Genomic DNA, 55933 nt, shown 5'->3' with positions numbered 1-55933 from the left:
GTTCCTGCACGCCTACATGCTGACCGTGCCGCTGCCCGATGGCGGTGAACTCAAGTTGCAGGCGCCGGTCGATGAAATGTGGGCCAAGACTGTGGAGCGATTGAGTGCGCCCATCTGATTACAAGCTGCTGATTTTCGATTGGGACGGCACACTGGCCGATTCCATTCATCGGATTGTCGAGGCAATGCACTCGGCATCCGGGCGTTCCGGTTTCGAGTTGCGTGATGATTTTGCCGTGAAGGGCATCATCGGTCTGGGCTTGCCCGAGGCGATCCGCACGCTGTATCCGGAAATCAGCGATGCCGAAATGACCTTGTTTCGCGAGTATTACGCCGATCACTACATCGCCGCGGAAGCCGTCCCTTCGCCGTTGTTCGAAGGCGTAGTCGAGTCGATGGCGTCCTTTCGCGAGCAGGGCTATCACCTGGCGGTCGCGACCGGCAAGAATCGTCGCGGGCTGGATCGGGTGCTCAAGGCCAATGGCTGGGAAGATTATTTCGATATCACCCGCGCTGCCGATGAAACTGCCAGCAAGCCGCACCCTCTGATGCTGCAGCAGATCCTTGCGCATTGTGGTGTGCGTGCCGAGCAGGCTCTGATGGTCGGCGACTCGTCCTTCGATCTGTTGATGGCACGTAACGCGGGGATGGATTCGGTGGCGGTCAGCTACGGTGCGCAATCGATCGAGTCGCTGCAGCAGTTTGAGCCACGACTGTCGATTGACCGGTTTTCTGAATTGCATGCCTGGCTGGCGCAGCGGGCTTAATACGTTTTTGCTGGGGTGGATGGCATGACCGACGAATGGAAAGCACCGGCCAAGGCAACTGCCGACGACGGTGATGCGAAAAGCTGGAAGCTGCTGGAAAAGACCTTGCTGGCCAGTGTGCAGGAGCAGCGTCGTTCCAGGCGTTGGGGGATCTTCTTCAAGCTGCTGACGTTTGTTTATCTGTTTGTCGCGCTGCTCCTGTTCACGCCGTTGATGGACATGGAAAAGAGCGCCACTCGCAGCTCGAATTACACGGCGCTGATCGATATCACCGGCATGATTGCCGATAAAGAGCCGGCCAGCGCCGACAATATCGTGGGTAGTCTGCGCGCCGCGTTCGAAGACAAAAAGGTCAAGGGCGTGATCCTGCGCATCAACAGCCCGGGTGGCAGTCCGGTGCAGTCGGGTTATGTGTATGACGAGATCAAGCGCCTGCGCGGCCTGCATCCGGATACCAAGGTGTATGCGGTGATTTCCGACCTCGGTGCGTCCGGGGCCTATTACATCGCCAGTGCGGCGGATCAGATCTATGCCGACAAGGCGAGCCTTGTGGGTTCCATTGGTGTGACAGCGGCCGGTTACGGCTTTGTCGGCACCATGGAGAAGCTGGGCGTCGAGCGCCGCACTTACACCTCCGGTGAGCACAAGTCGTTCCTTGACCCGTTCCAGCCGCAGAAGCCGGAAGAGACCGCGTTCTGGCAGGGTGTGCTGGATACCACGCACAAGCAGTTCATCAACAGCGTGAAGCAGGGACGTGGCGATCGCTTGAAGGACAAGGAGCATCCGGAGTTGTTCTCCGGGCTGGTCTGGTCCGGCGAGCAGGCGCTGCCGTTGGGGCTGATCGATGGTTTGGGTAATGCCAGCTCGGTGGCGCGTGATGTGATTGGCGAAAAGGAACTGGTGGACTTTACCGTTCAGGAATCGCCGTTCGATCGCTTCTCGAAAAAACTGGGCGCCAGTGTGGCCGAGCAGTTGGCAATGTGGATGGGTTTCCACGGTCCGTCGCTGCGCTGATCGCTTGATGCATAAAAAAACCGGCCTTCGTGGCCGGTTTTTTGTGGGTCAGGGAATCTGTACGCCTTCCGTCAGCAGCATGTCGATCAGGCGAATCAGCGGCAGGCCGATCAGGCTGGTGGCGTCGTGGCCTTCGGTGGATTGGAACAGGCTTACGCCCAGTCCTTCCGCCTTGAAGCTGCCGGCGCAGTCGTAGGGCTGTTCGGCGTGCAGGTAGCGCTCGATGCGGGCCTGATCCAGTACGCGCATGTGTACGGTGAAAGGCACGCAGTCGACCTGGCAGTGGCCGGTCTGGCTGTTGAGCAGGGCCAGGCCCGTGAGGAAGGTCACGCTGGCGCCGCTGGCGGCCATCAGTTGGTCGCGAGCGTTTTCGAAGGTGTGCGGCTTGCCGATGATGCGCTCGCCGAGTACCGCAACCTGATCGGAGCCGATGATCAGATGGGCAGGGTGGCTGTCGGCCAGTGCCCGGGCTTTCTGTTCGGCGAGGCGTTTGACCAGTTCGATTGCCGATTCTCCCGGGCGATGACTTTCGTCGATGTCCGGTGAGCTGCAGACGAACGGCAAGCGCAGGCGATTGAGCAATTCCCGACGATAGGTCGAGCTTGAAGCGAGTAATAAAGGCAGCATTCGCGTCTCCAGAGGCAGGCTGCAGATTCTAGCGGAGGCTTGCAAGTGACGGACAGGGCACAATTTCCTTTGACATGGGTGGGTGCATCCCTATAATGCTGCGCCTATGTTGAATGACCCGATTCCACCTCACGTTGACCCGCGCAAATTGGCTGACCGTGGCACCACCCTTCAAGGTGAACTGCTGCTGGCCGATTTGAAGAGACTCTGCGACCCGCTTTCCGACGATGTCGGTACGGTGCAGGCCAAATTAGTTTTTGAACGAGATGAACGTAAATCTGTGGTGATCCACAGCTTTATCGACACCGAAGTCAAAATGGTTTGCCAGCGTTGTCTTGAGCTGGTCACCCTGCCGATCCACAGCGAATGCAGTTACGCCGTGGTGAAGGAGGGTGCGAATACCCAGTCGTTACCGAAAGGTTATGACGTGCTGGAACTGGGCGAAGATCCTTTGGATCTGCAGTCACTGATCGAGGAGGAGCTTCTGCTCGCCTTGCCCATTGTGCCTGCTCATCATCCGGAAGAATGCCAGCAGCCGGCGGGAGCAGATGAGCCCGAACCGAGCGAGGACGAGGTAACGCGGTCCAACCCGTTCAGTGTATTGGCGCAGTTAAAGCGTGACCCAAACGTTTAGGAGTTAATCAATTATGGCTGTTCAGCAGAACAAAAAATCCCGCTCTGCCCGTGACATGCGCCGTTCGCACGACGCTCTCGAGGCTAGCACCCTGTCTGTAGAAAAAACCACCGGTGAAGTTCACCTGCGTCACCACGTATCGCCAGAAGGCGTATACCGTGGCCGTAAAGTGATCGACAAGGGCGCTGACGAGTAATCACTTGTCCGCTCAAGTCATCGCGATTGACGCAATGGGCGGGGACTTCGGTCCCCGCAGCATTGTTCAGGCCAGCCTTGCTTGCCTTTCTGCTACGCCCTCGCTGCACCTGACCCTTGTCGGTCAACCCTCCCTTCTTGAAGAACTGATCACCGGCCAGTTGGCTGCCGAACGCGCACGCCTGACGATTGTTCCGGCGTCCGAAGTCATCACCATGGACGAAAAACCAGCCCAGGCCTTGCGTGGCAAGCCGGACTCGTCGATGCGTGTCGCTCTCGAATTGCTGCGTGATGGCAAGGTTCAGGCCTGTGTCAGTGCCGGCAATACCGGTGCGTTGATGGCGCTGTCGCGCTTTGTGCTCAAGACCCTGCCGGGGATTGATCGTCCGGCCATGGTTGCCGCGATTCCTACGCAGAAGGGCTACTGTCAGTTGCTCGATCTGGGCGCCAACGTTGATTGCAGTGCCGAGCACTTGTTGCAATTCGCGGTGATGGGTTCCGTGGCCGCGCAAACTCTGGGCATTGTCCGTCCGCGCGTCGCGTTGCTGAACATCGGCACCGAGGACATCAAGGGCAATCAGCAGGTCAAGCTCGCTGCGACTTTGCTGCAGGCCGCCAGAGGCATCAATTACATCGGTTTCATTGAGGGCGACGGTTTGTATCGCGGTGAGGCGGATGTAGTGGTTTGCGACGGTTTCGTCGGCAATATCCTGCTCAAATCAAGCGAGGGCCTGGCGACGATGATTGCCGCGCGTATCGAGGCCTTGTTCAAGAAAAATCTGGCTTCCCGTGCTGTCGGTGCTCTGGCGTTGCCATTGATGAAGCGTCTGCAGGCCGATCTGGCGCCGGCGCGACATAACGGCGCAAGCTTTCTCGGCTTGCAGGGAATTGTCGTGAAAAGTCACGGTTCGGCTGGAGTTCAGGGGTTTCAGAGCGCCATTCAGCGAGCGCTGATCGAGATTCAAGAGAATCTTCCCGAGCGGCTGCACGGCCGTCTGGAGGATTTGTTGTCTTAGGCGTTTTCGTCGGACAATGCTTAAATGTGACCGCCCGGTTCAAAGGGCCATCCAACTGTCAGTTTCTTGCGTCCCTCTAGCGGGATGCCATTTTTCCGACGACAAGATCATTAGGGGCTTGTTACATGTCTGCTTCCCTCGCATTCGTCTTTCCAGGACAGGGTTCGCAGTCCCTCGGCATGCTGGCCGAGCTGGGCGCGCAACATCCGCTGATCCTCGAAACTTTCAAAGAAGCATCCGATGCTCTGGGCTACGACCTGTGGGCGCTGACCCAGCAGGGTCCGGAAGAGCTGCTCAATCAAACCGACAAAACCCAACCGGCCATTCTGACCGCTTCGATCGCCCTGTGGCGTCTGTGGCTGGCTGAAGGTGGTGCGCGCCCGGCATTCGTTGCCGGTCACAGCCTGGGTGAATACAGCGCACTGGTTGCTGCCGGCAGCCTGAGCCTGGCGGACGCGGTAAAACTCGTCGAGCGCCGTGGCCAGTTGATGCAGGAAGCCGTTCCGGCCGGGCAGGGCGGCATGGCTGCCATCCTCGGTCTGGAAGATGCCGACGTGCTGGCAGCCTGTGCTGAAGCGGCGCAAGGCGAAGTGGTCAGCGCGGTGAACTTCAACTCCCCGGGCCAGGTGGTGATCGCCGGTGCCAAGGCTGCCGTTGAACGCGCCATCGAAGGCTGCAAGGCTCGTGGCGCCAAGCGTGCCATGCCGCTGCCGGTCAGCGTGCCGTCGCACTGCGAGCTGATGCGCCCGGCTGCCGAGCGTTTCGCCGAATCCATCGCGGCCATCGACTGGCAGGCGCCGCAGATCCCTGTGGTCCAGAACGTCAGCGCTCAGGTGCCGGCGGATCTGGAAACCCTCAAGCGCGATCTGCTGGAGCAGCTCTACAAGCCGGTTCGCTGGGTCGAGTCAGTACAGACTCTGGCAGCGAAAGGTGCGACCAATCTGGTCGAGTGCGGCCCTGGCAAAGTGCTGGCCGGTCTGAACAAGCGTTGCGCCGAAGGCGTTTCGACTTCCAATCTCAATACCCCAGACGCTTTCGCTGCTGCTCGCGCAGCGGCTGTCTGAATCAGGAGAAACTTGCATGAGTCTGCAAGGTAAAGTTGCACTGGTCACCGGCGCAAGTCGTGGTATCGGCCAGGCTATCGCACTGGAACTGGGTCGTCAGGGCGCCATCGTTGTCGGCACCGCGACTTCCGCTTCGGGCGCCGAGCGCATTGCTGCGACCCTGAAAGAAAATGGCATTCAGGGTGCAGGTTTCGAGCTGAACGTCACCAGTGACGAATCGGTCACCGCAGTGCTGGCAAGCATTCAGGAGCAATTCGGTGCTCCGGTAGCGATCCTGGTCAACAATGCCGGCATCACCCGCGATAACCTGATGATGCGCATGAAAGACGACGAGTGGTACGACGTGATCGATACCAACCTGAACAGTCTGTATCGCCTGTCCAAGGGCGTTCTGCGTGGCATGACCAAGGCGCGCTGGGGTCGAATTATCAGTATTGGCTCGGTGGTGGGTGCCATGGGCAACGCTGGCCAAGTAAACTACGCAGCCGCCAAGGCCGGTCTGGAAGGTTTCAGCCGTGCCATGGCGCGTGAAGTCGGTTCGCGTTCGATTACGGTCAACTCGGTAACCCCAGGGTTCATCGACACCGATATGACTCGCGAACTGCCTGAAGCACAGCGTGAAGCCTTGCAGACGCAGATTCCGCTGGGCCGTCTGGGACAAGCTCAAGAGATCGCGTCCGTGGTCGCTTTTCTTGCATCCGACGGTGCGGCATACGTGACCGGGGCTACAATCCCGGTTAACGGCGGGATGTACATGTAATTCAAATGTGACGGATTGCTTCAAAAAAATGTCATACGAGCTGTCTAAAATCCGTTATAAAGCTGCAATCTATTTATAGGCAGAGGGCCGCAGGGTTTGAGGAGTGAAGCTTTCAGTTGAAAAGCTGAAAAGTCTTTCTATACACTTACCCACTGGCCAGCTGCCTGAATTTGTCCATTAGGAGTGAAAACAAGGTATGAGCACCATCGAAGAGCGCGTCAAGAAAATCGTTGCCGAGCAACTGGGTGTTAAAGAAGAAGAAGTGGTAAACACCGCTTCCTTCGTAGAAGACCTGGGTGCCGACTCCTTGACACCGTTGAGCTGGTGATGGCTCTGGAAGAGGAATTCGAGACCGAAATCCCTGACGAAGAAGCCGAGAAGATCACTACTGTACAAGCTGCAATCGATTACATTAACAAACATCAGGCGTAATAGTTTGTAATCGTTGCTTGCTGTCATGGAAAAACCGCACTGCCATCATGGCGTGCGGTTTTTTCTTTAGGCCTGATGCAAAATCGTCATTTGAAAAAGGAGAGTGCTGTGTCGCGTAGACGCGTCGTAGTCACCGGTATGGGTATGTTGTCGCCACTGGGCACGGATGTGCCGAGCAGTTGGCAGGGCATTCTGGCTGGCCGCAGTGGCATTGGTCTGATCGAACACACCGACCTTTCTGCCTATTCCACCCGCTTTGGCGGCTCGGTAAAGGGCTTCAATGTCGAGGAATACCTGTCGGTCAAGGAAGCGCGCAAGCTCGACCTGTTCATTCAGTACGGTCTGGCGGCCGGCTTTCAAGCCGTACGCAATGCCGGCCTGGAAGTCACCGATGCCAACCGTGAACGCATTGGCGTGGCCATGGGTTCGGGTATCGGCGGTCTGACCAACATCGAAGAAACCAGCCGCACCCTGCACGAGACCGGTCCGCGCCGGATTTCTCCGTTCTTTGTGCCTGGCTCGATCATCAATATGATTTCCGGTTTCCTGTCCATCCACCTGGGTGCACAGGGGCCTAACTACGCCATAGCCACAGCGTGTACCACTGGTACGCACTGCATCGGTATGGCGGCCCGCAACATCATGTACGACGAAGCCGACGTGATGATTGCCGGCGGTGCCGAAATGGCTGCGTGCGGTCTGGGCATGGGCGGCTTCGGTGCCTCCCGCGCACTGTCGACCCGCAACGACGAGCCGACCCGTGCCAGCCGCCCGTGGGACAAGGGCCGTGACGGTTTCGTACTGTCCGACGGTGCCGGTGCTCTGGTGCTCGAAGAACTCGAACACGCCAAGGCCCGTGGCGCGACCATCTACGCAGAACTGATCGGTTTCGGCACCAGTGGCGACGCGTTCCACATGACCTCGCCACCCGCCGATGGCGCCGGTGCTGCACGTTGCATCACCAATGCGCTGCGCGACGCGAAGATCAACGTTGATCAAGTGCAATATATCAACGCCCACGGCACCTCGACCCCGGCCGGCGACCTTGCCGAAGCCAACGCGATCAAGTCAGTGTTCGGTGATCACGCCTACAAACTGGCGGTCAGCTCCACCAAGTCCATGACCGGTCACCTGTTGGGTGCAGCGGGCGCGGTCGAGGCGATCTTCAGCGTGCTGGCGATCAACAGCCAGGTGGCGCCGCCGACCATCAACCTTGATGAGCCGGATGAAGGCTGCGATCTCGACTTCGTGCCGCACACCGCGCGTAACTTGGACATTGATGTCGTACTGTCCAACTCGTTCGGGTTTGGCGGCACCAATGGCACGTTGGCGTTCCGTCGGTTCGCCGGCTGATGGACTGCTGGGTCGACGGTCAACCGGCTGACGCTCTGTCGCTGAAAGATCGCGGCCTGGCTTACGGCGACGGTCTGTTCGAGACCATCGCCGTGCGTGGCGGCCAGCCTTTGCTGCTGGAGCGTCACCTGACGCGGCTGGCCGAGGGCTGTTCACGCCTGGCCATCGCGGCCGATATCGAGCTGATCCGTAGCGAGCTGCAAACCTATGCAGCGGCCATGGGCGAGGGTGTGCTCAAACTCATCCTCACCCGCGGCGACGGTTTGCGCGGTTATGCGCCGGATCCTTCGGCGCCGGGCCGACGCATTCTGCAAGGCAATCCTCCTGCGGCTTATCCTGCCGTCCACGGCGAACAAGGCGTCCGCCTGTTTCCGTGTGCGACGCGTTTGTCCATCCAGCCCTTGCTGGCAGGCCTCAAGCACCTCAATCGTCTGGAACAGGTTCTCGCCCGCGCCGAATGGCAGGACAGCGAGCACGCCGAAGGCTTGATGCTCGACCAGGTGGGCCGAGTGATCGAAGGGGTGTTCAGCAACCTGTTTCTGGTGCGTGATGGCGTGCTGGTCACGGCGGATCTGAAACGCTGCGGCGTGGCCGGTGTCATGCGTGCCGAACTATTGTTTCAGGCAGCGTCATTGGGTATCCCCACGCAAATCACCGATATCAGCCTTGATCAGCTGCAATGGGCCGATGAAGTCTTTGTCTGCAACAGCGTATATGGCGTCTGGCCCGTACGCGCCTACGCTGCACTGAGCTGGCCGGTTGGGCCGCTCACCCGTAAACTGCAAACCATTGCCCGCACGCTACTGGATGCCTGATTCGTGAGACGTAAACTTTTGCTGCTGCTGGAAACCGGACTGGTTCTGGCAGGGCTGCTGCTGGGCGCCAGCGCCTGGAAGATTAATTCGGCACTGGAACAACCCCTGAACATCACGCAGGAAGAACTGCTGGATGTGCCCAAGGGAACCACACCGACCCGCACTCTTCTCGGACTTGAAGCCGATGGCGTAATCAAGGACGCGTTCTGGCTACGCATCTACTGGCGCTTTAACCTGACCGGCACCCCGATCCACACGGGCGAGTACCGCATGCAGCCGGGCATGACCGTCAAGGGGCTGATCGATCTGTGGAAGCGTGGCGAAGTGGTCCAGTACAGCCTGACCCTGGTCGAGGGCTGGAATTTCCGTCAGGTCCGCGCCGCACTGGCGAAAGATGAAAAGATCGAGCAGACCCTGACCGGTCTGAGCGACAGCGATGTGATGAGCAAAATCGGCCACAAGGGCGTGTTTCCTGAAGGTCGATTCTTCCCCGATACCTACCGTTTCGTGCGCGGAGCGTCCGATACCGAACTGCTGAAAAAGGCGTTCGACCGCCTCGACGAAGTATTGGCCAAGGAATGGGAAAACCGTTCCACCGATGCGCCGTACACCGAGCCTTACCAGGCGCTGATCATGGCGTCGCTGGTGGAAAAGGAAACCGGTGTTCCCCAGGAGCGTGGCCAGATTGCCGGCGTGTTCGTGCGCCGCATGGCGCTGGGTATGCAACTGCAGACTGACCCGACGGTGATCTACGGTCTGGGTGATCGCTATAACGGCAAGCTGACTCGTGCGCACCTCAAGGAAGCCACGCCGTACAACACTTATGTGATTCCGGGGTTGCCGCCGACGCCGATTGCGATGGTCGGCCGCGAGGCGATTCACGCCGCGTTGAACCCGGTGGAAGGCACCAGCCTCTACTTTGTTGCCCGGGGCGATGGCAGCCACGTGTTCTCCGATGATCTTGATGCGCACAACAGTGCGGTGCGTGAGTTCCAGCTCAAGCGGCGCGCGGATTACCGCTCGAGCCCGGCGCCGGCATCGACGCCGGAAGCCACTCCGGCAAGCGGCGAAGCCGTTCCTGCCGCGTCACCCGACACTGCGCCCGAGTCGTTGCCGCCGGTTCCTGCCCAGGAGCCCGCACCGACGCCGGAAACCGAAGCGGCCGCACCGCAAAAGACGCAATGACTTTGATTAAGGACTGCCTGTGACTGGCTTGTTTATTACCCTGGAAGGCCCGGAAGGCGCCGGCAAGAGCACCAATCGCGAATACCTCGCCGAGCGCCTGCGCGCCGCCGGTATCGAAGTGGTGCTGACCCGCGAACCCGGCGGTACGCCGCTGGCCGAGCGCATTCGCGAAGTGTTGCTGGCTCCGGTCGACGAAGTGATGAACCCGGACACCGAGTTGCTGCTGGTATTCGCCGCCCGCGCCCAGCATCTGGCTGAAGTCATTCGCCCGGCGCTGGCCCGTGGTGCGGTGGTGCTGTGTGATCGATTTACTGATTCGACTTATGCCTATCAGGGCGGCGGTCGTGGCTTGTCGCTGGAGCGCATCGCGGCGCTGGAGACTTTCGTTCAGGGCGACCTGCGCCCCGATCTGACACTGATTTTCGATCTGCCGGTGGAAATCGGCCTGGCCCGTGCCAGCGCTCGCGGTCGACTGGATCGCTTCGAGCTGGAAGGCCGGGCGTTTTTCGAGGCCGTGCGCAGTGCGTTCCTCAAGCGTGCCGAGGCGGATCCGGCGCGTTACGTGCGGATCGACGCCGGCCAGCCGTTGGCGCAAGTCCAGCAATCGCTGGACGGCTTGCTTCCCCGCTTGCTGGAGCTGAGCCGTGGCTGAGGCCTATCCGTGGCAGGACAGTCTCTGGCAGCAACTGGCCGGACGCACTCAGCACGCTCATGCGTATCTGCTGCACGGTCCGGCCGGGATCGGCAAGCGTGCGCTGGCCGAGCGGCTGATGGCCAGCCTGCTGTGCCAGCGTCCGACGCCTGAAGCCTGCGGCGAGTGCAAATCCTGCCTGCTGCTCAAGGCCGGCAGCCACCCGGACAATTACATCCTCGAACCGGAAGAAGCGGACAAGGCGATCAAGGTCGACCAGGTGCGCGATCTGGTCAGTTTCGTCGTGCAGACCGCGCAACTGGGCGGTCGCAAGGTGGTGCTGATCGAGCCGGTGGAGTCGATGAACATCAACGCCGCCAACGCCTTGCTCAAGAGCCTCGAAGAGCCGTCCGGCGATACTGTGCTGTTGCTGGTCAGTCACCAGCCGAGCCGGTTGCTGCCGACGATCAAGAGCCGTTGTGTGCAGCAGGCCTGTCCGCTGCCGAGCGAGGCCATGAGCCTGCAATGGCTGGCTCAGGCATTGCCGGAATGTTCCGAAGATGAACGTGTCGAACTGTTGACCCTGGCCGCTGGCTCGCCTTTGGCCGCCGTCACCTTGCAGGGGCAGGGCGTGCGCGAACAGCGGGCGCAAGTGGTCGAAGGCGTGAAGAAGCTGCTCAAGCAGCAGCAATCGCCGACGCAACTGGCCGAGGAGTGGAAAAACATTCCGATGCTGCGTCTGTTCGATTGGTTCTGCGACTGGTCGAGCCTGATCCTGCGCTACCAACTGACCCAGGATGAAGCGGGCCTCGGCCTGACCGACATGCGCAAGGTCGTGCAGTACCTGGCGCAGAAAAGCGCCCAGGGCAAAGTCCTCGATATCCAGGACTGGATTCTCGCTCAGCGCCAGAAAGTCCTGAGCAAGGCCAACCTCAATGCGGCGTTGCTGCTGGAAGCGTTGTTGGTGCAATGGGCGGGCTTGCCTGGCCAAAGATAAGAATGTGTACCTAGACTCTGAACATCAGCAGTGGAGGTCAACATGAATGAACCCGTCAGCCCGGGGCCGCGCAACGGCATCTTGTCCCTGACCATCAAGGACAAGTCCGTCCTGTACGCCGCGTACATGCCGTTCATCAGGAACGGTGGCCTGTTCATCCCGACCAACAAGAGCTACAAGTTGGGCGACGAGGTGTTCATGCTGCTGCACCTGATGGACGAAGCGGAAAAGATTCCAGTGGCCGGCAAGGTCGCCTGGATCACCCCCAAAGGCGCCCAGGGCAATCGCGCTGCCGGCGTCGGCGTGCAATTCAACGATGGCGACAACACCGCGCGCAGTCGCATCGAAACCCATCTGGCCGGAGCCCTGAAGTCCGACCGTCCTACTCATACGATGTAAGTTGCAGTCCTTTTTATGCTCGTAGATTCCCATTGTCACCTTGATCGCCTCGACCTCGCCGCTCACGACGGTTCCCTGGATGCCGCACTCGATGCGGCTCGCCAACGCGGCGTCGGGCACTTCCTGTGCATCGGCGTCAGCGCCGACAACGCGGCCGATGTCAAAGCGCTGGCCGAGCGTTATGACGACGTCGATTGTTCGGTCGGCGTGCATCCGCTGGATGTGCAGCCGGGTGCGGCACCGGCGCTGGACTGGTTGCTGCACGAGCTCAATCACACGAAAGTGGTGGCGATCGGCGAAACCGGCCTGGACTACCACTACGAGCCGGAAGCCGCCGAGCTGCAGCAGGAATCGTTCCGTCTGCACCTGCAAGCCGCACAGCAGACCGGCAAACCGGTGATCATCCACACCCGTGGCGCCCGTGCCGACACCCTTGAACTGTTGCGCGAAGCCGCGCTGCCCCAGGCCGGTGTGCTGCATTGCTTCACCGAAGACTGGGACATGGCCAAGGCAGCGCTGGACATGGGTTATTACATTTCCCTTTCGGGTATTGTCACCTTCCGCAATGCCGACGCGCTGCGCGACGTGGCGAGCAAGGTGCCGGCGGATCGCCTGCTGGTGGAAACCGATTCTCCGTACCTGGCACCGATCCCCTATCGCGGCAAACCGAATCTGCCGCAATACGTGCGGGAAGTGGCAGAGTTTCTGGCGATGCTGCGGGGCGAGAATTACGAGCGCTTTGCCGAGCAGACCACCGAGAACTTCAAGCGACTGTTTCCGCTGGCGCACGTAAAAGCCTGAATCGCAGGCAAAAAAAACCCGGGTTCTGGGGGGTGAATCCGGGTTAAGACCATTAGGAGTAAAACAAAGGCACGCGGTCCTTGGTACCTTTACCGGCGCGACACTTGGGGGAGATGTCGCCCGACAGTTCAAGTATTGATCAGTCTGGCGTTCAGTCCAGTTGGCCGGTCGGGGTTTTTAAACAAATTTGGAATACGTTCGCTTCGGTTATGTTCTCATTCCCCCCGAAACGTTCGTGAAATGAACAAGAAACACAGATATGGTCGGATGATCCGTGCATTTTTGCGCAAGTTAGGCATAATACGCGGCTTCGAATTTTGACCCCTACAGACCTTTTCTTATGCACAAAGAACCTCGTAAGGTCCGTGAGTTTCGTCGCCGCGAGCAAGAAATTCTCGATACCGCGCTCAAGCTGTTCCTCGAACAAGGTGAAGACAGTGTCACCGTCGAGATGATTGCTGATGCCGTGGGTATCGGCAAAGGCACGATCTACAAGCACTTCAAGTCCAAGGCCGAAATCTATCTGCGCCTGATGCTCGATTACGAGCGCGACTTGAACGAGCTGTTGCATTCGGCCGATGTCGACAAGGACAAGGAAGCCCTGTCCCGTGCCTACTTTGAATTCCGCATGCGCGACCCGCAGCGCTATCGCCTGTTCGATCGCCTGGAAGAGAAGGTGGTCAAGGGCAATCAGGTGCCTGAGATGGTCGAGGAGCTGCACAAGATCCGTGCCTCGAACTTCGAACGCCTGACCCTGCTCATCAAGGGCCGCATCAGCGAAGGCAAGCTCGAAGACGTGCCGCCGTACTTCCACTACTGCGCGTCCTGGGCGCTGGTGCACGGCGCGGTGGCGCTGTATCACTCGCCGTTCTGGAGCAATGTGCTGGAAGATCAGGAAGGTTTCTTCCAGTTCCTGATGGATATCGGCGTGCGCATGGGCAACAAGCGCAAGCGCGACCCTGAAACCCCAAGCAGCTGAATCATTCAGTCGCCTTATGCGCCGTGTTTTTCGCTACATGGCGCAGTACCGCAGGAATATACTCAGGCATAGGGCTTGCTAAAACTTGAATTGTGAGTCAAGTTTTAGCCGCTCGATTTTCCATCGCCGGAGTGCTTCATGATCGTTGACCGTCAAGGCAGGCGTTTTCGCAATTTGCGGATCAGTCTGACTTCAGCCTGCAATTACGCCTGTACCTACTGCGTGCCCAACGGCAAGCGGCTGGTGGCTGCGCAGGATGAACTGTCGGCCGAGGCCATGGCACGCGGCGTTGCCTATCTGATCGAAGCCGCCGGCATCGAACGCTTGCGCATCACCGGCGGCGAGCCGCTGGTCAGCCCCAAACTCGAATCCTTCATGAGCGCCGTCGGCAAGATGGGCCTGGAAGACATCAGCCTGACCACCAACGGCCAGTTGCTCGCAAAAAAACTGCCGTTACTGGTGGATGCCGGTATACGCCGGATCAACGTTTCTCTCGATACCCTGGACGCCGGCGCGTTCCGCAGCATTGCCCGTGGCGGCGATCTGGCAACGGTGCTCGACGGCATGGATCGGGCCAAAGCGGCAGGCATGAAGATCAAGGTCAATATGGTGCCGTTGCGCGGGCAGAACCTCGATCAGGTCATGCCGTTGCTCGATTACTGCCTTGAGCATGGCTACGAGCTGCGTTTCATCGAGCTGATGCGCATGGGCCACCTGGCCAAAGACTCCAACGCTTTCCTGCAGCAGTTCGTCAGCCTGCAACAATTGCTGGAACTGATCGGCGAGCGTTACGAGTACGCGCAAACCGATGCACCGGTGGATGCCACGGCTGTTCGCTATGCAATTCCCGGTCTGGGTACCTTCGGTGTGATCGCCAACGAAAGCGTGCCGTTCTGCCGTACCTGTTCGCGCCTGCGCCTGTCGTCCACCGGATGGCTGCATGGCTGCCTGTCGTCGAGCAACCGCCACTACGTCGGTGACCTGCTCGACAAGCCGCGCCACGAGGCGCTCCCGGCGTTGCAACGGCTGCTGGTCAAGGCATTGGGCGACAAGCAGGAAGTCGCATTCTCGGGTGGCGCAACCGTCATGAAGATCATCGGCGGCTAAATCTCTCGCCACTAAAACTCTATTTCAAAGCGGATACCTGCACATTTCCAAGGACTGGCGCAAAAGCTGCATCCTACGGCCATTCGCCGGTTTTCCGTCACCGGCTTCTGGAGGATTAGGATGCGTAGCCTGGTTTTGCTGCTGGCCGTTTTGGCGCTGGGCGGCTGTATGACTGTCAGTGACATGGCCGAAGGGACTCGCTACCAGATGAGCGACGCGGGTCTGCTGGATCACAGCGACAGCCGCCGCGTAAACAATTTCCGCATTCAGCCGGATTCGTTCATCTACATCGCGCAAGGCTCGTTCGCACCGCCGGGTGGTTCCTACCCGCGTCCCAATGTGGTGGCCGAAGAGGCCTTCAAAGGCTTCGTCGAATACTTCCCGATGGTCCGCCGTGCCCGTGCGCCGGAAGGCCTTGACCAGGCGATGGGCGAAGCCCGTGACGCCGGTGCTCATTACTTGCTTTACACCCGTTTCGCCAAGGCTGACGACCGCATCGGCAACTCCGATGAGTGGCTGGATCAGGAAGCCGTGGATCGCCTCGGTATCGACGGCGGCGTGATTCAGATCATGTTGATCGAGACCAGCACCCAGTATTTGATTGATACTGCACGGATCAAGAGTCGTGGCGGTTTACTGACGTTCCACGACAACAAGCCCGAAGACCTGATCGGCCCACCGCTGGCGCAATATGCACGCAGCCTGCTGGGCGTCGGGGACCAGTAATTCAAGGAGTACACCATGAGTGGCCCGCAAAAAGCCAATGACCTGCTGGGGCAAATCCCCAAAACCAAAGGCTTGCCGCCGGTGCACTTGTGGAACCCGGATTTCTGCGGCGACATTGACATGCGCATCGCCCGTGACGGCACCTGGTACTACCTGGGTACGCCGATCGGGCGCAAGCCGATGGTCAAGCTGTTCTCCACCATCATCCGCCGCGATGGCGATGACTACTTCCTGATCACTCCGGTGGAGAAGGTCGGGATCAAGGTCGATGACGCGCCCTTCGTGGCGATTGCCGTCGAGGTAGAAGGCGAGGGTGAGGCGCAAGTGCTGCGCTTTACCACCAACGTCGATGAAACCACCGAGGCCGGCGCGGAACATCCGATCCGGGTCGAGATCGATCCGACGACGCAAGAACCTGCCCCTTACGTGCATGTACGCACCAACCTCGAAGCGCTGATCCACCGCAACGTGTTCTACCAATTGGTCGAACTGGCGGTCAGCCGTGAAATCGACGGCCAGCGCTGGCTCGGCGTCTGGAGTGGCGGCGAGTTCTTCCCCATCGGCCTCGAACCTTAAAAAAACCGCAGTCTGCGAAAGCAGGCTGCGGTTTTTTGTCGTTGACTCTCAATCGTATGATGATTAGCTTGAGCAACCACAGCGAACGGCGTCGGGGTGTTCATGTCGAGCAGTTTTCACGCATCAACGGTTGACTGGCTGGGTGCCTGGATTGCCGCCGGTCAGGTGAAACCGGGACAGGCGATCAAGGTCGAGGCCGAGTTGGGCGAACAGCTGGGTGTCAGTCGCACCGTGATCCGCGAAGCCATCAAGACCCTCGTCGCCAAAGGCCTGCTCGAAGTCGGGCCGAAAGTCGGCACCCGGGTGTTGCCGATCAAGCGCTGGAATCTGTTCGATCCGCAAGTCGTCGGCTGGCTGTCACGCAGCGGTCTGCCGGAAAACTTCGTCGACGACCTGCTCGACCTGCGCCGTACCATTGAACCGATGGCGGTGCGCTGGGCCTGCGAGCGGGCAACCGTCGAACAGGTGCAAGCCATTCAGCAGGCCTACAACGCCCTTGAGAGGGCCGCGCACAGCGGCATCGATTACAACCGCGCCGACCAGTTCTTCCACGAGTGCATTCTTGCCGCCAGCCACAATCAATTCATCGAGCAGATGGTGCCTGCCCTTGGCGCGCTGCTCGCCGTGTCCTTCGAAGTTTCCGCAGCCGACCCTGACGAATTGCGCCGCACCTTGCCCATCCACAAAGACATGGCCGACGCCATCGCTGCCCGGGATGCCGCGCGCGGGGTGTGGGCCTGCATGACCCTGATCGACAATGCCGACCTGGCCATCAAGCGGTTTTACCCGCAGGTGATGGCCGACAAAAAAGCCAGCTGAGAAAAACAACAAGACAGGAGGTTGCATGACGTGGATTGCGGTGACAGAGCATCGGGCGCAACTGGGCGAAGGCCCGTTCTGGGACGCGCCGACCCAGGCGTTGTACTGGGTCGACATCGCCGGCAAGCAGGCACTACGGCTGATCGGGCAGAATGTGCAGATCTGGCAGATGCCGGAGCACGTCTCGGCGTTTATTCCCTGCGCCAGTGGCGACGCACTCGTGACCCTGAGCAGCGGCGTCTACCGACTCGACCTCGATTCCCCCGGACTCGAACCACGACTGACGCTGTTCTGCGTCGCCGACCCGCAACCGGGCAACCGGGCCAACGAAGCGCGTTGCGATGGCCAGGGCCGGTTGTGGCTCGGCACCATGCAAAACAACATCGGCGAGCAGGGCGAGGATCTGCCGATCACCCGTCGTTCTGGCGGGCTGTTCCGGGTTGATCCGGATAAACGCGTCACGCCATTGCTGAGGGGCCTGGGCATTCCCAACACGCTGCTCTGGAGCGACGACGGCACCACGCTGCTGTTCGGCGACAGCCTCGACAGCACCTTGTATCGCTATTTCATCCACACCGACGGCAACCTCGACACCGCCCAGCCCTGGTACTGCGCCGATCAGCACGGCGGCCCGGACGGTTCGGCGATGGATGCCGAAGGTTACGTTTGGAACGCCCGCTGGGACGGCAGTTGCCTGCTACGCCTGACACCGGATGGCCGGATCGACCGCAAGATCGATCTGCCGATCAGCCGCCCCACCAGTTGCGTATTCGGCGGCGCCGACCTGAAAACCCTGTACATCACCAGCGCCAAAAGTCCGCTGAGCCACCCGCTGGACGGCGCCGTGCTGTCGCTGCGGGTCGATGTCGCCGGAAAGCTCTGCACGCGTTTCGCTGATTAAATCCCAAAATATGGGATGCAAAATTATATATTGAGATTATTTGGCGGTCGGGTTTATAGTCGGCTCCAGCAGTAACACGCACTCACACTTAAAAAGAACAAAACAGGTGAAGTGATGCAGCGAATCTCTATCGCACTCCCCAGCGGAGTCAGCGTTCCGCAACGGCCCAATGCCGTCAGCGGCGCTTGCCTGTTTCGTTCCAGAAGCCTTCCAGACCGGACATCGTCAGATGCCCGGTTTTTTTATGCTTTCGAACAGGAGTCCTGATTCATGGCTGAACCTCTGTCCCTGCCCCCAGTGCCCGAGCCACCGAAAGGCGAGCGCCTGAAAAACAAGGTCGTGCTGCTGACCGGCGCCGCTCAAGGCATCGGCGAAGCCATCGTCGCGACCTTCGCCTCGCAGCAGGCCAAACTGGTGATCAGCGATATCCAGGCTGAAAAAGTAGAGAAAGTCGCTGCGCACTGGCGCGAGCAGGGCGCCGATGTGCAAGCGATCAAGGCCGATGTATCGCGCCAGCAGGATCTGCACGCCATGGCCAAACTGGCCATCGAGTTGCACGGGCGCATCGATGTGTTGGTCAATTGCGCCGGAGTCAATGTGTTCCGCGATCCGCTGCAAATGACCGAAGAAGACTGGCGCCGCTGCTTTGCCATCGACCTCGACGGCGCCTGGTATGGATGCAAAGCCGTGTTGCCGCAGATGATCGAGCAGGGTGTGGGCAGCATCATCAACATTGCCTCGACCCATTCCAGCAACATCATTCCCGGTTGCTTCCCGTATCCGGTGGCCAAACACGGTTTGCTCGGTCTGACCCGCGCGCTGGGCATCGAGTACGCGCCGAAAGGCATTCGCGTCAACGCCATCGCCCCGGGTTACATCGAAACCCAGCTCAACGTCGATTACTGGAACGGTTTCGCCGATCCGCATGCCGAACGCCAGCGCGCCTTAGATCTGCATCCACCGAAACGCATCGGTCAGCCGATCGAAGTGGCGATGACCGCCGTGTTCCTGGCCAGTGATGAAGCGCCGTTCATCAATGCCTCGTGCATCACCATCGATGGTGGTCGCTCGGTGATGTACCACGACTGAAAAAGTGGATTGCAGGCGGTAAGGTCCGCATGAAATCCAATCATCATACGATATGACTATTGTCGTCATGATTTGCGGGAAACGCTTCGACCGCTTCAACGCTTTTCAAATAACGCTCAAGAAAAATAACAAGGAGTCTGCTTATGAAACGTCGTTTCGGGATTCGTACCCTGTGCAGTGCCGCGCTGGCGGTCACTGCGTTCAGCCTGAGCGGTTCGCTGTTGGCCGCCGATCCGGTGAAGATCGGTTTCCTGGTCAAGCAGGCCGAAGAGCCGTGGTTCCAGACTGAATGGGCCTTCGCCGAGAAAGCTGCCAAGGACAAAGGCTTCGAGCTGATCAAGATCGCCGTGCCGGACGGCGAGAAAACCCTCTCGGCCATCGATAGCCTCGCGGCCAACGGTGCCAAGGGTTTTGTGATTTGTCCGCCGGACGTGTCCCTCGGCCCTGCGATCATGGCCAAGGCCAAACTCAATGACCTGAAAGTGATTGCCGTGGACGACCGTTTCGTCGACGCCAACGGCAAGTTCATGGAAGAGGTGCCGTACCTCGGCATGGCCGCGTTCGAAGTCGGCCAGAAGCAGGGCGCCGCCATGGCCGCCGAGGCGAAAAAGCGTAACTGGGACTGGAAAGACACCTACGCGGTGGTCAACACCTACAACGAACTCGACACCGGCAAGAAGCGCACCGACGGCTCGATGAAAGCGCTCGAAGACGCCGGCCTGCCGAAAGAGCACATCCTGACCGCTGCCCTGAAAACCCTCGACGTACCGGGCAGCATGGACGCCACCAACTCGGCGCTGGTCAAGCTGCCGGGCGCGGCGAAGAACCTGATCATCGGCGGCATGAACGACAACACCGTGCTGGGCGGTGTGCGCGCCACCGAAGCCGCCGGGTTCGCCGCGGCCAACGTGATCGGCATCGGCATCAACGGCACCGACGCGATCGGCGAGCTGAAAAAGCCCAACAGCGGCTTCTACGGTTCGATGCTGCCGAGCCCGCACATCGAGGGCTACAAGACTGCCGAGATGATGTTCGAGTGGGTCACCACCGGCAAAGAACCGCCGAAGTACACCGCGATGGACGACGTCACCCTGATCACCCGCGACAACTTCAAGCAAGAGTTGGAAAAGATCGGCCTGTGGAACTGACGGCAGCGTCGGCCCGGGCAGCCGGGCCGCTTGAACGGTGTGATGAGGTGGCTTAAATGCACGCGCAAGTACAGACACAACAACACGGTGCCGGCAGCCTGCGTTTCAAAGGGATCGGCAAGACCTTTCCCGGCGTGAAGGCGCTGGACGGCATCAGCTTCGTCGCCCACCCCGGGCAGGTGCACGCCTTGATGGGCGAGAACGGCGCCGGCAAATCGACGCTGCTGAAAATCCTCGGCGGCGCCTACATTCCCAGCAGCGGCGAACTGCAGATCGGCGAGCGGACGATGGCCTTCAAGTCCACCGCCGACAGCATCGGCAGCGGCGTGGCGGTGATTCACCAGGAGTTGCATCTGGTGCCGGAAATGACCGTGGCTGAGAACCTGTTTCTCGGCCACCTGCCGGCCAGTTTCGGCCTGATCAATCGCGGCGCGCTGCGCCAGCAAGCGCTGGCTTGCCTCAAGGGGCTGGCCGATGAAATCGACCCGCAAACCAAAGTCGGGCGCCTGTCCCTCGGCCAGCGGCAATTGGTGGAAATTGCCAAGGCGCTGTCCCGTGGCGCCCATGTGATTGCCTTTGACGAACCGACCAGCAGCCTCTCGGCGCGGGAAATCGACCGCTTGATGGCGATCATCGGCCGGCTGCGCGACGAGGGCAAAGTGGTGCTCTACGTTTCCCATCGCATGGAAGAAGTGTTCCGCATCTGCGACGCGGTGACGGTGTTCAAGGACGGTCGCTACGTGCGCACTTTCGACGACATGAGCCAGTTGACCCACGATCAACTGGTCACCTGTATGGTCGGGCGCGACATTCAGGACATCTACGATTATCGCGGCCGCCCGCGCGGTGCCGTGGCGCTGAGAGTCGATGGCTTGCTCGGCCCGGGGCTGCGTGAGCCGATCAGTTTCGACGCGCACAAAGGCGAGATTCTGGGGCTGTTCGGACTGGTCGGGGCCGGGCGCACCGAGCTGTTCCGGTTGCTCAGCGGACTGGAGCGCAACACCGCCGGACGCCTGGAGTTGCGCGGTCATGAACTGAAATTGCGTTCGCCCCGGGATGCGATTGCCGCCGGGATTCTGCTGTGCCCGGAGGACCGCAAGAAGGAAGGCATCATCCCGCTCGCCAGCGTCGCCGAGAACATCAACATTAGCGCACGCGGCGCCAATTCCGGGCTCGGTTGCCTGCTGCGGGGGATGTGGGAAAAGGGCAACGCCGACAAACAGATCAAAGCCCTGAAAGTGAAAACGCCCCACGCCGGGCAGCAAATCAAGTTCCTCTCCGGCGGCAACCAGCAGAAGGCGATTCTCGGCCGCTGGCTGTCGATGCCGATGAAAGTCCTGCTGCTCGACGAGCCGACCCGGGGCATCGACATCGGCGCCAAGGCCGAGATCTACCAGATCATCCATAACCTGGCTGCCGACGGTATTTCGGTGATCGTGGTATCCAGCGATCTGATGGAAGTGATGGGCATTTCCGACCGCATTCTGGTGCTGTGCGAGGGCGCCCTGCGTGGCGAAGTCAGCCGCGACCAGGCCAACGAATCCAACCTGCTGCAACTGGCTTTGCCGCGCCATCGCGCCAGCGGCGCGGCGAACTGAGAGGTGACTATGATGACAACTCAAAACGAAACCCTGCCGACCGCGCGCAAGCCTCTGGATATGCGGCGCTTCCTCGATGACTGGGTCATGTTGCTGGCGGCGGTCGGGATCTTCCTCGCCTGCACCTTGCTGATCGACAACTTCCTGTCGCCGCTGAACATGCGCGGCCTGGGCCTGGCGATTTCCACCACCGGGATCGCGGCGTGCACCATGTTGTATTGCCTGGCGTCGGGGCATTTCGACTTGTCGGTGGGTTCGGTGATTGCCTGCGCCGGCGTGGTCGCGGCGGTGGTGATGCGCGACACCAACAGCGTGTTTCTCGGGGTCAGCGCTGCGTTGGTGATGGGGCTGATCGTCGGGCTGATCAACGGCATCGTGATTGCCAAGTTACGGGTCAATGCGCTGATCACGACGTTGGCGACCATGCAGATCGTCCGAGGTCTTGCTTACATTTTTGCCAACGGCAAAGCGGTGGGTGTGTCCCAGGAATCGTTCTTCGTGTTCGGCAACGGCCAGTTGTTCGGCGTGCCTGTGCCGATCCTGATCACCATCGTCTGCTTCCTGTTTTTCGGCTGGCTGCTGAATTACACGACCTACGGGCGCAACACCATGGCCATCGGCGGCAACCAGGAAGCGGCGCTGCTCGCGGGGGTGAATGTCGATCGCACGAAGATCATTATCTTCGCGGTGCATGGGGTGATCGGTGCGCTGGCCGGGGTGATTCTGGCGTCGCGGATGACTTCCGGGCAGCCGATGATCGGGCAGGGGTTTGAGCTGACGGTGATTTCGGCTTGCGTGCTGGGCGGGGTTTCGTTGAGCGGCGGGATCGGGATGATCCGGCATGTGATTGCCGGGGTTTTGATTCTGGCAATTATCGAGAATGCGATGAACCTGAAGAATATCGACACTTTTTATCAGTATGTGATTCGTGGGTCGATTTTGTTGTTGGCTGTTGTCATTGACCGTCTGAAACAGCGCTGAGATCAATATTCTGCTGGCCCTCTCCTTTGGGAGAGGGTGCCTCCAATACCGCGCCTTTTGTCACCTTCCCCAAAAATTACCTTGCCCGTCCCAACCCGTTTCGGTTATCACTTTGTACATGATTAGACAGGTACGATTTGACAAGAAACAACGGGTGGTCGACGAGCTCGTCCGACGCATCGAAAGCGGCCTCATGGAGGACGGCTTTCTGTTGCCCGGCGAGCATCAGTTGGCTCAGGAATTCAACGTCAGCCGTGGCACGTTGCGCGAAGCGCTGGCCGAACTGAAACGGCGCAATTACATCGCCACGCAAAGCGGGGTCGGCTCCATCGTCACATTCGACGGTGTGGTGCTCGACCAGCGCAGCGGCTGGGCCCAGGCCCTGGCTGACAGCGGGGCGCTGATCAACACCGAAGTGCTGCGTCTGGAAGCCGTAACCCGGCCCGATCTGCTGCCGCGCTTCGGCACCGACCAATTCATTACCCTCGATCGCCGCCGCCGCTCCAACGACGGCACGCTGGTGTCCCTCGAACGCTCATTGATGCCCGCCACCGGAGGCCTGGAAAGCCTACCGCGCGTGGGCCTGATCGACAATTCGCTGACCGTCACCCTTGCGGCCTACGGCTACATCGGCGAGCGCGGCGATCAGTGGATCGGCGCTGAACCGCTCAACGCCGTTGATGCCGAACTGCTCGGGCGTCCGGAAGGCACAGTGTTTTTAAAAGCATTGCGCACTACCTACGACCGGCAGAACCGCTTCATGGAGCAAGTCGAAAGCCTGCTCGACCCGGTGCATTTCCGTCTGCACCTGCAATTTGGAGAATCGAAATGACCGCCCTCGACCGTGCCCTGGGCGCGTTTTATGGCCTGGCCCTCGGCGATGCGCTGGGCATGCCGACGCAATCCCTGAACCGCGAAACGATCAAGCAGCGCTTCGGCCAGATTACCGATCTGCAAGACGCCGGCCCCTTGCAGCCGATTGCCGCGAATATGCCCAAAGGCTCGATCACCGATGACACCGAACAGGCGATTCTGGTCGGCGAGTTGCTGGTCGAAGGCAAGGGCCGGATCGAGCCGGCGGTGCTCGCGCAACGGCTGATCGAATGGGAAGCCGAGATGCAGGCCAAGGGCTCGCAGGACTTGCTCGGCCCATCCACCAAGCGTGCGATCGAAATGATCCTTGCCGGCCATTCGCCGGAAGAGGCCGGGCGCTACGGCACCACAAACGGTGCGGCGATGCGCATCACCCCGGTGGGGATCGCGGCGGATGTCGCCAACCCTGAGCGCTTCATCGCGGCGGTGGTGCAGGCCTGTCAGGTAACCCACAACACCACGCTGGGGATTTCCAGTGCGGCGGCGGTGGCAGCGGTAGTCTCGGCCGGCATCAACGGCCTTGATCTGGGCGAGGCGCTGAACCTCGGCCAGCAGATCGCCCAGCAAGCGGAAGCGCACGGGCACTGGGTGGCCGGCGGGCGTATCGCCTCGCGGATCAGCTGGGCGCGCAGCATCAGTGTCGAGAGCGACCCGATGTTGCTCGCGGATCTGCTGTACGACGTGATCGGCACTTCGGTGGCGTCGCAGGAATCGGTGGTGGTGTCGTTCGCCCTCGCGCAGCAAGTCGCGGTCGGTGAAATGACGCCATTCGATGCGCTGTGCATGGCCGCGAGCCTGGGTGGCGACACCGACACGATCGCCGCGATTCTCGGAGCCATGCTCGGGGCCTGCCTGGGTCTTCAGAGCTGGCCGGCGGCGATGATTGAGACGGTGAAGGCCGTCAACGATCTGGAGCTGGAACCGTTGGTGAAAGGGCTTTTGGCCCTGCGCTGATTGAACTGACGCCATCGCTGGCTTGCCAGCGATGGGTGCACCGCAAGTCTTGAATATTCACCCGCAATGGATCGCGCAGACAGGCCCAGGAAGGGCGGGATGTCTTGTCGTTCTGCGTCATTGCCACAACCACAATAAAGGCAAACAGGAGCATTTCTCATGAGTTCATCGAACGCCGGGCAAAGCGCCGGGCAACTGGAAACCCGGGGCATCGAACCGGTGCCGGAAGGCGAGTGCAACGGGCATCCGCTGCAACTGTTCTGGGTCTGGTTCGCTGCCAACATTTCCATCCTCGGCCTGCCGCTGGGCGCCACGCTGGTTGCGTTTCGCGGCCTGGCAATCTGGCAGGCGATCATCGTCGCGATCCTCGGTGCTGCCGGCTCGTTCGCGGTGGTGGGGATCATCTCGATTGCCGGCCGTCGCGGTCGCGCACCGAGCCTGACCTTGTCGCGGGCGATCTTCGGTGTGCGCGGCAATATCGGCCCGACGCTGGTGTCGCTGATGTCGCGCCTGGGCTGGGAAACCGTCAACACCACCACGGCGGCGTTCGTGCTGCTGTCGCTGTGCTCGATCCTGTTCGGCTCACCGGTGGAAGCCAAAAGCGCGCCGGTGTTGACCCTGATCTTCATCGCGATTTTCGTGTTGCTGACCCTGTCGGTGTCCGGGCTCGGCCACGCCACCTTGCTGGTGATCCAGAAGTGGGCGACCTACGTGTTCGGCGCGCTGAACATTCTGGTGGGCGGCTTCCTTTGCGCGACCATCGACTGGAGCGCGGTGTTCAACGCCACGCCGGCGCCGATGAGCGCGATGATCATCGGTATCGGCACCATGGCGGCGGGCACCGGGATCGGCTGGGCCAACGCCGGCGCCGACATGTCGCGCTATCAGCATCGCAGCGTCAAAGCCGTGCGGCTGGTCGCTTCAGCGGCGTTCGGTGCGGGGATTCCGCTGGTGTTGCTGATCACCCTCGGCGGCCTGCTGTCGGTGGGCAATAACGACCTGGCGTCGGCGACTGACCCGATCGTGGCGATCCGCGACATGCTGCCGACCTGGATGGCCGTGCCTTACCTGATCACCGCGTTCGGTGGCCTGTTGCTGTCGAACAACCTGTCGGTGTACTCCGCCGGCCTGACCACGCTGACCCTCGGCCTGAAGGTCAAACGCGTTTACGCGGTGGTGGTCGACATCGTCGCGATCTTCGCCGGTTCGATCTACTTCATGCTGATCGCCGATAGTTTCTACGGCCCGTTCATTACCTTCATCTCCCTGCTGGCGGTGCCGATCACCGCGTGGGTCGGGATCTTCGTGGTCGACCTGATTCACCGTCACTACTACAGCCCCAAAGACCTGCTCGATGTCAGCCCGAGCAGCGCCTATTGGTACAGCGGCGGCATCGAGTGGCGCGCGTTCGGCGCGTGGGCGATTGCCATCGTGCTGGGCTTCAGTTTCACCACCATCGGCACCACCGCCGAGAACGTCTGGTTCAAGGGCTTTCTGTCCGATTCCTGGCTGGGCCATAACGGCCTCGGCTGGATCGTGACCTTCGTGGTGGCCGGCGGCATTTACTTCGTACTCGGCGGGGCGAAAGACCGCCGCGCTGCGCAATCCGAGAATGCTCATGCCTAAGATGTTGCACACCGGCCAGGTCATCATCGACCTGGTCATGGCCGTGGATGCACTGCCGCAGATTGGCGGCGACGTGCTGGCGCAGTCCGCCAGTTTCGAAGCCGGCGGCGGCTTCAATGTGATGGCTGCCGCCGCTCGCAATGGCTTGCCGGTGGTCTATCTGGGCCGCCACGGCATCGGTCGTTTCGGTGATCTGGCGCGGCAGGCGATGAACGCCGAACGCATCCGCATCGGCATCGAAAAGCCTGCAGAACGCGACACCGGTATCTGCGTGGCGCTGACCGACGCCTCGGCCGAGCGCAGTTTCATTTCCTACATTGGTGCCGAAGGTGAAGTCACTAATGCGGAACTGAACAGCGTTGCCGCCGAGGCGGGTGACTACGTCTACGTCAGTGGCTACAGTCTGCTGCACAGCGGCAAGGCTCAGGCGTTGTTGGACTGGACGCTGGCGCTGCCGAAGACGATCAACGTGGTGTTCGATCCGGGCCCGCTGGTGGAATCACCGGACTCACCGATGATGCAGGCGCTGCTGCCGCGCATCGACGTGTGGACCAGCAACAGTGTCGAGGCGCTGCGTTTCACCGGCGCAGCGGACATCGAAACGGCGCTGGACCGTTTGGCCGTGCACTTGCCACAAGGTGTGCTGATGGTGGTGCGCGACGGCCCGCAAGGCTGCTGGATTCATCAGCACGGCGAACGCCAGCATGTGCCGGGTTTCAAGGTGCAGGCTGTGGACAGCAACGGCGCCGGCGATGCCCATGCCGGTGTATTCGTGGCGGGGCTGGCGCAAGGTCTGGCGGCTGATGAAGCCGCGAGGCGCGCCAACGCCGCCGCTGCGTTAGCCGTCACTCGTTGGGGGCCGGCGACCGCACCGGGCTCTGACGAGGTCGATGCGCTGATCCGCGAATCTTCCGCCTACTGACCGGTGCCTTCGGAACCCGAGCCTCCGGTGGTGGTTTTCGAACCGATGCCGGAGCCCGAGTTGTCGGGGGTCGTGGGAGAGTCCGGCGTGTTCATTCCGCCCTGACGGCCGGGGTCATTGCCCTGGGTGCGCGGATCGGTTCCGGTGGCCGGCGGCTGATTGATCAGCGGAACGCCGGAGCCATCGGTATTCATGCCCGGCGCGCTGTTGATCGCAGGCGCGCGCGGTGGCGTGACCGGATCGGTGGGGCCGGTGCCAGCGGCGGTCGCGGCGAACGCCACGGGGCAGAGCAGGGTGGTAAACACGAAAGCAGTCAACCTTGACGAGATCATGGTGTGTCTCCAGTGATTGGAATCCTTACCTGATCTTGGTCTGCCTTCGTGCGGCATAGGTGCCGATTGAATGACGAACGGTTCAGTTCGTCAGTGCACTTTCTACCTTCACCCTCCGCCACAGCAGGCGGCCGAGGGTGATCGACCAGTTCAACGCCGCCACCGCCAGCACCGTCAGCAACAGCGTCGCCATGCCGTGTTCGACGATGATTTTTCCGGCAAGCAGCGGGAAGCCGAATACGCCGATGAAGTACGCCAGACTGAACAGCAGCAACGCTTGCGACGTGGTGCCGACCGGTGCCTCGTTGGCGGCGAGTCCATTGATTACCGAGTAGGTGAGGCCGTAACCGACACCGAGCATCACTGCTGCCAGCAGATAGCTGAAACCGCTTTGCACGCCGAAGGCGAACAGCACGATCGAGCCCAGCATCAACCCCGAAAGCAGACACGACGCCCGCAGCGGATCACGCTTGACCACATAGCCTGCGATCAACATCCGGCTGCTGATGGCGGCGCTCATGAAGCCCAGGAAGAACAGCGAATAATCCAGCGAACGGGCGGCGGCATAGCTGGTCTGGAAACTCGACAGACCACCGAATACGCAACCGCCGAGGCCGACCATGATGATCGGAAATACGGCTCGTGAACCGAGCACCTGAGCAGTCGCTTGCCAGGAGATTCGCGCTGCCGATGTCGCCTGTGTGCCTTTCAATCGAGCACCGAGACGCCAGAACAGCAGTACGCCGATCAGGCTCGCCACCGCCGCCAGATAGAACGCCGACGTCACTGGCAAACCCAGCGCACTCGCCGCACGCCCGAGCAGCGGGCCGCTGCCGATCCCGGTCATCATGCTGCCGGACAGCAGCGCAAAGTATTTCGCCCGCTGTGCCGGACTCACCAGACTGGCGACGATGATCGGCCCCAGCGTGTAGAACACGCCCCAGCCCAAGCCAAGCAGCAAACCGAAAAACAGCAGCAGATGGCCGAAGCCCGGCGTCATCGCAAACCCCAGGCTCGCTGCCACCAGCAACAGCCCGAACAGCGCAATCGAACGCGCCGCACCCAGCCAGTCGGACAGGTGTCCGGACACCAGCACCGCAACGAAGGTGCTGAGCATCGCCGCGCTGATCACGCTGCCGGCATCGTGCTCGTTGCCGCCGCGCGAACCGATCAGCAGCGAGAGCAGAAACGTCGCGCCGTAGGACAGCGACAACAGATAACTGGCGAGGCAGAACAGGCCGAACAGTTTGCCCGGGACCTGGGGTGTTGCTTGAGGCATGACGCGGTTCCTTGACCGGAAAAATTGAGCGTCATCTATCTAACACGTCAGGCCCGTGGTTTAGGTCTGAGCTTGGCGATCTCAGGATCGTGATTGACCGGAGTAATGTCTTCAGGCGGCGCCGATCTCTTCCTTGAATTGCTCCATGAAACCTTTCAGGCGCTGATGACGGATCTGTGCCAGACGTTGTCCGGCAGCGGTCTGGAAACCCTCGGCAAGGTGCAGCAGTTTGGTCTGGAAATGATCGAGGCAGAATCGCTTGTCGTCGTAGTCCCTTTCCCGGGCTTCGGGATCGTGCGGGTCGTACAGCGCGCTGCCCATGCGTCCGGCCGTGTAGAAGGTGCGGGCGACACCGAGCATGCCGAGGGAGTCGAGACGGTCGGCGTCCTGCATCAGTCGGGCTTCGAGAGTTGTCGGTGTGATGTTGGCGGAAAAACTGTGGGCTTCGATGGCGTGGATGACGGCGCTGATTCTGGCTTCGGGCCAGTTCAGGTTTGCCAGCACCGTTGATGCTTTTTCCGCTGCCAGGCGCGATGCCTGTGAACGCAGTGGCGAGTTCTTTTCCACGGCCACGCAATCGTGCAACAGCACAGCCGCCAGCAGCACCTTAAGGTCGCCACCTTCCTCGGCCTGCAAGGTACGCGCGTTGTGCCAGACCCGCTGCAGGTGCGACAGGTCATGGGCGCCGTCCTCCGACGGTTCAAGCGCGTGGGGCAGCAGTTCGGCGGCGAGTGGGGCCAGTGGTTCGAATGCGTTCATGAATATCCTTCAGAGTGACCGGCCGCACTAGCCTAATCCGTGGATTGCCATGTGACGAGCGCCGCGCGCCGCCTTAGTATGGCGTTTTCCTTTTTCCGACAAGGCCCGTCCATGACGATCGAAATCCGCCCGGCGACCCCCAGCGATGCTCCGCAAATCCTCGCGTTCATCACTGAACTTGCAGACTTCGAAAAGGCCCGTCACGAAGTCATCGCCAGCGTCGCCGACATCGAGCGCAGCCTGTTCAGCGAAGGCGCCACCGCCCACGGCCTGATCTGCCTGCGCGACGGATTGCCGATCGGTTTTGCGGTGTTCTTCTTCAGCTATTCGACCTGGCTGGGCAGCAACTGCCTATACCTCGAAGACCTCTACATCACCCCCGAGCAACGGGGCGGCGGCGCCGGCAAAACCCTGCTGCGCCACCTCGCGAAAATCGCCTGCGCGAACGACTGTGGCCGCTTCGAATGGAGCGTGCTGGACTGGAACACCCCGGCCATCGAATTCTACAAATCCCTCGGCGCCCAGCCGCAGGAGGAGTGGGTGAGGTATCGCATGGATGGCAAGGTGTTGCGGGAGTTTGCCGAGGGCTGAGTAAATAGTGGCAATCTGATTTCTGATTCGATTGTCCAAACCGCTCTGGTCCGGCATTCTACGCGCCATTTTTGCGCGCTCACGGACGACACCTGCAATGCCTCTGGCACTCTTTCTCCACGCCCGTGGAGCCTTCGCTGCGTCAACGAGTGACCGGCGATGAGCGGACTACGGGCGTCGATACGCCTGTACGGTCTGGTCAAAAACCTCGGCTCAAGCGACAACCCGAACCGCCAACCGGTGGACATCCTTTGCACGGTGAATCGCATGGGCGGCAAAGCCATCCGTGCGTTTGTCTCGCGGCTGGATGCCGAGCTGATGGCGCGTAGTGCGGGTTTCGATGACTACCGGGTGATACCGCTGCGAACGTTCGATCCGAGCGAATTCATCGATGCCCATCAAGGCTGGCTGACCCTGCACGTGTGCTGCGGTTTTGTCGCGCCGGCCGGGCAATCGATTTTCCACCAAGGCGTGCTGTCGCCGATGGGCTGGTACGTCTATTCGGAAACCGGGCGCTGGACGGCCGAACGCTATCTGGATTTCGGCCCGCAAATGGCCGAACTGCTGCAAACGACCTATGACCAGCATCGACTGACCGGCTACAACACCTGGCTCAATCAGCTCGACGACGCCACAGCTGCCGAGTTGAACTGGTTTGCCGATGAAGCTTGGCAACAACTGCAAACCCTCACACCCCCGAACAGTCGCGAGCATAGTCACGCGCTGTTTGATTCTGTCGACAACCGCTGGCGTTGCGCCGCGACCGATGTCGACCTCTATCAGCCTCATCCGGAACCTCTGAAGCAAGGAGCTTTGAATTGAGTGGTAAACCCGCTGCACGCGTCACCGACCCAACCGCCTGCCCACTGCCAGGTCACGGCAACAACCCGATCGTCTCCGGTTCACCGGACGTTTTCTTCGACGGACTCCCTGCTGCGCGCATGACCGATAAATCGGCGTGTGGCAGCCCGATTACCGGCGGTGTTTCCGCCACGGTCTTCATCAACGGCCTGAATGCCGCGATGCTCGACAGCACCGGCGGACACGGCAATGTCGTGGTCGGTGGGTCGGGGACGGTGATTATTGGACAGAGCGGGGGAGGGGCGGCGTTTAGTGGGTTGTTGCCGATGCCGGTGCATTTCAATGATCGGATGCAGGTGATCAACGAAATTACTGGTGAACCCATGCCAAATCACCCTTACGCGATTCAACGCGCTGACGGGAGTGTGGAGCACGGCGTAACGAATGAAGCGGGCTTCACCCATACGGTGAGTTCGCATTTGCCTGAGTCGATCAAACTATTCGTGGAGTAGAAAAAAGTGACCGCTGAAAATCCTGCTCTGAAAGGGTGTCAAAGACTGGTTGTGACCCATGACTTAACCTGCAAAACGGACGGAACAGTCAAGCAGGCTACGATCACACCTAAAAAAATTGTTCTGTTTTTTGTGGGCGGTGCGGGCGATAAAGAAAGCTACTACGGAACCGGGCCTAACAATAACGTTGCCGACGTTATGAAAGTTTTCATCAGAGATATGGAAGCAGAGGGTATCTGTTCTGACTACTATAATGCTTACCATGTTGGATATAACTATTTTGTTAGTGATGAGGGCTTGAAAAAGAATGTGCTGGATAAAATTGCTGATGTAACTACGCCTGTTTATATCATTGGTCATAGCCTGGGAGGGTGGAATGGTGCTCACCTGTCAGCTGTATTGACCGATAGGGGCTATCGAATTCCATGTCTGGTTACGCTTGATCCGGTTGGCGAAGGCAAAATAGTGTGGGGAGTATCCAACATTTACCGCCAGGAACCGAGACCGAAGGCGGAATATTGGGTTAACGTCAGGGCCGATGCCAAGGACTGGAACTTTTCCGATCTCGTAGCCGATTTCGGAGAACAATGGGATATGAAGACCGGGCCCAATATGAACGGACGAGTGGATGTGAATCACGCCGATGCCTGGATTATCTACACATCAGTTCTGCAAAGTGGAATCTCGGCCCGAGACGCTTTGATGCAGGTTGTTGTCACTCATTTTAAAGGACGGAAATGTGCGTAATATAATTTTATGCGTAGCACTCTTGCTCTGCTCTTCGTGTGCGATGAATCATGGCAAGCCCATTGCTCGTTTACAATATATCGGTGTTGAGCGTTATTTGGATAGAGGTATTTACCAGGTGCGTTTCTCGTCTGATGTTGATGTTGTCAGTCTTTTTAAGTCAAAAATAAGCCAAACGCTGTTGTGTTCTTTTGATAGCGATTTTGATTTTTCGGCAGCTCACTCCGCGGGTATATATGGAGAGGGTTTTATCGAGCCTGAAATGTCAAGTGTTGGGCCGGTTTTCAGGGCGGATGTATTATTTTTAGAAAGAAAAAATGATACCAGTGAAAAAGTCATTGAAGGTGAGGCGTTAAAGCCTTTATTGGTGGGCAGAGAGTCTCTGGTTTGTAGGGTCAGAATAAATTCCTACTCTTATAAAATATATTTGTCGGAAGATATGAAAGTCCCAACGGCAGATCTGTTGAGAGAAGTAGAGAAGTTTTAAACGGAATGCGATAGGTACGGACGGGTGGTGCTCGCTGCTCAGTTCGCTGTCCGAGTCTTTTCAGAGTACTTTATCCCAAAATATGGGATGTAAAATTACATATTGAGATTTTCCGTCTGAGAGGTCTATAGTCCGGCTCACTCACTGCCAATAACAAAACAGGTGAAGCGATGCTGGCGCAATTGATCGCGCTCGATTGGGGGACGACCTCCCTACGTGCTTACAAACTCGGGGCGGGCGGGCAGGTGCTGGCGCAGCGGTCGCTGTCGTTCGGGATCATGCAGTTGCCGAAGTCGCCTCGGGTTATCAACGGTCGTGAATGCGCCGAGGGTTTTGAACTGGCATTCGATGAGGCCTGCGGCGACTGGCTCGATGCGCAGCCCGACTTGCCGGTGATTGCCTGCGGCATGGTCGGCAGCGCTCAGGGTTGGCGCGAAGCGTCCTACCGCGATACGCCGGCCAACGTCGCCGATCTCGGAAAATCCCTGCAAACCGTTCGCAGTCTTCGCGGTGTCGATGTGCATATCGTGCCGGGTGTGATTCAGCGCTCGACGTTGCCAAACGTGATGCGCGGCGAGGAAACCCAGGTCCTCGGCGTCCTGCAGAATCTGCCGGACGAGGCGGGCAATGATCTGCTGATCGGCCTGCCGGGCAGTCATTCGAAATGGGTGGAAGTGGCCGGCGGCTGCATCACCCGTTTCGACACCTTCATGACCGGCGAAGTGTTCGCCGTGCTCAGCGAACACAGCATTCTCGGCCGTACCCAGCAGCACAGTACGACGTTCGACGCCGAGGCCTTTGATCGCGGCGTGCAGGTGGCGTTGTCGGCGGAGGGCGAGATCGGCGTGCTGTCGACGTTGTTCAGTGCCCGCAGCCTCGGCCTGACCGGTGAACTCAGCGCCACCGCGCAACCGGATTATCTGTCCGGTCTGCTGATCGGCCACGAACTGACAGCGTTGGCCACCGTGCAACGGCGCCGTCGCAACAGCGCACATCTTCCTTCGATCATCCTCATCGGCAACGCGCAGCTGTGCGCCCGCTACAGCCGTGCCCTCGACGCCTGCGGTTTCGCCCGGGTGACCCTGGCCGAGCAGGCCACCGAGCGCGGGCTATGGCAACTGGCGCTCGCCGCCGGACTGATCGATTCCTCATCCCGTTAACCCTGACTGGAGGCCTGACATGCTCAAGCAAGCACTGGCGCAAAACGGTCTGATCGCGATCCTGCGCGGCCTGCATCCGCAGGAAGCCGCGGCTGTCGGAGAAGTCCTGTATGCGGCCGGATTTCGCGTCATCGAAGTACCGCTCAATTCCCCCGCGCCGTACGAAAGCATTCGCATCCTGCGTGAGACCTTGCCCGCCGATTGCCTGATCGGCGCCGGCACGGTGCTGACCCCGGAACAGGTGGAGTTGGTGAAGGAGGCCGGCGGCCAGGTGATCGTCATGCCCCACAGCGATGCCAAGGTGTTGCGGGCGGCGAAAGCGGCGGGGCTGTATCTGTCGCCGGGCGTTGCCACACCGACCGAAGCCTTTGCGGCGCTGGAGGAGGGCGCGGACATTCTCAAGCTGTTCCCGGCCGAACAAATGGGGCCGGCAGTGGTGAAAGCCTGGCTGGCGGTGCTGCCGGTCGGGACGATCCTGGCGCCGGTCGGCGGCATTACCCCGGACAACATGCAGGCGTTCATCGACGCCGGCGTCAAAGGCTTCGGCCTCGGTTCCGGGCTGTTCAAACCGGGCATGACGACTGAGCAAGTGGCGGCCAATGCCAAGGCCTACGTGGCGGCCTGGAAAGCCCTTCGCTAAGACTTTTCCGGCGCTGCGTGCGCTGCATCTAACAAGAGAGACAAGCAGATGAAAATCACCAAACTGACCACCTTCATCGTTCCGCCGCGCTGGTGCTTCCTGAAAGTCGAAACCGACGAGGGCGTGACCGGTTGGGGCGAGCCTGTGGTCGAGGGTCGCGCCCACACCGTCGCCGCTGCAGTCGAGGAATTGTCTGACTACCTGATCGGCAAAGACCCACGCAATATCGAAGACATCTGGACCGTGCTCTATCGCGGCGGTTTCTACCGGGGTGGCGCAATCCATATGAGCGCACTGGCCGGCATCGATCAGGCGCTGTGGGACATCAAGGGCAAGGCGCTCGGCGTGTCGGTCAGTGATCTGCTCGGTGGTCAGGTGCGGGACAAGATCCGCGTGTATTCGTGGATCGGCGGCGACCGTCCGGCGGACACCGCGCGGGCCGCGAAAGAGGCGGTGGGCCGTGGTTTTACTGCGGTGAAAATGAACGGCACCGAAGAGCTGCAATTCCTCGATACATTCGAGAAAGTCGACCTGGCGTTGGCCAACGTCGCCGCCGTGCGTGATGCGGTCGGACCTAATGTCGGCATTGGCGTCGACTTCCATGGCCGGGTGCATAAACCCATGGCCAAGGTGCTGATGAAGGAACTTGATCCGTACAAGTTGATGTTCATCGAAGAGCCGGTGCTCAGCGAAAACTACGAAGCGCTGAAAGAACTGGCACCGCTGACCAGCACCCCGATTGCCCTCGGCGAGCGCCTGTTTTCGCGCTGGGACTTTAAACGGGTGTTGAGCGAAGGTTACGTCGACATCATCCAGCCGGATGCGTCTCACGCCGGCGGCATCACTGAGACCCGCAAGATCGCCAACATGGCCGAAGCCTACGACGTGGCGCTGGCGCTGCACTGCCCGCTGGGGCCGATTGCACTGGCAGCGTGTCTGCAACTGGACGCCGCTTGTTACAACGCGTTTATCCAGGAGCAGAGCCTGGGCATCCATTACAACGAGAGCAACGACCTGCTCGATTATGTGAAGGATCCACGGGTGTTCGATTACGACAAAGGCTTCGTGAAGATCCCGAACGGCCCGGGCCTGGGGATCGAGATCAACGAGGAATACGTGATCGAACGCGCGGCGGTCGGCCACCGCTGGCGCAACCCGATCTGGCGTCATGCCGATGGCAGTTTTGCCGAGTGGTGAGTCGCTGACTCAGCCCATCTGATCGTTCCCGTGCCGAACGCGGGAACGACTCAAGGCCTCAGGCCAACCTCAATAAACACAAGAAGAGGTTCTCCCCATGCAACCGCAAACCCTCACCGGGCAAGCGACGTTAGTCACGCCCAGCCGCAAGCGGTTTTTCATCATGGTGTTGCTGTTCATCACCGTGGTCATCAACTACCTCGACCGCAGCAACCTGTCGATTGCCGCCCCGGCACTCACCACCGAACTGGGCATCGATCCGGTGCATGTCGGGCTGATCTTCTCGGCGTTCGGCTGGACCTACGCCGCCATGCAGATCCCCGGCGGCTGGCTGGTTGACCGAGTGCCGCCGCGCATCCTTTATAGCGTCGCATTGCTGTTGTGGTCGCTGGCCACGGTGATGCTCGGATTCGCCGCCAGTTTCATCGCCCTGTTCGTGCTGCGCATGGCGGTCGGTGCGCTGGAAGCGCCGGCGTATCCGATCAACAGCCGCGTGGTGACAACCTGGTTCCCCGAGCGTGAGCGGGCCACGGCCATCGGTTTCTACACCTCCGGGCAGTTTGTCGGGCTGGCGTTCCTGACGCCGGTGCTGGCGTGGCTGCAACATGAATTTGGCTGGCACATGGTGTTTGTCGTGACCGGTGCGGTGGGCATCTTGTGGGCGGCGATCTGGTACGCGGTGTATCGCGAGCCGCGTGATTTCAAAGGCGCCAACGAAGGCGAAATCGACTTGATCCGCGAGGGCGGCGGGTTGGTGGACATCGCCGCTGAAACCGCCAAGGTGAAGGCGAAATTCAGATGGACCGATCTCGGCATCGTCCTCAGCAAGCGCAAGTTGTGGGGGATTTACCTCGGCCAGTTCTGCCTCAACTCGACGCTGTGGTTTTTCCTGACGTGGTTCCCCACCTACCTGGTGAAGTATCGCGGCATGGACTTCATCAAGTCCGGCCTGCTGGCGTCGCTGCCGTTTCTCGCCGCGTTCATCGGCGTGCTGTGCTCGGGGTTCTTTTCCGACTTTCTGATTCGCCGTGGCTGCACCGTCGGGTTTGCGCGCAAGTTGCCGATCATTGGCGGGCTGTTGATTTCCACCTCGATCATCGGCGCCAATTTCGTTGAATCCACACCGCTGGTGATTGCCTTCCTGGCCCTGGCGTTTTTCGGCAACGGGCTGGCGTCGATCACCTGGTCGCTGGTTTCGACGCTGGCACCGGCGCGGTTGCTTGGACTGACGGGCGGGGTGTTCAACTTCATCGGCAACCTGTCGGCGATTGCCACGCCGATTGTCATCGGCTTCCTGGCCAGCGGCGATTCGTTCGCTCCGGCGATCACCTACATCGCGGTTCTGGCATTGATTGGTGCTTTGTCCTACGTGCTGCTGGTGGGCAAGGTCGAGCGCATCGAGTTGTAGTCGTCCCTGTCGGGCGACCATAATGCCGCCCGTTCCCTCGCTCAACGCTAAAGGCTGGATATGCAGGAAGACGCCCCGAAAAACGCCAAGGACGCCGCGCCCACTGGCACCCAGACCCTGCTTCGCGGGTTGGGTGTGGTGCAGGCCGTCGCCAGTGGCGCCCGCGATCTCAAAGAGATTGCCCGCCTGATCGGTACAACACGCAGCACCACCCATCGTCTGGCCAGTTGTCTGGTGGACGAGCGTTACCTGCGCGTCGTGCCGCAAGTCGGTTATCTGCTGGGGCCGAAACTGATCGAACTGGGTTTTCAGGCGCGCGAAGAGTTGCCGCTGGTGACTCTGGCCGGGCCGTATCTGGACGAGTTGTCGGCACTGACCGGCGACACCGTTCACCTCGGGATTCGTGAAGGCGACGAAGTGCTTTATCTGTTGAAGAATCCGGGGCGCAACGGCCCGGAAATGCGCTCGCGGGTCGGCCATCGCATGCCGCTGGCGCGCACCGGGATCGGCAAGGCGCTGATGCTGGATGACGCGCCGCAGGACTGGCAGCGTCTGTATGACATCAGCCTGCCGGCGGGTGGGAAAAGTCAGTTCTGGCCACAGCATCCTCAGCAGTCGTGGGAGCAGCTGGAGCAGCGGATGACCGAGTACGTGGCCGGCGGCTACGCGTTCGATCTGGAAGACAACGAACCGTCGATCCGCTGTGTGGCGGCGCCGATCCGCGACGCGAGCAAGCGTATCGTCGCGGCGATCAGCATCGCCAGCACCGTGCCGTACATGCCGCTGGAGAAAATGGCCGAGCTGATTCCCCTGATCAAAGGGGTCACGGCCCGGCTCTCGGCAGAACTTGGTTTGAAGATTTAGAGCTTCAGGGTCGCCATGTCGATCACGAATCGATACTTCACATCACCGGCGATCATGCGGGCATAGGCCTCGTTGATCTGGCGGATGTCGAGCATTTCGATGTCGCAGCTGATGTTGTGTTCAGCGCAGAAATCCAGCACTTCCTGGGTTTCGGCGACGCCGCCGATCAACGAGCCGGCCAGCACCCGGCGCCCCAATACCAGTTTGGCGGCGTGGACCGGCGGGTCGATCGGTTCGATCAGGCCCACCAGAATGTGCACGCCGTCGAAGCGCAGGGTGTCGAGGTACGGGTTGAGATCGTGCTGCACCGGAATGGTGTCCAGCAGGAAGTCGAAACGACCGGCCGCTGCTTTCATCTGCTCTTCGTCGGTGGAGACGATCACGTGATCGGCGCCCTGGCGACGACCTTCCTCGGCCTTGCTCGCCGAACGGGTGAACAGCGTCACTTCGGCGCCCATGGCCTTGGCGAACTTGATGCCCATGTGGCCGAGGCCGCCCATGCCGAGAATCCCGACCTTGTCGCCGGCCTTCACGCCGTAATGCTTGAGCGGCGAGTAGGTGGTGATGCCGGCGCAGAGAATCGGCGCAGCAGCTGCCAAATCCAGCTTCTCGGGGATGCGCACTACAAAGTGTTCGCTGACCACGATGCTGTCCGAATAACCGCCCATGGTGTTGCTGCCGTCGACCCGGTCGGGTGTGGCGTAGGTCATGGTCGGGCCTTCGAGGCAATATTGCTCGAGGTTCGACTGGCAGGCTTCGCAGGTGCGGCAGGAGTCGACCATGCAGCCGACGCCGACCAGATCGCCGACCTTGTGTTTGGTGACATTCGCACCGACGGCGGTGACTTTTCCGACGATCTCGTGGCCTGGCATCAACGGGTAAACGGCGATGCCCCATTCGTTGCGCGCCTGGTGGATGTCGGAGTGGCAGACGCCGCAGTACAGGATGTCGATGGCGACGTCGTCGGCCCGAGGGCTGCGGCGTTCGAACTTCATCGGGGCGAGGGGCGTGGTGGCCGTTTGAGCGGCATAGCCGATGGCGGTGTACATGTGAAACCTCGCAAAAGCAGTGACAAGTGAGGCGGCGCATTCTGGGCGCCGTCCGGTCGTCCGGCCATGGCGATTCCTCCGGGTGTCATGCCTAATCCTCCGGCATGCGGGGTTGATCGGTCGCATTGGCAAAAGGATCTGCGATGATGCTTTTATCCCTTTTTCCGTGATTTTTTCTGAAGAGCCACCCGATGCAATTGACCCGTCACCTTGATGCCAACGCCACCCTGGTTTCGCTGATCGAACCGCTGGCGCTGCGCGATGGTTACAGCCAGACCGGGCTGCCGGGCGTACAGGTGTTGCGTGCCAGTTGCGACGTCGCCCGTGGTCCGCACATTTATGAACCGAGCCTGATGATCATTGCTCAGGGCAGCAAGCTCGCGTATCTGGGGCCGCGCACCATGGAATACGGCGCCGGGCATTATCTGATCCAGGCCTTGCCGGTACCATTCGAGTGCGAAACCTATGCGTTACCGGATGCGCCGTTGCTCGGCGTGTCGGTGGCGATCGACCGGGTGCTGCTCGGTGAGCTGGTGCTGGCCATGGGGCTGGCGCCGGGGCGGCATATTCCGGCGCAGACCCCGGAGTCGATGACCTCGGTGGTGCTCGACGATGACATGCGCGGCTGCGTCGAGCGCTTGCTGCGCTGCCTGCACGATCCGCTGGAATGCCAGATTCTCGGGCCGGCACGGGTGCGTGAATTGTTGTTCGTGGCGTTGCGCGGGCCTCAGGCCGATGTGCTGCGGGCGCTGGTGGAGCAGCAGGGGCAGTTCGCCCGGGTGGCGGCTTCGATCAGCCATTTGCATTCGCACTACACCGAACCGTTGAACGTCGAGACATTGGCAAGCTGCGCGAACATGAGCGTTTCGACTTTTCACGAACACTTCAAACGCAGCACGTTGCTGTCGCCGGTGCAGTATCTGAAGCGTTTGCGTTTGTTGAAGGCGCAGACGCTGTTGATCGCCGAGGGATTGGGGGTTGCGCAGGTGGCGCATCGGGTGGGGTATCAGAGCACGTCGCAGTTCAGTCGCGAGTACAAACGTTATTTTGAACGTAGCCCGGGGGATGAGCGTGCAGCTTGATCCCGCACAAATCGCGGGCAACAAAAAGGCCCCCATACAGGGAGCCTTGATGTTCAGCGGTTCGACTTACATATTCGGGTAGGTCGGGCCGCCGGCGCCTTCCGGCGTCACCCAGGTAATGTTCTGCGAAGGGTCCTTGATGTCACAGGTCTTGCAGTGTACGCAGTTCTGGGCGTTGATCTGGAAGCGCTTCTCGCCGTCTTCCTTGGTGATCACTTCATATACGCCGGCCGGGCAGTAGCGCTGCGCCGGTTCGTCGTACATCGGCAGGTTGCGGCTCAACGGGATGGTCGGGTCGGTCAGTTTCAGGTGGCACGGTTGTTCTTCTTCATGGTTGGTACCGGAGATGAACACCGAGCTCAGCTTGTCGAAGCTGATTTTGCCGTCGGGTTTCGGGTAGTCGATCTTCTTGCAGTCGGCCGCAAGCTTGAGGCAAGCGTAGTCCGGCTTGGTGTCGTGCAGGGTGAACGGCAGTTTGCCGCCGAAGATGTTCTGGTCCAGCCAGTTGAAACCGCCGCCGACGATGGCGCCGAACTTGTGGATCGCCGGGCCGAAGTTGCGGCTGGCGAACAGTTCTTCGTAGAGCCAGCTCTTCTTGAAGGCGTCGACGTAGGTGGTCAGCTCTTCGCTGCCGTCCTTGTCAGCGAACAGCGCGTCAGCCACGGATTCAGCGGCGAGCATGCCGGACTTCATCGCGGTGTGGCTGCCTTTGATCTTGGCGAAGTTCAGGGTGCCGAGGTCGCAACCGATCAGCGCGCCGCCCTTGAACACCATTTTCGGCAGCGAGTTCAGGCCGCCTTTGCAGATCGCACGTGCGCCGTAGCTGATGCGCTTGCCGCCTTCCAGGTACTGCTTCAGAACCGGGTGGTGCTTGAGGCGCTGGAATTCGTCGAACGGCGACAGGTAGGTGTTGCTGTAGGACAGATCGACGATCAGGCCGACTACAACCTGGTTGTTTTCCAGGTGATAGAGGAAGGAACCGCCGGTGTTCTCGGTACCCATGATGTCCATCGGCCAACCGGCGGTGTGTACTACCAGGCCTGGCTGGTGTTTGGCCGGGTCGATCTCCCAGATTTCTTTCAGGCCGATGCCGTAGTGCTGGGCGTCGGTATCGCTGTCGAGGTTGTAGCGCTTGATCAGTTGCTTGCCGATGTGGCCACGGCAACCTTCGGCGAACAGCGTGTATTTGCCACGCAGTTCCATGCCCGGGGTGTACAGGCCTTCTTTCGGATGGCCTTCGCGGTCGACGCCGAGGTCGCCGGTGATGATCCCGCGTACCACGCCGTTTTCATCGATCAGCGCTTCCTGAGCGGCGAAGCCCGGGTAGATTTCCACACCCAGGTTCTCGGCCTGCTGAGCGAGCCATCGGCACAGGTTGCCGAGGGAGATAATGTAGTTGCCCTCGTTGTGCATGGTCTTGGGCACAAAGAAGTCAGGAATTTTCTGCGCGCTTTCGGCGTTTTTCAGCACGAAAATGTCATCGCGGGTGACGGGGGTGTTCAGCGGGGCGCCGAGTTCCTTCCAGTCCGGGAACAGTTCGTTCAGGGCCCGTGGTTCGAATACGGCACCGGACAGGATGTGCGCGCCGACTTCGGAGCCTTTTTCGACCACGCAGACGCTGATTTCCTTACCGGCTTCGGCGGCCTTCTGCTTCAGACGGCAGGCGGCGGACAGGCCAGCGGGGCCGGCACCGACGATGACCACGTCGAATTCCATGTATTCGCGTTCCACAGGCTATCTCCTACTCAAGGCTCAACAGTTTTTTTTCTAATTTGGAGGTTCGGTGTCGTATCCGTTATTGCCTTTACGTTAACGTCAAGGCTAATAATGGGCAAACCACCTTTCTCTCTAGGCGGCGCATTATATCTACACCACTCTTAGCGTCCAATACAAACGTTTGTTTGAATCGGCTCCAGCCCAGAGAAATCAAAGAAGCGCGGCTTATGACAGGGCATTTTGGCGTATTGACCAGAATGGGCGTTCCGGTCAAGATACGGGCGGTTTTGCGCTCGCCGTAGGCTGAATGGTGGTTTCAAGAGCACCTCTAAAGACAGGGCGAAGGCGGTATCCGGTGATGCGCAGTGCAGGTTCGGCGCGCAGTTTACACACCGCGAAGCGGCATGACTCGTCGGTCACGACTGACGAACGGTCATCCGACTCAGCCGGCGTTTTTGGAGGTGCCCTTGTGCCCGATGAGCATCAACCGCCAGGTTCGCCTAGGCGACTTTCTTTTCACCGGAGAGTAACGAGGAATCCATGAAGGTTCTTGTAGCTGTCAAACGCGTTGTGGATTACAACGTCAAGGTTCGCGTCAAGGCGGACAATTCCGGCGTAGACCTCGCCAACGTCAAGATGTCGATGAACCCGTTCTGCGAAATCGCAGTGGAAGAAGCCGTACGCCTGAAAGAAAAAGGCGTTGCGACTGAAATCGTCGTCGTCTCCATCGGCCCGTCCACCGCTCAGGAACAGCTGCGTACCGCACTGGCTCTGGGTGCCGACCGCGCCATCCTCGTCGAATCCGCTGAAGACCTGACTTCCCTGGCCGTGGCCAAGCTGCTCAAGGCCGTGGTCGACAAGGAACAGCCTCAGCTGGTGATCTTGGGCAAACAGGCCATCGACAGCGATAACAACCAGACCGGCCAGATGCTTGCGGCACTGAGCGGCTACGGTCAGGGCACTTTCGCCTCGAAAGTCGAAGTCTCCGGCGACAGCGTTGCCGTGACCCGCGAAATCGACGGCGGCGCGCAGACCGTTTCCCTGAAACTGCCAGCGATCGTCACCACCGACCTGCGTTTGAACGAGCCGCGTTACGCGTCCCTGCCAAACATCATGAAAGCCAAGAAGAAGCCTCTCGAGACGCTGACTCCGGACGCTTTGGGCGTTTCCACCGCCTCCACCAACAAGACCCTGAAAGTCGAAGCGCCGGCTGCACGCAGCGCGGGCATCAAGGTCAAGTCGGTGGCTGAACTGGTCGAGAAACTGAAAAACGAAGCGAAGGTAATCTAATCATGACTATCTTGGTAATCGCCGAACACGACAACAAGGTGCTGGCTCCGGCCACCCTGAACACCGTTGCTGCCGCTGCCAAAATCGGTGGCGACATCCACGTTCTGGTCGCAGGCCAGGGTGCTGGCGCAGTGGCTGAAGCCGCTGCGAAAATCGCTGGTGTAAGCAAAGTCCTGAACGCCGACAATGCTGCCTACGCGCATCAGTTGCCGGAAAACGTTGCTCCACTGGTTGCCGAACTGGGCAAGGGCTACAGCCACATCCTGGCTGCCGCCACTTCCAACGGCAAAAACATCCTGCCGCGCGTTGCCGCGCAGCTGGACGTTGACCAGATCTCCGAGATCATCTCGGTAGAAAGCGCTGACACCTTCAAGCGTCCGATCTACGCCGGTAACGCCATCGCTACCGTGCAATCGACCGCTGCAATCAAAGTGATCACCGTGCGTGCCACCGGTTTCGACCCGGTTGCTGCAGAAGGTGGTTCGGCTGCCGTTGAATCGGTTGCCGCTGCTCACAACGCCGGCACCTCCAGCTTCGTCAGCGAAGAGCTTGCGAAATCTGATCGTCCTGAGCTGACCGCTGCCAAGATCGTCGTTTCCGGCGGCCGCGGCATGCAGAACGGTGACAACTTCAAACACCTGTACGCTCTGGCCGACAAGCTGGGCGCTGCCGTGGGGGCTTCCCGCGCCGCGGTCGACGCAGGTTTCGTACCGAACGACATGCAGGTCGGTCAGACCGGCAAGATCGTTGCGCCACAGCTGTACATCGCTGTCGGTATCTCCGGCGCGATCCAGCACCTGGCCGGCATGAAAGACTCCAAAGTGATCGTTGCGATCAACAAGGACGAAGAAGCGCCGATCTTCCAGGTGGCCGATTACGGTCTGGTGGCGGATCTGTTCGAAGCCGTACCTGAGCTGGAGAAGCTGGTCTAATCCGGCGGCTTCACTTATAAAGAGCCCGGCCTGTTGGTCGGGCTTTTTTTTGTCTCGGATTTGAGTGGGAGCGTTTCGCCATGGATCTGCATCGCCGGTTGGGCTTCTCGTTATTGCTGTGTTCCAGCCTGTTGCCGGGTTTGTCCATGGCGGCGGGCAAATGCGAGCGACTGGTCGTCACCGGCAGTCCGGATGCACCGCCGTATCTCTGGCAGGATCCGCAGAATCCAAAGCAACTGATCGGTGCGAGTGCCGACCTGTTGCAGCAAGTGGCGAAGGATCTGGGCATCAAGGTCGAACTGCTGTATGCCGGCAAGCGCGCGCAGGCACTCGACGAAGTGCGCAGCGGGCGCATGGACATGCTGGCCGACGCGCCGCTGGCCTTCAACGAGCTGGAAAACCTCGACTACATCCATCCGCCGCTGCTGGAAAACGACTATCTGGTGTGGACCCGCAAGGGCTCGACCCTGGTCTACAGCGAAGCGAAGGACCTTCAGGGCCATCAAGGAGGATTGTCGGAAAAGTCTCGAATGACCCAGGCATTCAGTACTTTCGCCGAGAAGCAATTGACCCTGACCCGTACGGCAAACCTCACTCAGGCCCTGCAGAAACCTCTGCTGGGCGAGGTGGAATATGTACTCGCCGGCCGCTACTCGGGGATGGCGGCCGCGCAGGCACTGGGTATGGCCAATGATCTGCTGGCCTTCGAGCAACCGATTGACCGGCCCGGTCTGTTCCTTGCGCTTTCCCACAACTCGGCCTGCAACGATCCGTGGTTACGCGGACAGCTGGCCAAAAAGATGACAGAATTGCCCGCGTCCGGCCTGACGGAAGCCGCGCTGCAACGCAACATCGAGCGCTGGAAGGCGCAGCAGCAACAGCCGCCGCAACAACCTGTCAGCGCCCCAAAACAGTAGGGATTCTTAGTGAGTAAACGAGTTCTTTTCACGGCCCTGGCCGTTCTGGCCCTGGCCGGTTGCGCCAGCGATCCGGCACCCAATGAACAAATGCGTTTGACTGAGCAGGCGCTCGAGCAGGCCAAAGCCGTCGGCGCCACCGCCGACGAAGTGCCGGAAATGAAACTGGCAGAAGACAAGTTCAACCGGGCCAAGGGCAGCATGGTCGGTGAGTCCTTCAAGAACGCGCGGATGCGTGCCGAACAGGCCGAGCTGGATGCACGCCTGGCCGAAGCCAAGGTGCTGACCCAGAAGAGCGAAGAGCAGCTGAACGTGCTCAACACCCGCATCGTCCGCCTGCGCAAGCAACTGGGGGATGCCCAATGAAGCTGACTTCAAAAGCCTTCGGCACTCTGATCCTCGTGGGTTGCGCCAGCCTTTACGGCTGCGCCGGTCAACACAGCGAAACCGCCTTGCAGGAAGCCAGCGCTGACTTCCAGAAGGTCAAGGAAGATTCCAATGTGCTGCGTATCGCGCCGAAAGACGTGATCCGTGCTGGTGAATCCCTGGCCCGTGCCGATCGTCTTTCCACTTATTGGGGCAGTGGCTCCGACGTGGCGCATTACTCCTATTTGAGCCAGCGCTACAGCCAGATCGCCCGCGAGCACACCAACCTGGTGCTCAACGAAGAGCGTGCGGCGAAGCTGGAGCTTGAGCGTCAACGCCTGCAACTGGCGCTGCGCGAATCCAAACTGTTGAGCGTGCAGCAGCAGGGCAAATGGCTGGAGGAACAGATCGTCGCACTGGCCACCACCCAGACTGACCGTGGCCTGGTGATGACCCTGGGTGACGTGCTGTTCGACACCGGCGAGGCGGAGCTGAAGAACTCGGCGAATCGCGTAGTCCTGAAGATCGTGCAGTTCCTGCAGCTCAATCCGAAGCGCGTGGTGCGCATCGAGGGCTATACCGACAGCACTGGCGGCAAGCAGGAAAACCTCGAGCTGTCCCGTGACCGTGCACAGTCGGTAGCTGATGTGTTGACCGACCTGGGCATCGACGAAAAACGCATTCAAGTCGAAGGCTACGGCGATGAATACCCGGTGGACGCCAACGCTTCCGAGCGCGGGCGTGCGCAGAACCGTCGGGTGGAAATCGTGTTCTCCGACGAAAAAGGCCAGCTCGGCGCCGCCCGCTGAGGGTGGCGTTACTGGAAAGCCCGGGCTGTCATGCAGCGCCGGGCTTTTTTACGTCTGTCGATTACCTCACAAAGCAGTACAGATTTATCCGACACTGGACTGTATGGTTGACTAATATGGCAACTGTCCCAGTACACTTCAGAACTGTTCCGGTATTGTTCACACAAAAATAAAACGCCCGTGATATCGAGTGCTGCGTCATGACCAATCTTTTGCTCTACCAACGTATTGCTCAACAGCTGGCCGAAGACATCCGCCGTGGCGTCTATCAACCGGGCGAGCGCGTGCCTTCGGTGCGCAAGATGAGTTCGCAGCTCAACGTCAGCCATGCCACGGTGTTGCAGGCTTACGCCAACCTCGAGGATCAGGGGCTGATCCGTGCACGGCCGCAATCCGGTTACTACGTACACCAGACGCCGGCCCTGACCGCACCGACCCCGGACATTGCCCGGGTCGAACGACCTGGCCTGGTCACCCGCGCCAGCATCATTCAGCAAGTATTGGTCGAGTCGCGTCGCGAAGGCGTGTTCCCGCTGGGTGCAGCCGTACCGAGCGTCGATTACTTGCCGGTGCGCGCGTTGCATCAGCAATTGGCCAAGGTCACCCGATTCCATAGCCCGCGGGCCTTCAGCTACATGTTCAGTCCGGGTTTCGAACCGTTGCGCCGACAAGTGGCGATCCGCATGCGCGACGCCGGTGTGGTGGTCGATCCTTCGGAAGTGGTGATCACCCATGGCTGTGTCGATGCCTTGCAGATGTCGTTGCGCGTACTGACGCGTCCGGGCGATCTGATCGCCGCCGAATCGCCAACCTATTACGGACTGCTGCAACTGGCCGACCTGCTGGGCCTGAAAGTTATCGAAATCCCCAGCGACCCGGCCACCGGCATGAGTCTCGAAGCCCTGCAACTGGCGGCCAACCAATGGTCGATCAAAGCCCTGGTGCTGACGACACGGCTGAGCAATCCGCTGGGCGGCACCATGCCCGAAGAGCGGCAAAAACAATTGCTGCGCCTGGCCTCGGACTTCGATATCCAGATCGTCGAAGACGACATCTATGGCGAACTGATGTTCGAGCAAGGTCGCACAAAGGCCCTCAAGGCCTACGACCGGCTGGATCGGGTGATTTACTGTTCGAGTTTCTCCAAGACCCTGTCACCGGGTGTGCGTGTGGGCTGGATGATTGCCGGCAAGTATCAGCAGGAAATCCAGCGTCTACAGACCTTCACCACGCATTCGGCTTGCAGCGTCACGCAAATGGCGATCGCCGCCTATCTGGAAAATGGCGGTTATGACCGGCATTTACGGTACATCCGCCAGGAATACCGAAAAAACCTCAGCGCATTCCAGCTGGCGGTGCAGCAGTACTTCCCTGAAGGCACGCAAATGACCCGGCCTACGGGCGGTTTCATTCTCTGGGTGAGCCTGCCAGGGCGGGTCAACACCCAGGAATTGCATGTCCGCGCATTACAGCAGGGCATCAGCATCGCGCCCGGGTTGATCTTCAGTAATACCGAGCAGTTCAACCACTGTATCCGCCTGAATTGCGGCACGCCGTGGAATCGCGAGGCGGAACGGGCGTTGATGACTTTGGGTTTGCTGGCGACTCAACTGTGTCAGGAAACGGCTGGCGGTTTCTGAATAGACTGTGTCGCGCGCTTGTCATGTGGCGTTCAACAGGCGAGCATATGGCCCTCTGCCGTTAGCGTTGTAGGTTCCATGAAAGCGATTTTTCCTGCTGCCTGGGTTTTGCTTTGTCTGTTGATGATCGGTCACACGCCAGCTGTCATGGCCGCTGCCGTTTCGGAAAAACCGACAGCAGCCTCCACCGTGAAAAAACCGGTGGCCAGCAAGAAAGCCGTACCTGCAAAGAACAAGCAGCAGAAGAAAGCCGCCCCGGCAAAGAAACGTGCGCCGATCGCCTCAAAGTCGAAATCGGCCCGTGAAGTGGCGAAGACGCCGCTACCCCCGGCCAAACTCGACTTGAGTCTGCCCAAAGACATGGTTCAGCAGTTGAAACCGGTTGGAAGCGTTCCGCTGCCCAAGCGCGAAGCGATCCTGCCGCAGATGTTCGGGGAGAAAGACAGTGGCTTCCAGCTCAACGGCCGCCTGCTGAGCAACGAAATGCAGTTGCAGCTGCGTAACGAAGAACGTCGTGAAGTCGAAGGCGCGGCGCTGGATTTCGAATTCAAGCAGTAAATTGAATCGATCCGTGACCCGCAGACCAGACGCTTTGTCGGAGACTGGTCAGTCACTTTCGTTTCTGCGTAAAAACCCCGGTCCAGGGAATTTAAAACAGCCGTTTTAGCGGTTACCCTGTTCCGCGTCCCTTTAACACATTGCCCGTCGCGAGGAACTCGTCGTCATGAAATGCCGTGAAGGCTGTGGCGCCTGTTGCATTGCCCCCTCCATCAGCTCGCCGATTCCAGGCATGCCCGATGGCAAACCTGCCGGCGAACGTTGCGTTCAGCTCTCGGTCGAAAACCTGTGCAGCATTTTCGGCCGGCCGGAACGTCCAGCCGTCTGTTCAGGGTTCAGCGCCGATGTCGAAGTCTGCGGAAGCAGTCAGGAAGAGGCGATCAGACTGCTCGGCTGGTGGGAGCAGATGACGGCGGCGTGATGTGTCAAACGTACGGAACTTCAACAATAAGGAATAAGACTATGGGTTCGCTGCATCGTATCGCTGTGTTGTGTGGTTTGACTGCCGTGCTGGCCACTTCGGCTGCCCAGGCTGAAGACTGGAAAGTGGCCAAGAACGAAGACGGCATCAAGGTCTCCCTGAGCGAAGTGCCGGGTTCGGACTACAAGTCGTATCAGGGCGTGACCTTGATGAAGACCACCGTCGCCAAACTGCGCGCACTGCAGGAAGACGTCTCCGGTGCCTGTGCCTGGATTCACGAGTGCAAGACCCAGAAACTGCTCAAGCACGAAGGCGACCAGAGCTGGACCTACACCCAGTTCAACACGCCATGGCCGGTAACCCCGCGCGACTCGATCCTGCACGTCACTACCGTTGAAGGCGCCGATGGCAGCCTGACCCGCAATCTGGAAGGCGTGCCGAAGTACCTGCCGGAAGAAAAAGGCTTCGTGCGTGTCGCTCAGGTCAAAGGCTTCTGGAAATTCGTGCCAAAAGGCGATCAGGTCGAAGTGACCTATCAGGTCCACACCGAGCCGGGTGGCAGCGTGCCGTCGATGATTGCCAACAAGTTCGTGGTCGACGCACCGTTCAATACCCTGAAAGCCCTGAAAGAACGCGCCGAGAAGTAAGTATCGCCTGCTCTGCAAACGCCCCGATGAACTCGGGGCGTTTTGTTTTGTAGCGATATTGTGTTTCCGGATATGCGTTGCACGAAATTTTCACAAACGCTTCAAGACAATTCGCCCGCGCAATTTGAATCTGTCCGGGTATGCCGTGCCTTTAATGAAAGAGTCCGGCAGCGGGGCAGTAATCAATGGCAATGCCGCCGGTGATCGTGCAACATTTGCGCACCGCGCAAGCCCCGGGGCCTGGAATGGCCAACAGAGGGCAGGGCGCAGCTGTATTTTTGCAACTTCAACTTCCAATGGGTCCTAAAACGACATGGCAAACCCGGACGCCCTGAATCAGCAGCGATCTTCCAGTCGCCTGCTGCAACCGACCGTCAAATCGCATCTGGCCTACACGCTCTTGTGCGCGCTGGTCATGATGGTGATGTTTTCCGTGCTGCGCCTCGCGCTGCTGGTCTACAACCGCGAGATGATCCTCGACACCCCGGCTTCGACCTTCCTCGAAGCCTTCGCCAACGGCCTGCGTTTCGACCTGCGCCTGGTGGTCTACCTCTGCGTTCCGATGGTCCTGGCGCTGTTCAGTGCCCGGGCCATGGCCGCTCGCGGGGTCTTCCGCCTGTGGCTGACCGTGACCTCCAGCATCGCGCTGTTCCTCGGCCTGATGGAGATGGACTTCTACCGCGAGTTCCACCAGCGCCTCAACGGCCTGGTGTTCCAGTACGTGAAGGAAGACCCGAAAACCGTGATGAGCATGCTCTGGTACGGTTTCCCGGTGGTGCGCTACCTGCTGGCCTGGGCCGTGGGCACGGTGATCCTGACGCTGGCGTTCAAGGGCGCCGACCGTCTGACCCGTCCGCGTGGCCCGTTCAGCGGCGGCAACGTCGGTACCCGTCAGGTGGCGCCATGGTATGCGCGTCTGGCGGTGTTCGTGGTGTGCCTGCTGATCTGTGTGGTTGCCGTGCGCGGCACCCTGCGTCAGGGCCCGCCACTGCGCTGGGGTGACGTGTACACCACCGAATCGAACTTCGCCAACCAGCTCGGCCTCAATGGCACCCTGTCGCTGATCGCGGCAGCCAAGGACCGCATGGGTGAAGACCGCAACAACATCTGGAAAGCCACGCTGCCGCAGGATCAGGCGCAGAAGGTCGTACGCGACATGCTGGTGATGCCGGACGACAAACTGGTGGATGCCGACATCGCCGCCGTGCGTCGTGACTACACGCCGCCAGCCGACAAGACCCTGCCGATCAAGAACGTCGTCGTGATCCTGATGGAAAGCATGGCCGGTCACTCGGTAGGCGCCCTGGGCGCACCGGGCAACATCACGCCGTACCTCGACAAACTGTCGAAGGAAGGCCTGCTGTTCGACCGCTTCTTCTCCAACGGTACCCACACCCACCAGGGCATGTTCGCCACCATGGCATGCTTCCCGAACCTGCCGGGTTTCGAATACCTGATGCAGACCCCGGAAGGCAGCCACAAACTGTCCGGCCTGCCGCAGCTGCTCAGCGCCCGCAAGTATGACGACGTCTACGTCTACAACGGTGACTTCGCCTGGGACAACCAGTCCGGTTTCTTCAGCAACCAGGGCATGACCAACTTCGTTGGCCGCAATGACTTCGTCAACCCGGTGTTCTCCGATCCGACCTGGGGCGTGTCCGACCAGGACATGTTCGACCGCGGTCTGGTGGAGCTGAAGGCACGGGAAAACGGCAAGCCGTTCTACGCGCTGCTGCAAACCCTGTCCAACCACACGCCGTACGCCTTGCCGACGCCATTGCCGGTCGAACGCGTAACCGACCGTGGCACGCTCAACGAGCACCTGACCGCCATGCGTTACGCAGACTGGGCACTGGGCCAGTTCTTCGAGAAGGCCCGCAAGGAGCCTTACTTCAAGGAAACCCTGTTCGTCATCGTCGGCGACCACGGTTTCGGCAACGAGCGTCAGATCACCGAAATGGACCTGGGCCGCTTCAACGTACCGATGCTGATGATCGCACCGGGCATCCAGGAAAAGTTCGGTACCCGTGACCACACCGTGGGTACGCAGATCGACATCGTGCCGACCATCATGGGTCGTCTGGGTGGCGAAGTGCGTCATCAGTGCTGGGGTCGTGACCTGCTCAACCTGCCGGCAGGCGACACCGGTTTCGGTGTGATCAAGCCGTCGGGCAGCGAGCAGACCACTGCCATCGTGACCGCTGACCAGATCCTGGTGCTGCCGAAAGAGAAGGAAATGGCGCCGAAGATCTACCAGTACCAACTGGGCGCGAATCCTTCGGCTGAAATCATTCCGGATGCACCGCGCACCGCCGAGCTGAAACTCAAGCTCGAAGCGTTCCTGCAGACGGCTACCAAGAGCCTGCTCGACAACACCGCCGGTGTGATTAACGGCAAGCCGGACTGATCATTCCGCGCAATAAAAAAGAGGCCCTTTTCAGGGCCTCTTTTTTTGTCGGTCAAAACGTCATATGCGGCCGAGCAACAGCAGCACCAACAGTACAACCAGCACTACGCCAATAATGCCCGAAGGACCGTAACCCCAACTTCTGGAGTGCGGGAAGACCGGCAGACCACCGATCAGCAACAGGATCAGGATAATGATAAGAATTGTGCCCATGTCGATTTCCTTGTTGATAGTGTCTGAGGAGTCTCGTTGTTCAAGGGCGGCTGGAAGTTGAACTAAATCCAGACGGCTTACAAATTCCGACTGGTGCGCATGAAAGAAAATTCAATGTTTTTTCAGTGTATTTGGCTAACGATCTTATTTCGTTTGATGCCACGGTTTGCTCCTGCCATTCAGCAATCTGATGGAGCGTGGGTCGCTCCGGATCCTTCGCTACACTCCGCGCATCTTCCCCGGAACAACAAGGCTGTCTGTTATGCAAAATCGCATGATGATCACTGGCGCGGGCTCCGGCCTGGGTCGCGAAATCGCGCTGCGCTGGGCGCGTGAAGGCTGGCAACTGGCCTTGTCGGACGTCAGTGAGCCGGGCTTGCAGGAAACTCTCAAACTGGTTCGCGAGGCCGGCGGCGATGGCTTCATCCAGCGATGCGACGTGCGCGATTACAGCCAGCTCACCGCATTCGCCCAGGCCTGTGAAGTGAAGTTCGGCGGCATCGACATCATCGTCAACAATGCCGGTGTGGCCTCGGGCGGATTCTTCAGCGAGCTGTCGCTGGAAGACTGGGACTGGCAGATCGCGATCAACCTGATGGGCGTGGTCAAGGGCTGCAAGGCGTTTCTGCCGCTGCTGGAACAGAGCAAGGGCAAGATCATCAACATCGCCTCGATGGCGGCACTGATGCAAGGCCCGGCGATGAGCAACTACAACGTGGCCAAGGCCGGCGTGGTGGCGCTGTCTGAAAGTCTGCTTATCGAATTGGCCCAGCAGGAAGTCGGCGTCCATGTGGTTTGCCCGTCGTTCTTCCAGACCAATCTGCTGGACTCGTTCCGTGGCCCGACGCCGGCCATGAAAGCTCAGGTCGGCAAGTTGCTGGAAAGTTCACCGATCACCGCCGCCGATATTGCCGACTACATCTACCAGCAGGTCGCTGCCGGCGAGTTCATGATTCTGCCCCACGAACAGGGCCGCATGGCCTGGGCGATCAAGCAGAAGAACCCGCAGCTGCTGTACAGCGAAATGACCGCGATGGCCGAAAAGATGCGCGCCAAGGCCAAACAGAACAACGGCTGAACTTGCACCGTCAGAGCCCCGTCGTTAGGGTGACCGCCACAGTCACCCTGACGAGTCATCTGCATGCTCAACTACTTGTGGTTTTTCCTCGCCGCGCTGTTCGAAATCGCCGGTTGTTTCGCTTTCTGGATGTGGTTGCGCCAGGGCAAAAGTGCCTTGTGGGTGATCCCGGCGCTGCTCAGCCTGACCCTGTTTGCGCTGCTGTTGACGCGTGTTGAAGCGACCTACGCCGGTCGCGCCTATGCCGCTTACGGCGGCATCTACATCATTGCCTCGATTGGCTGGCTGGCCGTGGTCGAGCGCATCCGTCCGCTGGGTTCGGACTGGATCGGAGTCGCCTTGTGCGTGATCGGGGCCAGCGTGATCCTGTTCGGGCCACGGTTTTCGGCGACTTGAAACACCGGTTTGACGGAAACGTCTGAAGGCTGATGCGCCATGGCGTGTAGGGTTTGACTGATTTGCCCGCAGCGCATTGTAGGGCGTCCGAAAGCCGCGCATCTTCAAGGCTCGAAAACCTTGAAGGACAACCCTCATGCTTGTACTCAGCCGTGTCGTCGGTGAACTGATTTCCATCGGCGACAACATCACTTTGCGTGTTCTGGCGGTCAACGGCTCCAGCGTGCGATTCGGCGTCGAGGCGCCAAAGCAGGTCAATGTGCACCGTGCCGAAGTCTACGAGCGGATCCAGCACAAGCAGGCCAACGGCAAGGGCCGCTGACCGTTTTCAGTCGAACAGGTGCTTGGGCACGTCGTGCTTGAGCATCAACTGGCATTGCTCGCTTTCCGGATCGAAGACGATCAGCGCCTGCCCCTTGATCAAGGCCTGACGAACCCGCAGCACGCGGGTTTCCAGCGGGGTGTCGTCACCGTTGTCGGTGCCGTCGCGGGTGACGAAATCCTCGATCAGGCGGGTCAGGGTGTCGACTTCGAGCGCGTCGTAGGGAATCAGCATGGGCACCTCGGCTAAATCAATGTCGGGATGCTACGGCGAATGATCGCCGAGGGCCAGACTCAACTGTCCGAGCGTTGCCCCACCAGGCTGTCCACCGACGGCACACGGGTGTCGCTTTCCATTTGTGTCTCGTGTTCGATCTGGTGACTGAATCGATCCAGTGAGGCGTTGGCCGGTTGCGCATCGCTGGCGAACACCGGCGGACTCAGGATGTACGCGCCCAGCAGGCGACTGAGTGCGGCCAGACTGTCGATGTGTGTGCGTTCATAGCCGTGGGTCGCATCGCAGCCGAAGGCGAGCAGGGCGGTGCGAATGTCGTGGCCGGCGGTGACGGCCGAATGGGCGTCGCTGAAGTAATAGCGGAACAGGTCGCGACGCACCGGTAACTCGTTTTCGCCAGCCAGCCGCAGCAAATGGCGCGACAGATGATAGTCGTAAGGCCCGCCGGAATCCTGCATCGCCACGCTCACCGCGTGCTCGCTGGAATGTTGGCCGGGCGCGACCGGCGCGATGTCGATCCCGACAAACTCGCTGACATCCCATGGCAAGGCCGCCGCCGCGCCGCTGCCGGTTTCCTCGGTGATGGTGAACAGCGGATGGCAGTCGATCATCAACTCCTGACCACTGTCGACGATGGCTTTCAGCGCTGCCAGCAGCGCTGCGACCCCGGCCTTGTCATCGAGGTGACGGGCGCTGATATGGCCGCTTTCGGTGAACTCCGGCAGCGGATCGAACGCGACCACATCCCCCACGCAGATACCCAGCGAGTCGCAATCGGCGCGGGTCGCGCAGTAGGCATCCAGACGCAGTTCGACGTGATCCCAGCTGATCGGCATTTCGTCCACGGCCGTGTTGAAGGCATGCCCGGACGCCATCAGCGGCAACACGCTGCCACGGATCACGCCGTTGTCGGTGAAAAAGGCTGACGCGGCTGCCCTCGGCGAAACGGCTCGACCAGCAACCGACCGGCGCCAAGGTCAGACGACCGTTGTCCTTCACCGCGCGCACGGCGGCACCGATGGTATCCAGGTGCGCCGATACGGCGCGGTCGGGGCTGTTTTTCTTGCCTTTGAGGGTGGCGCGAATGGTGCCGCGTCGGGTCATTTCGAAGGGGATGCCGAGTTCCTCCAGACGCTCGGCGACGTAACGCACGATGGTGTCGGTGAATCCGGTGGGGCTGGGAATGGCAAGCATCTCCAGCAGGACTTTTTGCAGGTAGTTCAGATCCGGTTCGGGAATTTGGGTGGTCATGGAAACTCCTGTTGCGGAGCGTCACTCCCGCGTGGGATGCGGGCGTGACGCTGAAGGAAGATCAAACGGCTGGCTGACTGTGCGGAAACAACAGATCCACAAATCGCTCGGCCGTCGGCTGCGGCTCATGGTTGGCCAGACCGGCGCGTTCATTGGCTTCGATGAACACGTACTCCGGCTGATCGGCGGCGGGCACCATCAGGTCGAGCCCGACCATCGGAATGTCCAGCGCTCGCGCCGCGCGCACGGCGGCATCGACCAGGGTCGGATGCAGAATCGCCGTGACATCTTCCAGGGTGCCACCGGTGTGCAGGTTCGCCGTGCGCCGCACGAACAGATGCTCGCCGGCCGGCAGGATGCTGCTGTAGTCGTAACCGGCCGCGTGCAGGGTGCGTTGGGTTTCATGGTCCAGCGGGATTTTGCTTTCGCCGCCGGTGGCCGCTTGCCGGCGTCGGCTCTGGGCCTCGATCAGCGCGCCGATGGAGTGATGACCGTCACCGACCACCTCGGCAGGCCGGCGGATCGCAGCTGCGACTACGTCGAAACCGATCACCAGAATCCGCAGGTCGAGGCCTTCGTGGAAGCTTTCGAGCAGCACGCGGCTGTCGAACTGTTTCGCCGAATCGATCGCTTGCTGCACCTCTTCGATGCTTTGCAGGTCAACGGCCACGCCCTGACCTTGCTCGCCATCCAGCGGTTTGACCACCACCCGTTGATGCTCATCGAGAAACGCCAGATTGTCGTCCGCGTTCGCCGCCAGTTGCTGTGACGGCACATTCAACCCGGCGTTTTTCAGCACCTTGTGGGTCAGGCTTTTGTCCTGGCACAGATTCATGCTG

General features: G+C 60.2%; 62 protein-coding genes and 2 pseudogenes (2 of these 64 running past the window's edge). 54 read left to right on the top strand and 10 right to left on the bottom strand.

Annotation, left to right across the window (positions count from 1 at the left end):
• The 3 genes in view from rluC to sppA are tightly spaced (at most 24 nt apart) and all read left to right on the top strand, a layout consistent with a single transcriptional unit that may run on beyond the window.
• Positions 1 to 118, top strand: partial view of a 23S rRNA pseudouridine(955/2504/2580) synthase RluC gene (gene rluC, locus R1A29_RS20405; RefSeq protein WP_011335441.1) — the final stretch only. It extends 845 nt beyond the left edge of the window; 118 of the gene's 963 nt are visible here — the last part of the coding sequence; its start codon lies beyond the left edge, outside the window; its stop codon occupies positions 116 to 118.
• Positions 105 to 767 (top strand): HAD-IA family hydrolase, encoded by a 663-nt coding sequence (locus tag R1A29_RS20400; RefSeq protein WP_438299397.1) that lies wholly within the window; start codon positions 105 to 107, stop codon positions 765 to 767. Before rluC ends, R1A29_RS20400 begins: the two co-directional genes overlap by 14 nt.
• A 24-nt stretch (positions 768 to 791) precedes the next feature.
• Positions 792 to 1781, top strand: coding sequence for a signal peptide peptidase SppA (gene sppA, locus R1A29_RS20395; protein WP_085710934.1), 990 nt, complete (start codon positions 792 to 794; stop codon positions 1779 to 1781).
• 48 nt (positions 1782 to 1829) lie between these two features.
• Here sppA and R1A29_RS20390 read toward each other — a convergent pair whose 3' ends face one another.
• Positions 1830 to 2408, bottom strand: coding sequence for a Maf family protein (locus R1A29_RS20390; protein WP_438299396.1), 579 nt, complete (start codon positions 2406 to 2408; stop codon positions 1830 to 1832).
• Positions 2409 to 2514: 106 nt separating this feature from the next.
• On the opposite strand from R1A29_RS20390, the gene R1A29_RS20385 reads away from it, so the two are divergent.
• The 27 genes and pseudogenes from R1A29_RS20385 to R1A29_RS20255 all read left to right on the top strand — a co-directional run bounded on the left by R1A29_RS20385 (position 2515) and on the right by R1A29_RS20255 (position 26989).
• Positions 2515 to 3042 (top strand): YceD family protein, encoded by a 528-nt coding sequence (locus R1A29_RS20385; RefSeq protein WP_085710932.1) that lies wholly within the window; start codon positions 2515 to 2517, stop codon positions 3040 to 3042.
• A gap of 13 nt (positions 3043 to 3055) precedes the next feature.
• Positions 3056 to 3238 carry a 50S ribosomal protein L32 gene (gene rpmF / locus R1A29_RS20380; RefSeq protein ID WP_003179396.1) on the top strand — a complete coding sequence of 61 codons (183 nt, stop codon included), beginning with the start codon at positions 3056 to 3058 and terminating at the stop codon, positions 3236 to 3238.
• Between the two features lie 4 nt (positions 3239 to 3242).
• Positions 3243 to 4253, top strand: coding sequence for a phosphate acyltransferase PlsX (gene plsX / locus R1A29_RS20375; protein ID WP_438299395.1), 1011 nt, complete (start codon positions 3243 to 3245; stop codon positions 4251 to 4253).
• Between the two features lie 125 nt (positions 4254 to 4378).
• Positions 4379 to 5317 carry an ACP S-malonyltransferase gene (gene fabD / locus R1A29_RS20370; protein WP_007950787.1) on the top strand — a complete coding sequence of 313 codons (939 nt, stop codon included), beginning with the start codon at positions 4379 to 4381 and terminating at the stop codon, positions 5315 to 5317.
• Between the two features lie 16 nt (positions 5318 to 5333).
• Positions 5334 to 6077 (top strand): 3-oxoacyl-ACP reductase FabG, encoded by a 744-nt coding sequence (gene fabG / locus R1A29_RS20365; RefSeq protein ID WP_085710930.1) that lies wholly within the window; start codon positions 5334 to 5336, stop codon positions 6075 to 6077.
• 196 nt (positions 6078 to 6273) lie between these two features.
• Positions 6274 to 6509 (top strand): annotated as a pseudogene (gene acpP / locus R1A29_RS20360) (acyl carrier protein).
• Positions 6510 to 6617: 108 nt separating this feature from the next.
• Positions 6618 to 7862, top strand: a complete 1245-nt coding sequence (gene fabF, locus R1A29_RS20355) for a beta-ketoacyl-ACP synthase II (RefSeq protein ID WP_438299394.1) — start codon at positions 6618 to 6620, stop codon at positions 7860 to 7862.
• On the top strand, positions 7862 to 8677 hold the full coding sequence (pabC, locus tag R1A29_RS20350; protein WP_438299393.1) for an aminodeoxychorismate lyase: 816 nt from the start codon (positions 7862 to 7864) through the stop codon (positions 8675 to 8677). The genes fabF and pabC overlap by 1 nt, the downstream gene beginning before the upstream one ends.
• Positions 8678 to 8680: 3 nt before the next feature.
• A complete protein-coding gene (mltG, locus tag R1A29_RS20345) occupies positions 8681 to 9862 on the top strand; it encodes an endolytic transglycosylase MltG (protein WP_438299392.1) in 1182 nt (393 codons plus the stop codon).
• 19 nt (positions 9863 to 9881) lie between these two features.
• Positions 9882 to 10514 (top strand): dTMP kinase, encoded by a 633-nt coding sequence (gene tmk / locus R1A29_RS20340; RefSeq protein ID WP_438299391.1) that lies wholly within the window; start codon positions 9882 to 9884, stop codon positions 10512 to 10514.
• On the top strand, positions 10507 to 11490 hold the full coding sequence (locus R1A29_RS20335) for a DNA polymerase III subunit delta' (RefSeq protein WP_438299390.1): 984 nt from the start codon (positions 10507 to 10509) through the stop codon (positions 11488 to 11490). Before tmk ends, R1A29_RS20335 begins: the two co-directional genes overlap by 8 nt.
• A gap of 42 nt (positions 11491 to 11532) precedes the next feature.
• Complete coding sequence (locus R1A29_RS20330; RefSeq protein ID WP_085710925.1) at positions 11533 to 11889, top strand: PilZ domain-containing protein; 357 nt, start codon at positions 11533 to 11535, stop codon at positions 11887 to 11889.
• A gap of 15 nt (positions 11890 to 11904) precedes the next feature.
• Positions 11905 to 12690 carry a TatD family hydrolase gene (locus tag R1A29_RS20325; RefSeq protein ID WP_438299389.1) on the top strand — a complete coding sequence of 262 codons (786 nt, stop codon included), beginning with the start codon at positions 11905 to 11907 and terminating at the stop codon, positions 12688 to 12690.
• A gap of 340 nt (positions 12691 to 13030) precedes the next feature.
• Positions 13031 to 13669 carry a TetR/AcrR family transcriptional regulator gene (locus R1A29_RS20320; protein WP_007950805.1) on the top strand — a complete coding sequence of 213 codons (639 nt, stop codon included), beginning with the start codon at positions 13031 to 13033 and terminating at the stop codon, positions 13667 to 13669.
• A gap of 138 nt (positions 13670 to 13807) precedes the next feature.
• Positions 13808 to 14776: a GTP 3',8-cyclase MoaA gene (locus R1A29_RS20315; protein WP_085710923.1), complete on the top strand. Its 969-nt coding sequence runs from the start codon at positions 13808 to 13810 to the stop codon at positions 14774 to 14776.
• A 120-nt stretch (positions 14777 to 14896) separates the two neighbouring features.
• A complete protein-coding gene (locus R1A29_RS20310; RefSeq protein ID WP_007950810.1) occupies positions 14897 to 15502 on the top strand; it encodes a DUF4823 domain-containing protein in 606 nt (201 codons plus the stop codon).
• Between the two features lie 15 nt (positions 15503 to 15517).
• Positions 15518 to 16078: a DUF1285 domain-containing protein gene (locus tag R1A29_RS20305; protein WP_248743886.1), complete on the top strand. Its 561-nt coding sequence runs from the start codon at positions 15518 to 15520 to the stop codon at positions 16076 to 16078.
• A 102-nt stretch (positions 16079 to 16180) separates the two neighbouring features.
• Positions 16181 to 16897: a FadR/GntR family transcriptional regulator gene (locus R1A29_RS20300; RefSeq protein WP_085710921.1), complete on the top strand. Its 717-nt coding sequence runs from the start codon at positions 16181 to 16183 to the stop codon at positions 16895 to 16897.
• Between the two features lie 25 nt (positions 16898 to 16922).
• Positions 16923 to 17798, top strand: a complete 876-nt coding sequence (locus R1A29_RS20295; protein WP_438299388.1) for an SMP-30/gluconolactonase/LRE family protein — start codon at positions 16923 to 16925, stop codon at positions 17796 to 17798.
• Positions 17799 to 18068: 270 nt separating this feature from the next.
• Entirely contained in the window at positions 18069 to 18887 is an 819-nt protein-coding gene (locus tag R1A29_RS20290) for an SDR family oxidoreductase (protein WP_438299387.1), read from the top strand.
• 143 nt (positions 18888 to 19030) lie between these two features.
• Positions 19031 to 20035: a substrate-binding domain-containing protein gene (locus R1A29_RS20285; RefSeq protein ID WP_438299386.1), complete on the top strand. Its 1005-nt coding sequence runs from the start codon at positions 19031 to 19033 to the stop codon at positions 20033 to 20035.
• A gap of 56 nt (positions 20036 to 20091) precedes the next feature.
• Positions 20092 to 21633 (top strand): L-arabinose ABC transporter ATP-binding protein AraG, encoded by a 1542-nt coding sequence (gene araG, locus R1A29_RS20280; RefSeq protein WP_085710917.1) that lies wholly within the window; start codon positions 20092 to 20094, stop codon positions 21631 to 21633.
• Positions 21634 to 21645: 12 nt separating this feature from the next.
• Complete coding sequence (gene araH / locus R1A29_RS20275; RefSeq protein ID WP_085697229.1) at positions 21646 to 22614, top strand: L-arabinose ABC transporter permease AraH; 969 nt, start codon at positions 21646 to 21648, stop codon at positions 22612 to 22614.
• Between the two features lie 118 nt (positions 22615 to 22732).
• Positions 22733 to 23446: a GntR family transcriptional regulator gene (locus tag R1A29_RS20270; protein ID WP_085710916.1), complete on the top strand. Its 714-nt coding sequence runs from the start codon at positions 22733 to 22735 to the stop codon at positions 23444 to 23446.
• On the top strand, positions 23443 to 24441 hold the full coding sequence (locus tag R1A29_RS20265; protein ID WP_438299385.1) for an ADP-ribosylglycohydrolase family protein: 999 nt from the start codon (positions 23443 to 23445) through the stop codon (positions 24439 to 24441). The genes R1A29_RS20270 and R1A29_RS20265 overlap by 4 nt, the downstream gene beginning before the upstream one ends.
• A 159-nt stretch (positions 24442 to 24600) precedes the next feature.
• Positions 24601 to 26067 carry a purine-cytosine permease family protein gene (locus tag R1A29_RS20260; RefSeq protein WP_432217425.1) on the top strand — a complete coding sequence of 489 codons (1467 nt, stop codon included), beginning with the start codon at positions 24601 to 24603 and terminating at the stop codon, positions 26065 to 26067.
• On the top strand, positions 26060 to 26989 hold the full coding sequence (locus R1A29_RS20255; protein WP_438299384.1) for a PfkB family carbohydrate kinase: 930 nt from the start codon (positions 26060 to 26062) through the stop codon (positions 26987 to 26989). The genes R1A29_RS20260 and R1A29_RS20255 overlap by 8 nt, the downstream gene beginning before the upstream one ends.
• Here R1A29_RS20255 and R1A29_RS20250 read toward each other — a convergent pair.
• The 3 genes from R1A29_RS20250 to R1A29_RS20240 form a co-directional block, all read right to left on the bottom strand.
• Complete coding sequence (locus tag R1A29_RS20250; protein ID WP_119429719.1) at positions 26983 to 27321, bottom strand: hypothetical protein; 339 nt, start codon at positions 27319 to 27321, stop codon at positions 26983 to 26985. The genes R1A29_RS20255 and R1A29_RS20250 overlap by 7 nt on opposite strands.
• Before the next feature lie 82 nt (positions 27322 to 27403).
• Positions 27404 to 28600, bottom strand: a complete 1197-nt coding sequence (locus R1A29_RS20245) for an MFS transporter (RefSeq protein WP_438299383.1) — start codon at positions 28598 to 28600, stop codon at positions 27404 to 27406.
• Positions 28601 to 28711: 111 nt separating this feature from the next.
• Complete coding sequence (locus R1A29_RS20240) at positions 28712 to 29359, bottom strand: HD domain-containing protein (RefSeq protein WP_438299382.1); 648 nt, start codon at positions 29357 to 29359, stop codon at positions 28712 to 28714.
• A gap of 111 nt (positions 29360 to 29470) precedes the next feature.
• Here R1A29_RS20240 and R1A29_RS20235 point away from each other — a divergent pair, with 111 nt between their 5' ends.
• The 10 genes from R1A29_RS20235 (at position 29471) to R1A29_RS20190 (ending at position 37766) form a co-directional block, all read left to right on the top strand.
• The gene (locus tag R1A29_RS20235; RefSeq protein ID WP_041475599.1) at positions 29471 to 29950 is read left to right on the top strand and encodes a GNAT family N-acetyltransferase; all 480 of its coding nucleotides are present in this window, start codon (positions 29471 to 29473) and stop codon (positions 29948 to 29950) included.
• Positions 29951 to 30109: 159 nt separating this feature from the next.
• Positions 30110 to 30772, top strand: a complete 663-nt coding sequence (locus tag R1A29_RS20230) for a hypothetical protein (protein ID WP_438299381.1) — start codon at positions 30110 to 30112, stop codon at positions 30770 to 30772.
• Positions 30769 to 31263 carry a PAAR domain-containing protein gene (locus R1A29_RS20225; protein ID WP_438299380.1) on the top strand — a complete coding sequence of 165 codons (495 nt, stop codon included), beginning with the start codon at positions 30769 to 30771 and terminating at the stop codon, positions 31261 to 31263. Before R1A29_RS20230 ends, R1A29_RS20225 begins: the two co-directional genes overlap by 4 nt.
• A 6-nt stretch (positions 31264 to 31269) precedes the next feature.
• Positions 31270 to 32010, top strand: coding sequence for an alpha/beta fold hydrolase (locus R1A29_RS20220; protein ID WP_265813587.1), 741 nt, complete (start codon positions 31270 to 31272; stop codon positions 32008 to 32010).
• Entirely contained in the window at positions 32003 to 32497 is a 495-nt protein-coding gene (locus tag R1A29_RS20215) for a hypothetical protein (protein WP_438299379.1), read from the top strand. Before R1A29_RS20220 ends, R1A29_RS20215 begins: the two co-directional genes overlap by 8 nt.
• Positions 32498 to 32667: 170 nt before the next feature.
• Entirely contained in the window at positions 32668 to 33657 is a 990-nt protein-coding gene (locus R1A29_RS20210; RefSeq protein ID WP_438299378.1) for a 2-dehydro-3-deoxygalactonokinase, read from the top strand.
• 19 nt (positions 33658 to 33676) lie between these two features.
• Positions 33677 to 34297, top strand: coding sequence for a 2-dehydro-3-deoxy-6-phosphogalactonate aldolase (locus R1A29_RS20205; RefSeq protein ID WP_438299376.1), 621 nt, complete (start codon positions 33677 to 33679; stop codon positions 34295 to 34297).
• A 48-nt stretch (positions 34298 to 34345) separates the two neighbouring features.
• On the top strand, positions 34346 to 35494 hold the full coding sequence (gene dgoD, locus R1A29_RS20200; protein WP_007950849.1) for a galactonate dehydratase: 1149 nt from the start codon (positions 34346 to 34348) through the stop codon (positions 35492 to 35494).
• Between the two features lie 97 nt (positions 35495 to 35591).
• Positions 35592 to 36902 carry an MFS transporter gene (locus R1A29_RS20195; protein ID WP_438299375.1) on the top strand — a complete coding sequence of 437 codons (1311 nt, stop codon included), beginning with the start codon at positions 35592 to 35594 and terminating at the stop codon, positions 36900 to 36902.
• A 60-nt stretch (positions 36903 to 36962) separates the two neighbouring features.
• Positions 36963 to 37766: an IclR family transcriptional regulator gene (locus R1A29_RS20190; RefSeq protein WP_438299374.1), complete on the top strand. Its 804-nt coding sequence runs from the start codon at positions 36963 to 36965 to the stop codon at positions 37764 to 37766.
• Here the strand turns inward: R1A29_RS20190 and R1A29_RS20185 are convergent.
• Entirely contained in the window at positions 37763 to 38815 is a 1053-nt protein-coding gene (locus tag R1A29_RS20185; protein ID WP_114884703.1) for an NAD(P)-dependent alcohol dehydrogenase, read from the bottom strand. The genes R1A29_RS20190 and R1A29_RS20185 overlap by 4 nt on opposite strands.
• A 191-nt stretch (positions 38816 to 39006) precedes the next feature.
• On the opposite strand from R1A29_RS20185, the gene R1A29_RS20180 reads away from it, so the two are divergent.
• On the top strand, positions 39007 to 39897 hold the full coding sequence (locus R1A29_RS20180; protein ID WP_007950856.1) for an AraC family transcriptional regulator: 891 nt from the start codon (positions 39007 to 39009) through the stop codon (positions 39895 to 39897).
• A 66-nt stretch (positions 39898 to 39963) separates the two neighbouring features.
• Here the strand turns inward: R1A29_RS20180 and R1A29_RS20175 are convergent, their stop codons facing one another.
• Positions 39964 to 41628: an electron transfer flavoprotein-ubiquinone oxidoreductase gene (locus R1A29_RS20175; protein WP_438299373.1), complete on the bottom strand. Its 1665-nt coding sequence runs from the start codon at positions 41626 to 41628 to the stop codon at positions 39964 to 39966.
• Between the two features lie 525 nt (positions 41629 to 42153).
• Here R1A29_RS20175 and R1A29_RS20170 point away from each other — a divergent pair.
• The 10 genes from R1A29_RS20170 (at position 42154) to R1A29_RS20125 (ending at position 51600) form a co-directional block, all read left to right on the top strand.
• Positions 42154 to 42903, top strand: a complete 750-nt coding sequence (locus R1A29_RS20170) for an electron transfer flavoprotein subunit beta/FixA family protein (protein ID WP_007950859.1) — start codon at positions 42154 to 42156, stop codon at positions 42901 to 42903.
• Positions 42904 to 42905: 2 nt separating this feature from the next.
• The gene (locus R1A29_RS20165; RefSeq protein ID WP_075118734.1) at positions 42906 to 43835 is read left to right on the top strand and encodes an electron transfer flavoprotein subunit alpha/FixB family protein; all 930 of its coding nucleotides are present in this window, start codon (positions 42906 to 42908) and stop codon (positions 43833 to 43835) included.
• 80 nt (positions 43836 to 43915) lie between these two features.
• Positions 43916 to 44752, top strand: coding sequence for a substrate-binding periplasmic protein (locus tag R1A29_RS20160; RefSeq protein WP_438299372.1), 837 nt, complete (start codon positions 43916 to 43918; stop codon positions 44750 to 44752).
• Between the two features lie 9 nt (positions 44753 to 44761).
• The gene (locus R1A29_RS20155; RefSeq protein WP_438299371.1) at positions 44762 to 45118 is read left to right on the top strand and encodes a DUF4398 domain-containing protein; all 357 of its coding nucleotides are present in this window, start codon (positions 44762 to 44764) and stop codon (positions 45116 to 45118) included.
• Entirely contained in the window at positions 45115 to 45927 is an 813-nt protein-coding gene (locus R1A29_RS20150) for an OmpA family protein (RefSeq protein ID WP_438299370.1), read from the top strand. The genes R1A29_RS20155 and R1A29_RS20150 overlap by 4 nt, the downstream gene beginning before the upstream one ends.
• A 200-nt stretch (positions 45928 to 46127) precedes the next feature.
• On the top strand, positions 46128 to 47567 hold the full coding sequence (locus tag R1A29_RS20145; RefSeq protein ID WP_003226969.1) for a PLP-dependent aminotransferase family protein: 1440 nt from the start codon (positions 46128 to 46130) through the stop codon (positions 47565 to 47567).
• 78 nt (positions 47568 to 47645) lie between these two features.
• Positions 47646 to 48125, top strand: coding sequence for a translation initiation factor 2 (locus R1A29_RS20140; RefSeq protein WP_438299369.1), 480 nt, complete (start codon positions 47646 to 47648; stop codon positions 48123 to 48125).
• Positions 48126 to 48291: 166 nt separating this feature from the next.
• On the top strand, positions 48292 to 48546 hold the full coding sequence (locus tag R1A29_RS20135) for a YkgJ family cysteine cluster protein (RefSeq protein WP_085710899.1): 255 nt from the start codon (positions 48292 to 48294) through the stop codon (positions 48544 to 48546).
• Positions 48547 to 48587: 41 nt separating this feature from the next.
• Positions 48588 to 49193 carry an START domain-containing protein gene (locus R1A29_RS20130; RefSeq protein ID WP_085710898.1) on the top strand — a complete coding sequence of 202 codons (606 nt, stop codon included), beginning with the start codon at positions 48588 to 48590 and terminating at the stop codon, positions 49191 to 49193.
• A gap of 313 nt (positions 49194 to 49506) precedes the next feature.
• Entirely contained in the window at positions 49507 to 51600 is a 2094-nt protein-coding gene (locus R1A29_RS20125) for an LTA synthase family protein (RefSeq protein WP_438299368.1), read from the top strand.
• A 60-nt stretch (positions 51601 to 51660) separates the two neighbouring features.
• Here R1A29_RS20125 and R1A29_RS20120 read toward each other — a convergent pair whose 3' ends face one another.
• A complete protein-coding gene (locus tag R1A29_RS20120; RefSeq protein WP_169432680.1) occupies positions 51661 to 51819 on the bottom strand; it encodes a DUF3309 family protein in 159 nt (52 codons plus the stop codon).
• A 256-nt stretch (positions 51820 to 52075) separates the two neighbouring features.
• Here R1A29_RS20120 and R1A29_RS20115 point away from each other — a divergent pair, with 256 nt between their 5' ends.
• The 3 genes from R1A29_RS20115 (at position 52076) to csrA (ending at position 53609) form a co-directional block, all read left to right on the top strand.
• Entirely contained in the window at positions 52076 to 52891 is an 816-nt protein-coding gene (locus R1A29_RS20115) for an SDR family oxidoreductase (protein ID WP_438299367.1), read from the top strand.
• A 63-nt stretch (positions 52892 to 52954) separates the two neighbouring features.
• Complete coding sequence (locus R1A29_RS20110; protein WP_085710895.1) at positions 52955 to 53287, top strand: YnfA family protein; 333 nt, start codon at positions 52955 to 52957, stop codon at positions 53285 to 53287.
• 136 nt (positions 53288 to 53423) lie between these two features.
• Entirely contained in the window at positions 53424 to 53609 is a 186-nt protein-coding gene (gene csrA, locus R1A29_RS20105; RefSeq protein ID WP_305835938.1) for a carbon storage regulator CsrA, read from the top strand.
• A gap of 6 nt (positions 53610 to 53615) precedes the next feature.
• Here csrA and R1A29_RS20100 read toward each other — a convergent pair whose 3' ends face one another.
• From R1A29_RS20100 to ngg, 3 genes and pseudogenes are all read right to left on the bottom strand, one after another.
• Positions 53616 to 53843, bottom strand: a complete 228-nt coding sequence (locus tag R1A29_RS20100) for a YheU family protein (RefSeq protein ID WP_085710893.1) — start codon at positions 53841 to 53843, stop codon at positions 53616 to 53618.
• A gap of 59 nt (positions 53844 to 53902) precedes the next feature.
• A pseudogene (locus R1A29_RS20095) lies at positions 53903 to 55094 on the bottom strand (osmoprotectant NAGGN system M42 family peptidase).
• 61 nt (positions 55095 to 55155) lie between these two features.
• Positions 55156 to 55933: the end of an N-acetylglutaminylglutamine synthetase gene (gene ngg / locus R1A29_RS20090; protein WP_438299366.1), read on the bottom strand. Its footprint extends 968 nt past the window's final position; only the last 778 of its 1746 coding nucleotides appear in the window; its start codon lies beyond the right edge, outside the window; it ends in the stop codon at positions 55156 to 55158.

Source organism: Pseudomonas sp. NMS19W (genome assembly GCF_051554255.1).
In the GTDB taxonomy this organism is placed as follows: Bacteria; Pseudomonadota; Gammaproteobacteria; order Pseudomonadales; family Pseudomonadaceae; genus Aquipseudomonas; species Aquipseudomonas kribbensis.
This window is presented reverse-complemented; position numbering and strand designations above follow the sequence as displayed.

Coding starts and splice junctions, on each gene's coding strand:
- sppA (WP_085710934.1), top strand. CDS start 792: ATGACCGACGAATGGAAAGCACCGGCCAAGGCAACTGCCGACGACGGT.
- R1A29_RS20390 (WP_438299396.1), bottom strand. CDS start 2,408: ATGCTGCCTTTATTACTCGCTTCAAGCTCGACCTATCGTCGGGAATTG.
- R1A29_RS20385 (WP_085710932.1), top strand. CDS start 2,515: ATGTTGAATGACCCGATTCCACCTCACGTTGACCCGCGCAAATTGGCT.
- rpmF (WP_003179396.1), top strand. CDS start 3,056: ATGGCTGTTCAGCAGAACAAAAAATCCCGCTCTGCCCGTGACATGCGC.
- fabD (WP_007950787.1), top strand. CDS start 4,379: ATGTCTGCTTCCCTCGCATTCGTCTTTCCAGGACAGGGTTCGCAGTCC.
- fabG (WP_085710930.1), top strand. CDS start 5,334: ATGAGTCTGCAAGGTAAAGTTGCACTGGTCACCGGCGCAAGTCGTGGT.
- pabC (WP_438299393.1), top strand. CDS start 7,862: ATGGACTGCTGGGTCGACGGTCAACCGGCTGACGCTCTGTCGCTGAAA.
- R1A29_RS20330 (WP_085710925.1), top strand. CDS start 11,533: ATGAATGAACCCGTCAGCCCGGGGCCGCGCAACGGCATCTTGTCCCTG.
- R1A29_RS20325 (WP_438299389.1), top strand. CDS start 11,905: ATGCTCGTAGATTCCCATTGTCACCTTGATCGCCTCGACCTCGCCGCT.
- R1A29_RS20320 (WP_007950805.1), top strand. CDS start 13,031: ATGCACAAAGAACCTCGTAAGGTCCGTGAGTTTCGTCGCCGCGAGCAA.
- R1A29_RS20315 (WP_085710923.1), top strand. CDS start 13,808: ATGATCGTTGACCGTCAAGGCAGGCGTTTTCGCAATTTGCGGATCAGT.
- R1A29_RS20310 (WP_007950810.1), top strand. CDS start 14,897: ATGCGTAGCCTGGTTTTGCTGCTGGCCGTTTTGGCGCTGGGCGGCTGT.
- R1A29_RS20305 (WP_248743886.1), top strand. CDS start 15,518: ATGAGTGGCCCGCAAAAAGCCAATGACCTGCTGGGGCAAATCCCCAAA.
- R1A29_RS20300 (WP_085710921.1), top strand. CDS start 16,181: ATGTCGAGCAGTTTTCACGCATCAACGGTTGACTGGCTGGGTGCCTGG.
- R1A29_RS20295 (WP_438299388.1), top strand. CDS start 16,923: ATGACGTGGATTGCGGTGACAGAGCATCGGGCGCAACTGGGCGAAGGC.
- R1A29_RS20290 (WP_438299387.1), top strand. CDS start 18,069: ATGGCTGAACCTCTGTCCCTGCCCCCAGTGCCCGAGCCACCGAAAGGC.
- R1A29_RS20285 (WP_438299386.1), top strand. CDS start 19,031: ATGAAACGTCGTTTCGGGATTCGTACCCTGTGCAGTGCCGCGCTGGCG.
- araG (WP_085710917.1), top strand. CDS start 20,092: ATGCACGCGCAAGTACAGACACAACAACACGGTGCCGGCAGCCTGCGT.
- araH (WP_085697229.1), top strand. CDS start 21,646: ATGACAACTCAAAACGAAACCCTGCCGACCGCGCGCAAGCCTCTGGAT.
- R1A29_RS20270 (WP_085710916.1), top strand. CDS start 22,733: ATGATTAGACAGGTACGATTTGACAAGAAACAACGGGTGGTCGACGAG.
- R1A29_RS20265 (WP_438299385.1), top strand. CDS start 23,443: ATGACCGCCCTCGACCGTGCCCTGGGCGCGTTTTATGGCCTGGCCCTC.
- R1A29_RS20260 (WP_432217425.1), top strand. CDS start 24,601: ATGAGTTCATCGAACGCCGGGCAAAGCGCCGGGCAACTGGAAACCCGG.
- R1A29_RS20255 (WP_438299384.1), top strand. CDS start 26,060: ATGCCTAAGATGTTGCACACCGGCCAGGTCATCATCGACCTGGTCATG.
- R1A29_RS20250 (WP_119429719.1), bottom strand. CDS start 27,321: ATGATCTCGTCAAGGTTGACTGCTTTCGTGTTTACCACCCTGCTCTGC.
- R1A29_RS20245 (WP_438299383.1), bottom strand. CDS start 28,600: ATGCCTCAAGCAACACCCCAGGTCCCGGGCAAACTGTTCGGCCTGTTC.
- R1A29_RS20240 (WP_438299382.1), bottom strand. CDS start 29,359: ATGAACGCATTCGAACCACTGGCCCCACTCGCCGCCGAACTGCTGCCC.
- R1A29_RS20235 (WP_041475599.1), top strand. CDS start 29,471: ATGACGATCGAAATCCGCCCGGCGACCCCCAGCGATGCTCCGCAAATC.
- R1A29_RS20230 (WP_438299381.1), top strand. CDS start 30,110: ATGAGCGGACTACGGGCGTCGATACGCCTGTACGGTCTGGTCAAAAAC.
- R1A29_RS20210 (WP_438299378.1), top strand. CDS start 32,668: ATGCTGGCGCAATTGATCGCGCTCGATTGGGGGACGACCTCCCTACGT.
- R1A29_RS20205 (WP_438299376.1), top strand. CDS start 33,677: ATGCTCAAGCAAGCACTGGCGCAAAACGGTCTGATCGCGATCCTGCGC.
- dgoD (WP_007950849.1), top strand. CDS start 34,346: ATGAAAATCACCAAACTGACCACCTTCATCGTTCCGCCGCGCTGGTGC.
- R1A29_RS20195 (WP_438299375.1), top strand. CDS start 35,592: ATGCAACCGCAAACCCTCACCGGGCAAGCGACGTTAGTCACGCCCAGC.
- R1A29_RS20190 (WP_438299374.1), top strand. CDS start 36,963: ATGCAGGAAGACGCCCCGAAAAACGCCAAGGACGCCGCGCCCACTGGC.
- R1A29_RS20185 (WP_114884703.1), bottom strand. CDS start 38,815: ATGTACACCGCCATCGGCTATGCCGCTCAAACGGCCACCACGCCCCTC.
- R1A29_RS20180 (WP_007950856.1), top strand. CDS start 39,007: ATGCAATTGACCCGTCACCTTGATGCCAACGCCACCCTGGTTTCGCTG.
- R1A29_RS20170 (WP_007950859.1), top strand. CDS start 42,154: ATGAAGGTTCTTGTAGCTGTCAAACGCGTTGTGGATTACAACGTCAAG.
- R1A29_RS20165 (WP_075118734.1), top strand. CDS start 42,906: ATGACTATCTTGGTAATCGCCGAACACGACAACAAGGTGCTGGCTCCG.
- R1A29_RS20160 (WP_438299372.1), top strand. CDS start 43,916: ATGGATCTGCATCGCCGGTTGGGCTTCTCGTTATTGCTGTGTTCCAGC.
- R1A29_RS20150 (WP_438299370.1), top strand. CDS start 45,115: ATGAAGCTGACTTCAAAAGCCTTCGGCACTCTGATCCTCGTGGGTTGC.
- R1A29_RS20145 (WP_003226969.1), top strand. CDS start 46,128: ATGACCAATCTTTTGCTCTACCAACGTATTGCTCAACAGCTGGCCGAA.
- R1A29_RS20140 (WP_438299369.1), top strand. CDS start 47,646: ATGAAAGCGATTTTTCCTGCTGCCTGGGTTTTGCTTTGTCTGTTGATG.
- R1A29_RS20135 (WP_085710899.1), top strand. CDS start 48,292: ATGAAATGCCGTGAAGGCTGTGGCGCCTGTTGCATTGCCCCCTCCATC.
- R1A29_RS20130 (WP_085710898.1), top strand. CDS start 48,588: ATGGGTTCGCTGCATCGTATCGCTGTGTTGTGTGGTTTGACTGCCGTG.
- R1A29_RS20125 (WP_438299368.1), top strand. CDS start 49,507: ATGGCAAACCCGGACGCCCTGAATCAGCAGCGATCTTCCAGTCGCCTG.
- R1A29_RS20115 (WP_438299367.1), top strand. CDS start 52,076: ATGCAAAATCGCATGATGATCACTGGCGCGGGCTCCGGCCTGGGTCGC.
- R1A29_RS20110 (WP_085710895.1), top strand. CDS start 52,955: ATGCTCAACTACTTGTGGTTTTTCCTCGCCGCGCTGTTCGAAATCGCC.
- csrA (WP_305835938.1), top strand. CDS start 53,424: ATGCTTGTACTCAGCCGTGTCGTCGGTGAACTGATTTCCATCGGCGAC.
- R1A29_RS20100 (WP_085710893.1), bottom strand. CDS start 53,843: ATGCTGATTCCCTACGACGCGCTCGAAGTCGACACCCTGACCCGCCTG.